Raw genomic sequence first — 55,681 nt, forward strand, 5'->3', positions numbered from 1 at the left:
TCCAGCCGGCGCCCAGCGCGTCCATCTCCGGGTCCAGGAACATCATGATGCGGTCCTTCTGGTACGGCCGCAGCAACCAGAACCAGGCCACCGGCGCAACCGCTGCCACGCCGCCCACGCCCAGCCCAACCCACCACCACGGCAGGCCCGCCAGCAGGAGCACGAACACGCCGCTGGCGGCGATCAGCACGCCGGTACCGAAGTCCGGCTGCAGCATCACCAGGCCGGTGGGTACGCCGATGATGATCAAGGCCACGAGCACGGTATTGAAGCGCGGCGGCAGCGGCATCTTGTGCAGGTACCACGCCACCATCATCGGCAGGCTCACCTTCAGCAGTTCGGCCGGCTGCAGGTAGAAGAACTTCAGGTCCAGCCACTGCCGGCCATATTTACCGGTGCCCAGCACGAACACCGCCAGCAGCGGGATCATCGAGATCGCGTAGATCATCGGCGTGGCCGAGCGGATGCGCAGGATCGGCACCCGCGAGATGCCCCACAGTGCGGCCATGCCCACCGCGAAACGCGCGCCCTGCGCCATCACCAGGCTGTCGCCACCAGCGCTCTTCAGGGTCGCCAGGCCAATCACCATCAGCGCGCCCAGGGCCAGGCACAGCACCCAGTCCAGCGTGCTGAAAAAGCGGCGCAGCATGTCGCCGGCCCAGCGCAGGAACACTCTCATCGTGCAGGCTCCGCAGGGGTCGGGCGGGGCGTGGCGGGCAGCGCGGCGGCCGGCGCACCCGGCTGCGGCGCAGGCGCCGGCTCCGGTGCGGGTGCACCGATCAGCACCGGATGCTCTCCCACCTGTGCAGCGGCGAGGTCACCGGCCTGACGTGCGCCCGCGTCTTCGTTGTCGAACGCGGTGGCGCCGATGGCGGTGGTGCCGCGCTCGCTGTCCAGCGGCTGCATGCCTTCGGGCATCTTGCCCAGCAGGTAAGCGTCGAACACCTTGCGCGCGATCGGCGCCGCGGCCGAACCACCATAGCCACCACCTTCCACTGCCACCGCAATCGCGATGACCGGGTTCTCGACCGGCGCGAAGCCAACGAACAGCGCGCGGTGGCGCAGGTGCATCGGCAGGCTCTTCGGGTTCACTGCAGCAGTGCCCTTGCGGCTGATGACCTGTGCGGTACCGGTCTTGCCGGCCATCACGTACGGCGCACCGACCGCGACGCGCCAGCCGCTGCCGCCGGGCCGCATGGTCGCCATCATGCCCTCACGCACGGCCTGCACGTTGTTGGGGTTGGGGCTGATCGGCTTGCTTTCGCCGGCCGGCATTGCCGTCCAGTCGCTGTCGAAGCCGTCGCGCTGCTGGATCACCAGGTGCGGGGTGCGCAGCTGGCCGTCGGCCAGGCCGCTGACGCCGCGCGCCAGCTGCAGCGGGGTGACCTTCCAGTCACCCTGGCCGATGCTGATGTTGACCGTATCGCCGGGATACCAGGCTTCCTTGCGGGTCTTCCGTTTGTAGGCCGGCGAAGGCAGGATGCCGCCGATCTCGCCGGTGAGGTCGATGCCGGTCGGCTGGCCGAAGCCGTAGTACTCCATGTAATGGTCGAAGCGCTCGATGCCCAGGTCCAGCGCCAGCTTGTAGTAATAGGTGTTGACCGATTCGGCGATGGACTTGCGCAGATCCGTCCAGCCGTGGCCGCCACGGTGGGCGTCACCCCAGCCGCGCGAGGTGCCCGGCAGGTAGAACATGCCGGTGGACAGCACCTTGTCTTCCGGGCGGCGCACGCCGGAGTCCAGTCCCGCCAGGCCGATCAGCGGCTTCAGCGTGGAACCGGGAGCGACGCCACCGAGTACCAGGCGATTGAACTGTGGCCGCGACGGGTTTTCGTTCAAGGCCTTGAAGTCGGCATGGGAAATGCCGTTGACGAACAGGTTGGGGTCGTAGGACGGCAGGCTGACCATCGCCAGCACTTCGCCAGTGCGCGGATCCATCGCCACCGCCGAACCTTCCTGGTCGCCGAACGCGGCCACCATCGCGCGCTGCAGGTCGGCGTCGATCGACAGCCGCAGGTCGGCGCCGGACTGCGCGGCGACGCGGCCGATGGTGCGGATCGCGCGGCCCTGCACGTTGGTCTCGACCTGCTCGTAGCCGACCTTGCCGCGCAGCTGCTGCTCGTAATAGCGCTCCAGGCCGGATTTGCCGATGTGGGTCAGCGCGGCATTGCCTTCGCCGAGGATCTCCAGATCCTTGTCATCAACGCGGCCGACGTAGCCGATGATGTGCGCGAACAGATCGCCGTACGGGTAGCGCCGGGTCAGGTAGGGTTCGAGCTCGACACCGGGGAAGCGCCAGCGGTCGACGGCGAAGCGCGCCATCTCCTCATCGCTCATGCGCAGCTTCAGCGTGACCGGCAGGAACTTGCGGCGCGCCTTGCGCGACCTGTTGAATGCTTCCAGCTCTTCCGGGCTGATGTTGATGATCTTCGCCAGCCCTTCCAGGGTGGCATCCATGTCCTTGACCTTGTCCGGGGTCACGTCCAGGCGGAAGGCCGGCACGTTTTCGGCCAGCAGGCGACCGTTGCGGTCGTAGATCATGCCGCGCCCCGGCACCACCGGTCGCGGCTTGATGCGGTTGGCCTCCGAGCGCGTGGCGTAAACGTCGTGGTCCAGCACCTGCAGCTTGAAGTACCAGCCGCCCAGGCCCAGCAGGCAGACCAGCACGCCCAGGAAACCCAGCGCCGCGCGGCGGCGGAACTGTTCGGCTTCGGCGTGCGGGTTCTTGACCTGGCGGCGCGGGATCATGGCTCAGCGCCCGCGCTTGCCGAAGCGCACCGCGTCCAGCAGCACGAACACCAGCGGCCACAGGCCCATGCCCAGCAGAGGCGCCCACCAGTACGACCAGGGCAGCGTTGGCTCATCCACCACGATGTGGACCAGCGCGCTGACGATGCGATCGTTGAACAGCAGGCCGCCGATGGCCAGCATCTGCTGGGACATCGGGAAGAAGCGGATGCGGGCACGGAAGCGCTGCAGGATGAAGGCCAGCATCACCAGCCGCAGTGCCTGTTCGCCCAGTACGCCGCCGTACAGCAGGTCGGCCACCACGCCGCTGGCGAAGGCGATGCCCAGGCCGACGCGTTCGGGAGCTTCGATCACCCAGTACGCCAGCACCAGCGCCAGCCAGTATGGGCGCAGCGGCTGCAGCAGCGCCGGCAGCGGCAGCAGGCCCAGCAGCAGCGCCACCACCAGGCTGGCCGGCAGCACCCACGGGTTGTCGCGCAGGCGGCTCATCGTGCGGGCTCCTGCGCGGCGGGTTGGATGGACTGGGCGGGTTGCGGTTGCCGGCCAACGGCCGGCACTACCGGGGACCCGGCGGGTGGAGAGCTCCCCTCTTGTTGAGGGGGGCGCGTCGAAGGCGGGGGGGTAAGGGAAGATGCGCGGGCCGGTTGCGCCGAAGGTGCAGTCGGCTGAGGGGGGCGCGCCAACGGCGCGGGGGTAAGGGAGGATGCGCGGGCCGGTTGCGCCGAAGGTGCAGTCGGCTGCGGTTCGCTGGCCGCAGGCAAGCGGATCGCCGCGCCCGGGCGCAGCAGCAGCACGTCGCGGCCGCGGTCGAGCTGGGCCGCCGGCTTCAGTTCGCCGACCAGGAAGGCGTGGGTGTCGTCCGGGCGCAGGCCGGTGATGGTGCCGACCGGGAAACCGGCCGGGAAGCGCCCGCCGAGGCCGGAGGTGACGATCTCATCGCCCACTTCCACGCCAGCGCTGAGCGGGATGTCGCGCAGTTCCAGCGTGTCGCCGCGGCCATAGACGATCAGGCGCACGCCGTTGCGGGCCACGGTGACCGGCACCGCGTGGTCGGGATCGGTCAGCAGCAGCACGGTGGAGGTGCCACCGGTGACGCTGATCACCTGCCCCATCAGGCCGCCGGCGTCGATCACCGCCTGGCCGACGTGCACGCCCTCGCGGCTGCCTGCGTCGAGCACCAGGCGCTGCTTCACCGGGTCCAAGTCGATGTCCAGGATCGGCGCCAGCTGCACGTCCAGGCCACTGCGCTCGGCCACGTTCAGCAGTTCGCGCAGCTGGGCGTTGTCCAGCGCGGCGGTCTGCAGGCGAGTCAGGCGCGCGTTGGCCAGCAGCAGCTGGTTGCGCAGTTCACGGTTTTCGGCGACCAGCTGGGTATGGCTGGCGGCGGAGTCCTTGACCTGGTTGCCGAGCTTGCCGGGCAGGCCAGCCAGTGCCCATACCGGCTGTACCAGGCTGTTGGCCTGCTCGCGCAGGCGTGCGAGCCAGCCGGCCTGGTCATCAAGCACGATCAGGGTGATGGCCAACGCGAGATAGGCCAGCAACCGCAGGGGGCTGGCGGCATCACCGGATCGGGAGGCGACGGGAGGACCGGCGTAGGGCGGCACGGCAACGATTCAACTGGCAGAAGGCGGAAGGGAAACACGCGGGCGCCCCGCCGGTGCCGGCCCGCCATCACGGCGGGCCGCACCCCGGAAGGGCGCGGCGGGCAGGAACGGCCGGGACGGCTTATTCCGGCGCAAAGAACTCGTTGCCGTGCATGTCCACCAGCTCCAGCGCACGGCCGCCACCGCGCGCCACGCAGGTCAGCGGATCGTCGGCCACCTGCACGTGCAGGCCGGTCTCCTCGGAGATCAGGCGGTCCAGGTCGCGCAGCAGGGCGCCACCACCGGTCAGCACGATGCCGCGCTCGGCGACGTCGGCGCACAGTTCCGGCGGGGTCTGCTCCAGCGCCAGCTTGACCGCGCTGACGATGCCCGACAGCGGCTCGTGCAGGGCCTCGAGCACCTCGTTGGAGCTGATCTTGATCATCTTCGGCACGCCCTCGGCGAGGTTGCGGCCGGAGATCTCCATCTCGATCACTTCCGCCTGCGGGTAGGCGCAGCCCAGCTCGACCTTGATGCGCTCGGCGGTGGCTTCACCGATCAGCATGCCGTGGTTGCGGCGCACGTAGTTGGTGATGGACTCGTCGAAGCGGTCGCCGCCGATGCGGACCGAGGCCGAATAGACGATGCCGTTGAGCGAGATGACCGCCACTTCGGTGGTGCCACCGCCGATGTCGATGACCATCGAGCCACGGGCTTCGGTGACCGGCATGCCGGCGCCGATCGCGGCGGCCATCGGTTCTTCGATCAGGAACACGTCACGGGCACCGGCTTCCTCGGCCGATTCCTTGATCGCGCGGCGCTCGACCTGGGTCGAGCCGGCCGGCACGCAGACCAGCACGCGCGGGCTCGGGCGCAGCACGCGCGACTTGTGCACCTTCTTGATGAAGTGCTTGAGCATCGCCTCGGTATAGGTGAAGTCGGCGATGACGCCATCCTTCATCGGGCGGATGGTGGTGATGTGGCCTGGGGTACGGCCCAGCATCTGCTTGGCTTCGGCGCCGACGGCTGCCACCGAGCGGGTGCCACCGATGGCACGGTCCTGGCGCACGGCCACGACCGACGGCTCGTTCAGCACGATCCCCTGCCCGCGCACGTAGATGAGGGTGTTGGCCGTGCCCAGGTCGATGGACAGGTCGTTGGAGAACATGCCACGGAGTTTCTTGAACATCTGAGGAAGGAGTCCTGAGGGGTGTCGTGCCCGCCGCGGGATGGCGAAAAAATGGGCAGAAATCGAGGCCGACAAGCCTAGCAACCCGCCTGCCGCCGAGCAAGGAAAAAACTAGCTGAACCCGCGTCTTCACAGGCTTTCGGCCTGATCGGGTCTCACCCGGTTCTGGCCCTGAGCGGCACCAGCGGGTAACCTTTGCGCCGTCGGGCGCCCAAGGGCGCCGTTTGCTTGCCCGATGAACCGGGCCGGCCCACCCCAAAATTCACCGCATAGGCTTACATCGATGTCCGCTCTGATCTGTGGTTCTCTTGCCTTCGACACCATCATGGTGTTCCCGGACCAGTTCAAGAATCACATCCTGCCGGACAAGGTGCACATCCTGAACGTGTCCTTCCTGGTGCCGCGCATGCGCCGCGAGTTCGGCGGCTGCGCAGGCAACATCGCCTACAACCTGCACCTGCTGGGCGGCCAGCCGATCCCGATGGGCACCGTGGGTTCGGACTTCGGCCCGTACCGCGAATACTTCGAAGGCCTGGGCATCGACCTGTCGCGCGTGCGCGTGATCGATGAGCTGTTCACCCCGCAGGCGTTCATCACCACCGACCACGACAACAACCAGATCACCGCCTTCCACCCGGGCGCGATGATGCGTTCCTACGAGAACCACGTGCGTGGGGTGCCGGGCGTGACCCTGGGCCTGGTCGGCCCGGACGGCCGCGAAGGCATGATCCAGAACGCGCAGGAATTCCACGAAGACGGCATCCCGTTCATCTTCGACCCGGGCCAGGCCATGCCGCTGTTCAACGGCCCGGAACTGCGCGCCTTCATCGAGCAGGCCGACTACGTGGTGGTCAACGACTACGAGTCGAACCTGCTGCAGGAGCGCACCGGCTGGGACGAAAAGGAGATCGTCAGCCGGGTCAAGGCCTACATCACCACCCGTGGCCCGAAAGGCGCGGTCATCCACACCCCGGAAAAGAGCTATGACATCCCGCCGGCGCACGAGCGCCGCGTGGTCGACCCGACCGGCTGTGGCGACGCCTTCCGCGCCGGCCTGATCTACGGCATCCAGAAAGGCTACGACTGGCTGACCATCGGCCGCATGGGCAACCTGATGGGCGCGCTGAAGGTCGAGCATCCGGGCACGCAGAACCAGCGTTTCACCTTCGATGAGTTCAACGAGCAGTTCAAGCAGCAATTTGGCTACGCGCTTGGCGCGTAACCAAATTGCTCGCGCATTCCACCTTATCCCCGCGCCTTCAACGCGCCCCCTTGAACAACAAGGGGGCTTTCCACCCGATGCACTACTGGCAATGCTGTTGGTAGGTGTCGACCTTGGTCGACACTGCCGGCCAGCGGCCGGCACTACCGGAACTTCCGACCGACACGTTGCCTGCTCTCTGTAGAGCCGAGCCCATGCTCGGCTTGCGCGCGCCGGTCATGCGGCCTGCCAGGCAGCCAACAGCGCGCGGCAATCGGCGAAATGCCAGTCGGCGCGGCCCGGCCATGGGTTTTCCGGCAGGTTGACCAGTACGGTATGGGCGCCCGCGGCGCGGCCGCACTCCAGGTCGTAGGCGTGGTCACCCACCATCACCGCCTGCGCAGGCCCGATGCCCCATCGCCGCAGATGCTGCTGCAGGCCCTCCGGCGAGGGCTTGGGCACCGCTTCATCGCGACCAATGATGTCGGCATCGTCGAACAACGTCCCGACCCCGATCGCGTCCAACGTCAGCTTCGCCAGCGCATGATCATTGCGGGTCAGGATGCCCAGCCGGCAGCCAGCCGCCGCCAGCGCGCGCAGCAGCTTCACCGCACCCGGCGCCGGCAGCGCGTCCTCGGCCAGCGCGCGCTCGTGATCCAGCAACCACTCACGCTTGGCCTGCGCCGATGCATCCGGCAACGCCGCGATATGGTCGAGGATGTCTTCCTCCGCGGCGATCTGCAGCGTACGGCGGATCGCGGCGAAATCATGCACGGCGACGGTCAGCGTGCCATCCATGTCGAACACCCAGTGCCGGATCGCGGACAACGCGTGCACTGCGCTGCCCGCCGCCCCCGTCACTGCCACCACTGCGGCATGCGGCTGGCGTCTACACCACCCGTTTCGAACACCGCCGTGCGGGTGCCGCCGGCCTTGACCGGGAACTCGATGCTGATCGACTTGCCCTTGCGCGCCAGCTTCCACAGCGCCTTCTGGTCGGTGATGAACAGGGCGATGGCTTCATCGGTCTTCGGGCGCCACGCCGCCATCGACACCGGCTTGCCGTCGTCCACGGTCACTTTCACCGTGCACTGCGGGCAACGGAAATCGCCGGCCTGCAGCACCAGGTAGGCATGCCGCTTCCACTCCGGATGATCGCGGAACACCAGCTGCACCGTCTTCGCGCCGCTGCCATCCACGTCCACCCGTTCCTTGCTGTAGATCTGCGCCGACACCTGGTTGCCCTTGTTGCCCACCGGGATCTGGTTGTACTGCCACAGCGCCTGCATGCGGCGCAGGTCGCGCGCGGCATCGCCCTTGGCCTTGACCTCGTCGAAGCCTGCAGCGATGCGCTCGGCGGCGGCGGTGTCCTTGTACTGGTCCAGCAGCGAGGCGCCGTGCAGGCGCGCGCGCTCCCAGTCCTGCGCGGCCACGGCCATGTCGTACTGCTTGGCCAGGTCTTCGGCCTTGGCCTCCTTCTGCGCCTGCACGGCGGCCGCGGCGGCTTCCTGCGCCTTGCGTTCTTCCTCGGGGTTGCTGCAGGCGGCCAGCGCCAGGGTGCAGGCGGTGAGCAGGATCAGTCGTTTCATGGCGGAGGTCCTTTGCGAGTGCATCCCGATTCTATCGGCAGCGAAAAGCGGATACACCAACGGCGGGTTTCCCCGCCGTTGGTGGTGAAGCAGTGACCGGTTGCCGGCCAGCGGCCGGCACTACCGCTTACTTGGCTTCAGCCTTGGCCAGCATGTCCTGGACCGAGGCGGTGGTGATCGGGTGGTAGCCCGGCTTGGCCTTTTCGAAGGCCTGCTTGGCCAGCTCCAGCCCCTTCGGGGTCTTCACCAGTTCGGCGTAGATCGGCAGGATCAGCTTGCGACGGCCGACGCGCTCGATGAATGCCGCCGCGCCTTCATTGGCCTGCTCGTAGCCGCTGCGGATTGCCAGCGGGTACCAGCGCATGGCGATCTCGCCATTCGGGGTGCCGGTGAAGTGGAAGGCCTTGTCCAGCGTGGCCAGCTTGTCCAGCGGCTGGGTCGCGCCCAGGCCATCGATGAAGCGCACCCATTCCTGCGTGCTCCAGTCGGCGATGACCTGGCTGCTCGGCACGGTGCCGGCGCTGGCGAAGGCGATGCGCGCGGTATCGACGCTGCTGAAGTTGCGCGACTGCGCCTTGGCCGCGAACGCCGGAATGCCCGGCTCGTCCAGCCATGCCTTCAGTTCGGCCTCGGTCACTGCCGACGGATTCTTCGGCAGCAGGTTCTTCTTCATGTAGTCGACGAACTGGTCGGTGTTCGCGCTCTGGAAAGCATGGTCATCGAACCAGCCACGCAGGAACGGATCGAAGGTCTCGCGGCCGAAGCGCTGCTCCAGGAATTCCAGGAACCACGCACCCTTGACGTAGGCCACCTGGCTGAGGGCTTCGTCGGGATCACGCTCGTTCAGCGGCGGCAGCGCCAGCGCCTGGTCGGCCGGGCTCATGTCCTTCACTTCGGCCAGCAGGTCGGTCTGGTCGATCTGCTTCTCCATCTCGGCCATTTCCTTGCCGTACAGGGCTTCGGTGATGCGGCCCTGGACGTAGGTGGTGAAGCCTTCATTGAGCCAGATGTCCTTCCAGCTGGCGTTGGTCACCAGGTTGCCCGACCAGCTGTGCGCCAGTTCGTGGGCGACCAGCGAGACCAGCGACTTGTCGCCGACGATCACGGTCGGGGTGGCGAAGGTCAGGCGCGGGTTCTCCATGCCACCGAACGGGAACGACGGCGGCAGCACCAGCATGTCGTAGCGGCCCCAGCGGTATTCGCCGTACAGCTTCTCGGCGGCACCGATCATCTTCTCGGTGTCCTCGAATTCCTTGGCGGCCTTGTTGACCATGGTCGGCTCGGCCCAGACGCCGGAGCGGCCAGAGATCGGCTCGAACACCAGGTCGCCGGCGGCGATGGCCAGCAGATAGGACGGAATCGGCTGCGGCATCTTGAAGGTGTAGTCACCATCACGCGCGGCCTTCGGATCGTTGTCGGCGCTCATCAGCACCATCACGTCCGGGCGCGAGACCACGTGCGCGCTGTAGGTGAAGCGCACGCTCGGGGTGTCCTGCAGCGGCATCCAGGAACGGGCATGGATGGCCTGCGACTGGCTGAACATGAAGGGCAGCTTCTTGCCCTCGGTCATCGAAGGCGCCAGCCACTGCAGGCCCGAGGCGGTCGGTGCGGTGTGGTAGGTCACTTCCACCTTGGCCGGCTGTTCCGCAGCCTCGATGGTCAGCTTGCTGCCGAACACCTTGTCGGCCGGGGCCAGTTCGAACTTCAGCGGGCTGCGCGCGCCGTCGGCGGCAACGGCCTCGACCTTGGACACGGTCAGCTCGCGGGTGTCGAGCACCAGCTGCCTGGCGTCCTTCTGTTTCCATTCCAGGGTGTAGGTGGCGGTACCGCCGATCTGCTTCTGGTCGAAGTCCAGCTTCAGATCCAGCGCGATGTCCTTGATGACGACCTTGTCCGGCTCGGCGTACGAGCTCTCGTCGTGGCTGCGGTTCTCGGCGTTCACGGGGGCGGCAGGGGCCTTTGCGGCAGTCGGGGCGGCGGCGGGCGCGGCCGCCTCCTGGGAGCAGCCGGCGGCCAGGGCCACGGCCAGCGGAAGGAGCATCAGCGGATTACGCATGAATCGGGACCGTTACGGGGATCAAACCCCAATGGTACCTCCCTCCGGCCCGGCAGGCGTTGCGCGGTGCGGGGTAATGGCAGGCACAGCGCCGGTAGTACCGGCCGCTGGCCGGCAACCCCGTCGCCCGGCGGTTGCCCGCGCAGGTGCCGGCCAGGGGCCGGCACTACCGGAACACCGGGCTTACAGCTTGTAGCCGGAATGGATCGACACGATGCCGCCGGTCAGGTTCTTGTAGTGGCAGCGCTCGAAGCCGGCCTGCCCCATCATCGCCTTCAGTTCGTCCTGCGGCGGATGCTTGCGGATGCTCTCGGCCAGATACTGGTAGCTGTCCGAATCGTTGGCGAACAACTTGCCCAACCTGGGCAGGATCTTGAACGAGTGGAAGTCGTAGATCGGCTTGAACCAGTCCGCAGTGACCTCGGAGAACTCCAGCACGCGGGCCTGGCCGCCCACCTTCAGCACGCGGTACATCTCGCGCAGGCCGGCGTCCTTGTCGGTCACGTTGCGCAGGCCGAAGGCAATGGTGACCAGGTCGAAGCTGTTGTCCGGGAACGGCAGGGCTTCGGCGTTGCACTGCACGTAGTCCAGGCCAAGCACCAGGCCGCGGTTGGTCAGGCGGTCCCGGCCGACCGACAGCATGCCGGCGTTGATGTCGCCCAGCACCACCGAGCCCTCGGCGCCGACGCGTTCCTTCAGCAGGGCGGCGATGTCGCCGGTGCCGCCGGCCAGATCGAGCACGCGGTCGCCCGGCTTCACCTGCGCGGTCGCGACGTAGTAGCGCTTCCACGCCCGGTGCACGCCCAGGCTCATCAGGTCGTTCATCAGGTCGTAGTTGCGCGCGACCGAGGTGAACACCTGGCCGACCAGCTTCTGCTTGTCCTTGGCGGCGACGTCGCGGAACCCGAAATGGGTGGTACCGGCTTTGTAGGGGGATTCGCTCATGGCCCCGATTATCGCACCGCCGGGGGCGAGCGGCACCCCCTGCCCGTATGATGGCGGGCCACGACTGACCGGAGCCCCCGCATGATCACCACGCCCGACTACCAGGCCCTGCTGCAGACCGCCATCGCCGAAGCCCGCCAGGGCCTGGCCGAGGGCGGCGTGCCGATCGGCGCGGCGCTGTACCACAACGACGGCCGCCTGCTCGGCTGCGGCCACAACCGCCGCGTGCAGGAAGGCGACCCGTCGGTGCACGGCGAAACCGACGCCTTCCGCAAGGCCGGCCGCCAGCGCCGCTACCAGGACACCATCATGGTCACCACCCTGGCGCCGTGCTGGTACTGCTCGGGCCTGGTGCGCCAGTTCAACATCGGCACCGTGGTGGTGGGCGAATCGCGCACGTTCCAGGGCGGCATCGACTGGCTGCGCGAGAACGGCGTCAACGTGATCGACCTCGACAACCAGGAATGCGTTGACCTGCTGGGTGGCTTCATTGCGCAGCATCCGGAGATCTGGAACGAAGACATCGGTGAATAAGCACCGTGCAACGTGTCATTGAACCCGTTTAATGAACGCTTCAGCGCGGGCACGTTCTAGTGCCTGCAGCGTTTGCGGCCGATGCCGTGAACCCGTGCACAGTCAGCTGCGCTGCGTGCATACACTGCGGTAACACCCCATCCGGCCGAGGCGCCTAGGGTGGGGTTACCGGGGTCCCTTTCCCCGGCGGAGCCAGCCATGTGCGCGCACGCCGTACGTCCCCCGCCCGACCCGATCCTCGATGCCATCCGCGAGCGCCTGCAGCAGCAGTACGCGCTGCACCAGCGTGGCGCCAGGTTCTGGACCGCCTACCAGGGCCTGCAGCTGGAACTGGTGCGCGACCATCCGCTCGATCAGGAGCGCCTGTGCAATGCGATGGCCGACATGGCCGAGGACCTCGGTGCGGTCGAGCATGCGCAATTGATCGGCAATCGCCACGCCGGCTCCACATCCCGCTGACGCGGCATGCACCGCCACATACGCCACACTCCGATGAACCCCCACTCCCTTTCCACTCAACCGAACTGGATTGTCATGCACGCTGAAGTCCCCACCATTCCTCCGGTCATCAACGTAGACGCCGAGCTTGACCACTGGCGCCGCCAGCATGCCGAAGGCGCACTGCCGCACAACTCGTTCGGCTCGTACGTGCCGTGGATCAAGTTCGCCTGTGATTCGCTGATCACCCAGCCGCGCGCCAGCGAGGCCGAACGTGACGAGATGTTCCAGACCCAGTATACCTTGCAGATCATGCCGCGGCTGAGCGAGGCCCAGGCCCGTGAGTTCGTCGACCGTTGCTGGCAACACGTCTACCAGAGCAGCCCGGTGCGCAGCCTTCAGGCGCCACGACTGCAGCGCATGCGCGCCTGACCGGCGCTGCACGGCGCCTGCACGGGTCACTGCCGATCATCCTCGTCACCTGAGTGGGAACACGACGACGATGAAAGCGCGCAACCTGTTCAATACGATCGCCAAGAAGGCCGCGACAGCCACTGGCTCACCGTGGACCTTCCTGGCCGCGGTAGGGATCGTGGTGATCTGGGGCATCAGTGGTCCGGTGTTCGGTTTCAACGACACCTGGCAGCTGGTGATCAATACCGGCACCACCATCATCACCTTCCTGATGGTGTTCCTGATCCAGCACACGCAGAACGCGGACACCGCCGCGATGCAGATCAAGCTGGACGAGCTGATCCGGGCGACGGCCGAAGCCAACAACGAACTGCTGGATCTGGAAGAACTGGACGAAGCGCGCCTGGAAGAGATCCGTGCCGAGTACGAGCAGATGGCCCGCGAAGCAGGCGATGCGCTGGCGCGCGTCCGCGCCTGCCATGCGGCGCGGCGCGACGATGAAGCGGTGTAGCAGGCCCCGGAATGACAATGCCGGCCAGTGGCCGGCACTGCCATCGATCATCCAGGTAGAGCCGGCCGCCGGCCGGCCTTCCCTCAGCCGCGCTCGTGCCAGCCGCCGCCCAGTACCTTGTACAGGGTGATGCGGTTGGCCTGCTGGGCCAACTGCGCCTGCAACTGGGTCTGCTGCGCGTTGTAGGCAGTACGTCGTGCGTCCAGCAGGGTCACGAAGCTGTCCAGGCCGGCGTCGTAACGTGCCTGCGACAGGCGGTTGGCCTGTTCGGCCGCTTCCACCAGGCGCTGCTGTGAACTCACCTGTTCATCCAGGCTGACATTCAACGCCAGCGCATCGGCGGTTTCGCGGAAGCCCACCTGGATCGACTTCTCGTACTGCGCCAGTGCGATATCACGATCAGCGTTGGCGACGGCCAGGTTGGCGCGCAGCTTGCCGCCCTGGAAGATCGGCAGGGTGATCTTCGGCAGGAAACTCCATACGCGAGTGCCGCTGTCGAACAGGCTGGACAATTCGCTGGAGCCACTGCCAATGCTGCCGGTCAGCGAGATGCTCGGGAAGAACGCGGCACGTGCCGCGCCGATGTTGGCATTGGCGGCCAGCAGTTGGTGTTCGGCGGCCATGATGTCCGGGCGCTGCAGCAGCACATCGCTGGGCAGGCCGGCCGGCGGAGGCGCCAGTGCCAGCAACTGCGGTTCGATGCCGTCCGGCAGCAGCGCCGGATCCAACTGGCCACCGGCCAGCAGCGCCAGCGCGTTGCGGTCCTGGGCCAGCTGGCCACGCAGGCGCGCGGCATCAGTGCGCGCGGTCTCGACCAGCGTGCGGGTCTGGGTCAGTTCCAGTGCCGAACTGCCACCACGCTCGTGGCGGGCCTCGGCCAAGCGCAACGAATCCTCGTAGGTCTTCAGCGTGGCATCGGCGATCTTCAGACGCTGGGCATCGGCACCGTAGGTCAGCCACGCCGTCGCTGTCTCGGCCACCAGGCTCAGCTGCGCGTTGCGACGATTGGCAGCTACGGCAAAGTACTGCTGCAATGCCGCTTCGCTGAGGTTGCGCACGCGGCCGAACAGGTCCAGCTCGAACTCGGCCACGCCGACACCGGCGGTGAACTGCTCGGTGACGCCAGCGTCGGTGCCCTGGCGCTGCATCTGGCCGGTGACGGCCACGCCGGGCACGCGGTCGGCACGCTGTACGCGGTACTGGCCGCGCGCGCGTTCAACGTTGAGCACGGCCACGCGCAGGTCGCGGTTGTTCTGCAGCGACTGCTCGATCACTTGCTGCAGGCGCGCATCGGTGAAGAAATCGCGCCAGCCGACGGCGGCGACATCAGCCACCTGGCCCTGTACAGCCTCGGCCGGCCACTGCGCCGGAATTGCCGGAGCGACGGCGGTGTTCTTCGGCACCAGAGTGGAGCAGCCGGCCAGCGCGAGCGCGGCGGCAATGGAAAGGAACAGGGATGCACTTTTCATGGGAATGACTTCCATCGGTACTGCCGGATGGCAGGAGGTAGTGCCGGCCAGCGGCCGGCACTGCCGTTTCGATCACGTCGTGGATTTGCGCTTGAACACGCGCTGCACCACTACGAAGAACAGCGGTACGAAGAACACGCCGAGCACGGTGCCGACGATCATGCCGCCGAGCACGCCGGTGCCGATCGCCTGCTTGGCGCCGGAGCCGGCACCGGTGGAGATCGCCAGCGGTACCACGCCCATGCCGAAGGCCAGCGAGGTCATCACGATCGGGCGCAGGCGGTCGCGCACGGCGTGCATGATCGCGTCGACCAGGCTGGCGCCCTTCTCCAGGTTTTCCTTGGCGAACTCGACGATCAGGATCGCGTTCTTGCTGGTCAGGCCCACCGTGGTCAGCATCGCCACCTGGAAATAGATGTCGCGCTCCAGGCCCTTGAAGGTATTGGCCAGCACTGCGCCGAGGATACCCAGCGGGGCCGCCAGCAGCACCGCCGTCGGCACGCTCCAGCTTTCGTACATCGCGGCCAGGCACAGGAACACGATCATCAGCGACAGCGTGTACAGCAACGGCGTCTGCGAGCCCGCCTGGCGTTCCTGGTAGGACATCGCCGTCCACTCGATGCCGAAGCCCGCAGGCAGCTGCTTGGCCAGTTGCTCGATCTCGGCCATGGCATCGCCGGAGGCAACACCCGGGGCCGGTTCGCCCTGGATCTCCATCGCCGACACACCGTTGTAGCGCTCCAGGCGCGGCGAACCGTAATCCCAGTGCTTGGTGGCGAACGCGCTGAACGGCACCATCTCGCCCTTGTCGTTCTTCACGGACCAGAGGTCAAAGTCCTCCGGGACCATGCGGAACGGCTGGTCGGCCTGCACGAACACGCGCTTGACGCGGCCACGATCGACGAAGTCGTCGATGTACGAGCTGCCCCACGCAGCGGCCAGCGTGCCGTTGATCTGGTCGATCGACAGCCCCAGCGAGGTCGCCTTGGCCGCGTCGATGTCGATGCGGAACTGCGGCGTGTCCTCCTGGCCGTTCGGGCGCACGTTGGCCAGCTTCTTGCTGCCGGCGGCCAGGCCGAGCAGCTGGTTGCGTGCGGCCACCAGTGCCTCGTGGCCCTGGCCGCTGTTGTCCTTCAGGAAGAAGGTATAGCCCGAGGCGGTACCCAGTTCCGGAATGGCCGGCGGCGGGAAGGCGAAGATGAAGGCATCCTTGATCTGGCCCAGGGCTGCCATCGCACGACCGGTGATCGGCATCACGCCATTGTTGGCGTCACGCTCGCTCCAGTCCTTCAGCTTGACGAATGCCATGCCGGCGTTCTGGCCCATGCCGGCGAAGCTGAAGCCCTGCACGGAGAACACCGAATCCACCGCATCCTTCTCGTTCTGCAGGAAGTGGTTCTCCAATGCCGCGATCGATTCCAGCGTGCGCTCCTGGGTGGCGCCGACCGGGGCCTGCACCAGCGCCATCAGCACGCCCTGGTCTTCGTTGGGCAGGAACGAGCTGGGCAGGCGCACGAACAGCACGCCCATCAGCACGAACAGTGCCGCCACGATGCCCATGAAGCGCCACGGACGATGGATGATGCCGCGCACACCACGCTGGTAACTTTCGCTGGTGCGGTCGAAGCCGCGGTTGAAACCGTTGAAGAAGCGACCGGCCAGGCCGCGGTGGGCAACATGATGCTCGCCCTTCTTCAACGGCTTGAGCATGGTCGCGCACAGTGCCGGCGTCAGCACGATCGCCACCAGTACCGACAACGCCATTGCAGAGACAATCGTGGCCGAGAACTGCCGGTAGATCACGCCGGTGGATCCGCTCATGAAGGCCATCGGCACGAACACCGCCGACAGCACCAGGCCGATACCCACCAGCGCACCGGTGATCTGGCCCATCGACTTGCGGGTCGCTTCAAGCGGCGACAGTCCTTCCTCGGACATGATGCGCTCGACGTTCTCCACCACCACGATGGCGTCGTCCACCAGCAGGCCGATCGCCAGCACCATCGCGAACATGGTCAGCATGTTCACCGAAAAGCCCAGCATCGCCAGCACGCCGAAGGTACCCAGCAGCACCACCGGCACGGCGATGGTCGGGATCAGGGTGGCGCGGAAGTTCTGCAGGAACAGGTACATCACCACGAACACCAGCACGATCGCTTCGAGCAGGGTCTGCACCACGCCCTTGATCGACACGCGCACGAAGGGGGTGGTGTCGTACGGGATCTCGGCCTTCAATCCGGCAGGAAAGAAGCTCTTCATGTCGTCCAGCGCAGCATCCACGCCGGCGGCGGTATCCAGCGCATTGGCGCCGGTGGCCAGGGTGACCGCCAGGCCGCTGGCCGGCTGGCCGTTGTAGCGGGTGACGAAGTCGTAGGACTCGGCACCCAGTTCGACGCGGGCGACATCACCCAGGCGCAGCTCGGCACCGTCCTGCGCGCCGCGCACGATGATGTTGCGGAACTGTTCCGGGGTCTGCAGGCGCGACTGCGCGTTGATGGTGGCGTTGAGCTGCTGGCCCTTCACCGACGGCGCACCGCCGAGCTGGCCGATCGCCACCTGGGCATTCTGCGCCTTGATCGCCGCAGTCACTTCCGCGACGGACAGGCCATAGGTATGCAGCTTGTTCGGGTCCAGCCAGATGCGCATGGCGTACTTGCCACCGAATACCTGGATGTTGCCCACGCCCGGCACGCGGCTGAGGCGGTCGACGACATTGGAACCGACGTAGTCGGCGATGTCGTTGGCGTCCATGCTGCCGTTCTCGGATACGAACGCGATGACGTTCAGGAAGCCCGAGCTGGACTTGGCCACGTTGATGCCCTGCCGCTGCACTTCCTGCGGCAGCAGCGGCATGGCCAGCTGCAGCTTGTTCTGCACCTGCACCTGGGCGATGTCCGGGTTGGTGCCGCTCTCGAAGGTCAGGGTGATGGTGGCCTGGCCGTTGGACGAGCTGTTGGAGGAGAAGTAGATCAGGCCATCAAGGCCCTTCATGTTCTGCTCGATGATCTGCGTCACCGAGTCTTCGACCACCTTGGCCGATGCACCCGGGTAGGTGGCGCTGATTTCCACCGCTGGCGGCGCGACGTTGGGGTACATCGAGACCGGCAGCTTGAACAGGGCCAGGCCGCCGGCGAGCATGATGATGATGGCGATCACCCACGCGAAGATGGGTCGATCGATGAAAAAGCGTGCCATGGGGTTCTCCGCTTACTTCGCGTCGCCGGCCGGGGCGGCAGGCTGGGCGGCGGCCGCCGGCTTGGCCGGTACGTCGCCCTTTTCGGTGGCCTTGACCGGCATGCCGGGGCCGATCTTCTGCAGGCCTTCCACGATGACCTTGTCACCGGCCTTCAGGCCGTCCTCGACCAGCCACTTGTCGCCAACCGTGCGGCTGACCTTGACCGGGCGTACTTCGACCTTGTTGTCCTTGCCGACCACCATCGCCGTGGTATCGCCCTTCGGATCGCGGGCGATGCCCTGCATCGGCACCAGCACGGCATCACTGCGCACGCCGCCGCCGATCACCGCACGCACGTACATGCCCGGCATCAGCAGGCCGTCCGGGTTGTCCACCTTCACGCGCAGGCCGAAGCTGCCGGTGGTCGGATCGACGCTGACTTCGGAGAACTCCAGCGTGCCCTTGTGCTCGAAGGTGCTGCCGTCTTCCATCAGGATGCTGACCGGCAGGGTCTGGTTGTCCTGCAGGCGGCCGGCGGCCAGTTCGCGGCGCAGCTGCAGCAGCTCGGCCGAGGACTGGGTCAGGTCGACATAGATCGGATCCAGCTGCTGCACCGTAGCCAGTGCATTGGCCTGGCCGGCGCTGACCAGCGCACCCTGGGTGACGCTGGACTTGCCGATGCGGCCGCTGATCGGCGCGGTGATGCGGGCGTAGCCCAGGGTGACGTTGGCTGCGTCCAGCGATGCCTTCGCGGCACCGACATCCGCCTCGGCCTGCTTCTGCGCGGCCACGGCATTTTCCAGGTCCTGCTGGCTGACCGCATCGACCTTGGCCAGCTCGGTGATGCGCTTGGCGCTCAGCCGGGCGGCGTTGGCGGTGGCCTCGGCGCGGGCCAGCTGGGCACGGGCACTGTTGGCCTGGGCGCGGTAGCTGGCGTCCTCGATCTGGTACAGCGCCTCGCCGGCCTTGACCATGCCACCTTCGGAGAACAGGCGCTTGGCGACGATGCCACTGACCTGCGGCCGCACTTCGGCGACCAGGAAGGCGTTGGTACGGCCCGGCAGTTCGCGGGTCAGGCCCACGGTCTCGGACTTCAGCGTGACCACAGTGACGTCACCCGGGCCCTGCTCGGGGGCCTGGGGTTGGCCGCCGCAGGCAGCCACGGTCGCGGCGATCGCCAGCGACAGTGCAAAGGGTCGGATTCGGCTCAGCAACATGACGGAAAGGCTCTTAGGGGAAGGAATCTCAAATCGCGCTGATACAGGCTGAAAGCGCCAGCAGGCAACGCTCACCAGCGGGGAGTGGAAGCCGGACCGGCCTGCCACGCACACGATGGGAATGATGGGAGCGAAATATACACACATGATTGTTTGTTTGTAAACCGGTACAATTCAGCCACGTTTCACCCGCACTCGTACCCATCCATGGCCCGCAAGACCAAAGAGGACACCCAGGCAACCCGGGAAGGCATCCTTGACGCCGCCGAAGCCTGCTTCCATGAACACGGCGTGGCCCGTACCACGCTGGAGATGATCGGTGCCCGCGCCGGCTATACCCGCGGTGCGGTCTACTGGCACTTCAAGAACAAGAGCGAGGTGCTGGCCGCGATCGTCGAGCGCGTGCATCTGCCTTTCATGCAGGAGCTGGAGCGCACCTCGACCGACCAGCGCGACACGCCGGTGCACGACCTGCGCGCGGTGATGATCCACTCGTTCATCGAACTGTCCGAGGACGAGCGCCTGCGCAAGACCATGGAGATCATGCTGCGCAGCGATGCGTCGGCTGATACCCGGGTGCTGACCGAACTGCAGCAGGCCGGTTTCCGCGATGGACTGGACCGGATGGAACGTGCCCTGCGCCGGGCAAAGGACCTGGGCCAGCTGCGCGAGGGTGCAGACCCGAAGATCGCCGCACGCATGCTGCACGCCACCGTGCTCGGCGTACTGCACGGTGCGATGGTCGAACCGGAACTGATGGACCTCAAGCGCGATGGCATGCTCGCACTGGACATGACCCTGGCCGCCTACGTGAAGGACGGCGTGTTCGTTCCCGGCACCGTGCCCGAGCCGCTGCCCGAGGCATGAGCGGGGTCGCTGCCGCCACCGCAGCCCCACTGTGAGGACAGACCCATGATCCTGGACAACGTGGTGTGGGGCTTCATCGGCTGCGGCAGCGTCACCGAGAAGAAGAGCGGCCCCGCCCTGGCCAGCACACCCGGCTCACGGGTGGCGGCGGTCATGCGCCGCAATGCCGCATTGGCCGAAGACTATGCGCGGCGCCACGCGGTGCCACGCTGGTACACGGATGCCGACGCGCTGATCGGCGATCCGGACGTGAACGCTGTGTACGTTGCAACACCGCCCTCCACGCACATGCAGTACGCATTGCAGGCGATTGCGGCGGGCAAGCCGGTCTATATCGAGAAACCCATGGCCCTGGACCTCGCCGAATGCGAGCGCATCCTGGAAGCCAGTGCACGCCGTGGCGTGCCCGTGTTCGTCGCCTACTACCGCCGCGCCCTGCCCCGATTCGCGCAGGTGAAGCAGCTGCTGGACAGCGGCGCGATCGGTACACCGCGCAGCGTTCGCGCCACCCTGCATCGGCCGCATTCGGTGAATGCCGCATCGCCGGACTTCTGGCGGACCAATCCCGCGATCTCCGGCGGCGGGCTGTTCGTCGATCTGGGCTCGCACACCCTGGACCTGCTCGATCATCTACTGGGGCCGCTGAGCGATGTGCGCGGCCTGGCCAGTTCATTGGCCGGCGCTTACGCCGCCGAGGACAGCGTCTCGATGTGCTTCCGCATCGGGCCAGGCGTGCATGGCATCGCGCAATGGAGCTTCTGCGCGTTCCGCCGCCAGGATGAGATCGAGATCACCGGCGACCGCGGCCAGCTGCGTTTTGCCACCTTCGAGGATGTACCGGTGGTGCTGGAGACCGAAGCCGGTGTGCAGACGTTCGACATCCCCAACCCGTCGTCGATCCAGCAACCGTTGATCGCGCATCTGGTGGACGAGCTGCGCGGCAGCGGCCGTTCGCCCTCGACCGGCATCAGTGCTGCCCGCACCAGCGCGGTGATCGACCAGGTACTGCAGGACTACCGCGCCCGGCAATCGTGCTGAGCGCCAACGCAAAAGGCCGCCCTGCGGCGGCCTTTTCTGTTGCAGCGGATGGAGTCAGGGCCCTCGCCGTGGCGAGGGATCCGGCCGGATCGGGCGTTACAGGATGTAGCGGCTCAGGTCCGGGTCCTGCACCAGCTCACCCAGGTGTGCATCGACGTAGGCGCTGTCGATGGCCAGGGTTTCGCCATCGCGGTCCGGTGCCTCGTAGCTGAGCGAATCCAGCAGGCGCTCCAGCACCGTATGCAGGCGGCGCGCGCCGATGTTTTCCTGGCGCTCGTTCACCTGGAACGCGATCTCGGCCAGGCGCTCGATGGCATCGGCGGTGAAACTGACCTTGACGCCCTCGGTGGCCAGCAACGCTTCGTACTGCTTGGTCAGCGCAGCCTTCGGCTCGGTCAGGATACGCACGAAATCACCCTTGCTCAGCGCACCCAGTTCCACGCGGATCGGGAAACGGCCCTGCAGCTCCGGAATCAGGTCGCTGGGCTTGGCCAGGTGGAACGCGCCCGACGCGATGAACAGGATGTGGTCCGTCTTGATCGTGCCGTACTTGGTGGACACGTTCGAGCCTTCCACCAGCGGCAGCAGGTCGCGCTGCACGCCTTCGCGGGAGACATCGCCACCGCCCACGTTGTCGCCGCGCTTGGCAACCTTGTCGATCTCGTCGATGAAGACGATGCCGTGCTGCTCGCAGGCCTCGATCGCCGCGGTGCGGATATCGTCTTCGTTGACCAGCTTGCCGGCTTCTTCCTCGATCAGCAGCGGGCGCGCAGCCTTGATGGTCAGCGTGCGCTTGTGCGCCTTCGCGCCGCCGCCGAGATTGGCGAACATCGACTTCAGCTGCTGGCCCATTTCCTCCATGCCCGGCGGGGTCATGATGTCCATGCTGACATTGGCGGCCAGGTCGAGCTCGATCTCGCGCGCGTCCAGCTCGCCGTTGCGCAGCATCTTGCGGAACTTGATGCGGGTCTCGTTGTCCTGCGCCGACGGCTCGTTGCGGGCGGCTTCCGGATCGAAACCGATGCCACCGCTGCGGCGCGGCAGCAGCGCATCGAGGATACGGTCTTCGGCGCGTTCCTCGGCCTGGGTACGCACGCGCACCTTGGCCTGTTCGCGGTACAGCTTGACCGCAGTATCAGCAAGGTCGCGGATGATCTGCTCGACGTCCTTGCCGACGTAGCCCACTTCGGTGAAGCGCGTGGCTTCGACCTTCACGAACGGCGCGTTGGCCAGCGTAGCCAGGCGGCGCGCGATCTCGGTCTTGCCGACGCCGGTCGGACCGATCATCAGGATGTTCTTCGGCATCACTTCATTGCGAAGCTCCGGCGCCAGCTGCATGCGGCGCCAGCGGTTGCGCAGGGCAATGGCCACCGCGCGCTTGGCGTCGTGCTGGCCCACGATATGCCGGTCCAGTTCCTGCACGATCTCGCGCGGGGTCATGGTGGCGGAGGAAACTTCGATCTTCGACATGGATGTGCTCACGGATTCAGATGCATGTAGAGCCGAGCCATGCTCGGCTGACGGGCAGCCCTGCCGAGCATGGCTCGGCACTACAGAAGAGCGGTCACAACTCCTCGACCACCACGTTGCGGTTGGTGTAGATGCAGATGTCGCCGGCGATGCCGATCGCCTCGCTGGCGATGGTGCGTGCATCCAGTTCGGTGTGCGCCATCAACGCGCGCGCGGCCGACAGTGCATAGGAACCACCGGAGCCGATGGCGATGATGCCGTCCTCCGGTTCGATCACATCGCCGGTGCCGCTGATGATCAGCGAGGTTTCCTTGTCAGCCACTGCCAGCAGAGCTTCGAGCTTGCCCAGGCGGCGCTCGGTGCGCCAATCCTTGGCCAGCTCGACCGCGGCGCGCTGCAGCTGGCCGTGCTTTTCCAGCTTGGCCTCGAACAGCTCGAACAGGGTGAAGGCATCGGCGGCGGCACCGGCGAAACCGGCCAGCACCTGGCCGTCGCGGCCAAGGCGGCGCACCTTGCGCGCGTTGCCCTTCATCACGGTGTGGCCCAGCGTGACCTGGCCGTCGCCGGCAATGGCCACGTGCTCGCCGCGACGGACGCAGACGATGGTGGTGGCGTGGAAAACGTTGGGGTTCTGACTGGGGTCCATGATGCCTCCGGGGTGACAGAACCAGAGGTGGGGACTGCGCTGCGCCCTTCAAGCCACCCGCGACCGGCTGACGCAGGGGCAACGTTCAGCTTTCTCCGCTGCCCTCGTTGCTGCGTCGCCGCTTGGCGCGCGGATGCGCGGCGTCGTAGACCTTGGCCAGGTGCTGGAAATCGAGGTGGGTATAGATCTGCGTGGTGGCGATGTCGGCATGGCCCAGCAGCTCCTGCACACCACGCAGGTCGCCGGACGATTCCAGGATGTGGCTGGCGAAACTGTGCCGCAGCATGTGCGGGTGCACCTGCTTGAACAGGCCCTGGCGCTGCGCCAGCTGGCGGATGCGGATCTGCACCGCACGCTGGCTGATTGGCCCGTTGCGACCGGGGAACACCGGCGATGCCGGACCACCGCCACTTTCCGCGCGCCACGCCTGCAGCGCTTCGCGTGCCGGCCGCCCGAACGGCACCCGGCGCTGGCGGTTGCCCTTGCCCAGCACGTTGACCAGCCCGCTGTCGAAATCCAGGTCGCGCCAGGTCAGCGCGCAGACTTCGCTCAGGCGCAGGCCGGAGGAATAGAACAGTTCCAGCAGCGCGCGGTCACGGCGGCCGAGCTCACCTTCCGGCTCCAGTTCGACCAGCTGCACCGCCTCATCGGCGTCAAGGACCTGCGGCAACCGGCGCGGCGCGCGCGGTGCCTTCAGCGTCGCTGCCGGACTGACCTCGATGCGCCCGTGCTTGAGCAGCCAGGCATAGAAGCTGCGGCAGGCCGACAGGCGGCGTTGCAGGCTCTTGGCCGACAGGCCGCGGCGATGCTCGTCGGCGACGAACTGGCGCAACGCATCGGCATCGAGCGCCTCCACCGCTACGCCACGCGGTTCGGCCCAGACCGCTAGCGCGTCCAGGTCGCGGCGGTAGGCGTCAAGCGTATGCGCCGACATCCGCCGCTCCACCTGCAGGTGCTGCAGGAAGGCCTGTACCGCGCTCATCGTCGTCCGGTCCTGCTCAGTCGTGGAAGCGCTTCAGGCCAGTGGCAAGGGCGTCGCCCATCATGCGCAGGAACAGCGTGCCCATGCCCGGGTAGAAGCGGTTCGGGTCGTGGCTGCCGACTGCGATCAGGCCGACGCCCGGCAACGGCAGCAGCGCGGTGGTCTGCACTTCCTCGCTGCGCACGCCGTACAGGACGGCATTCTTTTCCGGCTGCAGGCGGCCGCAGATCGGCTCGCCGTCGTTCAGGCAATCGCGGAACGGGCCCAGTTGCGGATCATCGGCAGCAATCACCTGCAGCCAGTCGGCCTGTTCCAGCCCGGCCACCGGCGCATGCACCACCAGCCGCACCAGGTCGCCGGCGAAGTCTTCCTGCAGCGATGCGGCCATCGCGCGCAGGGTATCGGCCGCGTTGTCCTGCTTCATCAGTGCCAGGGTCAGCTGGTGCGTGCGCACTGCCAGGCGTTCATTGACCTGGGCGGTGGCGCCCAGGTCGGCCAACCGTCGTGCCAGCTCGCGGTTCTTCTCGCGCAGCACTTCCAGCTGGTAGCTGGCCAGCGATGCGGTCGGGCCGTCATCGCGCGGCACCACCAGGGTCAGGGCCAGGTCCGGGAACTGCTTGAGGAAGCCGGGATGTCGCCGCAACCAGGCAGCGACTTCATGAGCCCCGAGCTTGTCGACGGTTTCGGTCATGCCATCCACTCCCCTTCGAAGACGAATGCGGTCGGGCCCGCCATCACCACCGGCTGGCCATCGCCCGGCCACTGGATGCGCAGGTCACCTCCGGGCAGGCTGATGCGCGCATCGCGCTGCAGGCGGCCGCGCTGCATCAGGGTCACGGCGGCGGCGCAGGCACCACTGCCGCAGGCCAGGGTCTCGCCGACACCGCGCTCGAACACGCGCAGGCGGGCGTGCGCCGGGCCCATCACCTGGGCGAAGCCCACGTTCACCGAGCGCGGGAACGACGCGTGCTGCTGCAGCAGCGCACCGACGCGTTCAACCGGAGCGGCATCGATCAGGCCCACTTCGATCACCGCATGCGGGTTGCCCATCGACACCGCAGCAAAGCGGACGCTCTCCCCCTGCAGCGGCAGCAGGTATTCCTCGCGCGGATGGGCGAAGCCCATCAGCGGCACGTTGGCCGGCTCGAACGCGGGCACGCCCATGGTTACCGCGAATTGCCCATCACCGAGCACCTTCACTTCATGGCTGGCCAGCGGGCTGTCGATGACGAACGCATCGCCCTGCGCACTGCCCTCGCGCACCAGCCAGGCCGCGATGCAGCGCGCGCCATTGCCGCACTGCTCGGAATTGGAACCGTCGGCGTTCCAGATGCGGTACGAGGCCACCGAGCCTTCCGCACGCGGCGCCTCGATGGTCAGGATCTGATCGCAGCCGACGCCGGTGTGGCGGTCGGCCAGGCACGCGGCCAGTTCAGGCGTGGGCGGCGCAGTACCGTCACGCAGGTCGATCACTACGAAATCATTGCCCGCGCCATGCATCTTGCTGAAGCGCAAGGCCTTGGAACCGGCCTTACTCATTCCCGCTGCCCGCCTTCTTCGCTGGCGCGGGTGCCGGCTGGGGGGTCGTTGCAGCCGGGTCGACGGTCGTGGCCGGAGCAACGGCGCCCTGGCCCTCGGCCGGGGTCGCCTCGGTGGCGGGCTCGGCGGCCGGTTCGACGGTTTCTTCCACCGGCACCGGCTTCTGCGGCAGTACCAGCGGGCCCTTGTTGCCGCAGGCGGCGAGGAGCAGCAGCGAGGCCGCTGCCAGCGGAATCAGGATGGCGTTTCGATGGGGGATCTTCATGCCCCGAGTATAGCCATTGGCGGCTGAGCGGTTCGTGCAGGGGATCGGGTTGCCGGCCAGCGGCCGGCACTACCGCAGGCGCTCAATCCGCGGGCGGTGGCAACGGCCGCGTCCACAGCCAGATCGCCACCACGGTCATGCTGCCGATCGAGAACCACTTCACCCAGGCGACCGGCACGCACCACAGCATGATGCAGGCGCACACCGCCATGGTGATCGTGGCCATCCACTTGCCGTAGCGGCTGACCGCACCATGTGCCTGCCAGTTGGCGATGGCCGGGCCGAAGCGCGGGTGCTGCAGCAGCCAGGTGTGCAGGCGTTCGGACCCACGTGATGCAGCCCACGCCGAGATCAGGATGAATACGGTGGTCGGGAGGCCCGGCACGAAGATGCCGACGATGCCGGTGCCCAGGCTGACGTAGGCCAGCAGCCACCACGCCCAGCGGAAACGCACCACGCGCGGTGGCGTGGCGGTATTGCGGGATGCGGAGGGCTCGGGCAGGCTCATGGCCGCAAGGATAACGGTTCGGGGTGCCCGGCAACGCCCGGCACCCCTTCGCCGTTACGGCTGGGCGATGCCCAGCTGCTGCAGCACGAACGCGTACGACTCGGACAGCTCGCGGTAGCGCTGGAAGCGCCCCGACTTGCCGCCGTGGCCGGCTTCCATGTTGGTGCGGAACAGGATCGGGTAGGGGCCGGTGTTGTGATCACGCAGCTTGGCCACCCACTTGGCCGGCTCCCAGTACTGCACCTGCGAATCCCACAGGCCGGTACCCACGAACAGCGCCGGGTACGCCTGCTGCTTCACGTTGTCGTAGGGCGAGTAGGACAGCATGTAGTCGTAATACGGCTTCTGCTCCGGGTTGCCCCACTCATCGTATTCGTTGGTCGTCAGCGGAATGGTCGGGTCGAGCATGGTGGTGACCACGTCGACGAACGGGACCTGCGCCACCATCACCCGGTAATCCTGCGGGGCCTGGTTGGCCACCGCGCCCATCAGCAGGCCACCGGCGCTGCCGCCGGACGCGGCGACGCGATCCTTCGCCGCCCAGCCCTGTGCGACCAGGCCGCGGGTGACGTCGATGAAGTCGTTGAAGGTGTTCTGCTTGTGCAGCAGCTTGCCGTTCTCGTACCAGTCGCGGCCCATTTCCTGGCCGCCGCGGATGTGGGCGATGGCATACACCACGCCGCGGTCGAGCAGGCTCACCGCGGTCTGGTTGAAGTACGGATCCATCGACATGCCATAGCTGCCATAGGCGTACTGGAACAGCGCGCCCTTGCCATCCTTCTGGTAGCCCTTGCGGTAGACCAGCGACACCGGCACCTTCACCCCATCGCGCGCGGTGATCCAGACGCGGTCGGTTTCGTACTTCGAGGCGTCATAGCCGATCACCGGCTGCACCTTCAGCTGGCGACGCTCACCGGTGGCGGTGTTCAGCTCGAACACGGTGGTCGGGGTTGTCATCGAGGTGTAGACGTAGCGCAGCCACGGCGTATCGGCCTCGGTGTTGTCGCCCAGGCCCATCGAGTACGCCGGCTCATCAGCCTTCACGTAGTCGCTGCGGCCATCCTTGAACAGCAGGCGGATGCGCTCCAGGCCCTCGGAACGTTCGGCGATGGCGGTGTAGCTGTCGAACAGCTCGAAGCCTTCGATGAACACCGCATCGTCATGCGCGATCCAGTCCTTCCACTGCGCACGCGAGGTGGCATCGGTCGGTGCGGTGACCAGCTTGAAGTTCTTCGCACCGTCGTTGGTGCGGATCACCCAGCGGCCGTCGTAGTGGTCGGCGTCGTACTCGACGTCACGCTGGCGCGGGGCCAGCACGGTGAAGGTGGTCGGATCGCTGGCCGGTGCGTAGCGCTCTTCCGAGGACACAGTGCTGTGCACGCCGATGGTGATGAAGCGATCGTCGCGGGTGCGGCCGATGCCCATGTAGAAGCTGTCGTCCTTCTCTTCGTAGACGACGGTGTCGGCGCTGGCTGGAGTGCCCAGCACGTGCTTCTTCACGCGCACGGTGAGCAGCGTTTCCGGATCGTTCTCGACATACAGCACGGTGCGGTTGTCGTCGGCCCAGACCAGGTCGCCGGAGCTGCCGGTGATCACATCGGGCAGCACCTTGCCGGTGGCCAGATCCTTGAAGCGGATCGTGTACTGGCGGCGGCCGACATCATCATCGGCCCAGGCCAGCAACTGGTTGTCCTGGCTGACCTCCATCGAGCCGACGCTGAAGTAGCCCTTGCCGGCAGCCATCGTATTGACGTCCAGCAGGATTTCCTCGGCGGCCTCCATGCTGCCCTTGCGGCGCGCGTGGATGGGGTAGTCCTGGCCGGTCTCGAAACGGCTGTAGTACCAGTAGCCGCGCTCGCGCGCCGGCACGCTGGAATCGTCCTGCTTGATGCGCCCGACAATCTCCTTGTACAGGGTGTCTTCCAGTGGCTTCAGCGGTGCCAGCAGCTGGTCGGCGTAGGCATTCTCGGCCTGCAGGTAGGCCAGCATGTCCTTGTCCGCGCGCTTGTCATCGCGCAGCCAGTAATAGTCATCGTTGCGGGTCGCGCCGAATGGCGCCTTGACCACGTGCGGATGCCTGGCGGCGTCCGGCGGAACGGGCGGAGTGGCGGCGGTAGCAGTCGTGGTCATCAGGCTGGCGAGCAACAGGCAGAGGGTGGACTTCATGAAGTAGGGTTCCTGGCGCATCAATGCAATGGTCTTCGGCGGGGTCAGATCCCTTTTCCCGAAAAGGGATCTGACCCCAATCGCAGCCAAGCGGCAACCCTGCGGATCGTCATGGGCCATGCCGACCGGCGTACCATGGATCGATGAGTACCCTGCCCCACACGCCGGGCTACAGCCGGCGCAGCCATGAAATCGCTCCGTTCCATGTGATGTCCCTGCTGGCCCGCGCGCAGGCGCTGGAACAGGCCGGCCACGATGTGATCCACCTGGAAATCGGCGAACCGGACTTCACTACCGCCGAACCGGTCGTGCGGGCCGGCCAGGCCGCACTGGCCGCCGGCCATACCCGCTACACCGCCGCACGTGGCCTGCCGGCCCTGCGCCAGGCGATCAGCGGTTTCTATCGCAGCCACTACGGTCTGGACATCGACCCTGAACGCATTCTGGTCACCCCGGGTGGGTCCGGTGCGCTGCTGCTGGCCAGCAGCCTGCTGGTCGACCCCGGCCGCCACTGGCTGCTGGCCGACCCCGGCTACCCCTGCAACCGCCACTTCCTGCGCCTCGTCGAAGGCGGCGCACAGCTGGTGCCGGTCGGCCCGGACACTGCGTACCAGCTCACGCCGTCGCTGGTGGAACAGCATTGGAATGCCGACAGCGTCGGCGCGCTGGTTGCCTCGCCGGCCAACCCGACCGGCACCGTGCTCTCCGCCGACGAACTGGCTGCACTGTCGCAGACCCTGCACGCGCGGGGCGGCCACCTGGTGGTGGACGAGATCTATCACGGCCTGACCTACGGCCTGGACGCGCCCAGCGTGCTGCAGGTGGACGACAACGCATTCGTACTGAACAGTTTTTCCAAGTACTTCGGCATGACCGGGTGGCGGCTGGGCTGGCTGGTGGCGCCGCCGTCCGCAGTACCGGATCTGGAGAAGCTGGCGCAGAACCTGTACATCAGCGCCTCGAGCATCGCCCAGCACGCCGCGCTCGCCTGCTTCAGCGAGGAATCCATGGCGATCTTCGAGCAGCGCCGCGACGCGTTCCGCCAGCGTCGCGACTTCCTGCTGCCGGCACTGCGTGAGCTGGGCTTCCGTATCGAAGTCGAGCCACAGGGCGCGTTCTACCTGTACGCCGACGTCAGTGCATTCACCGACGACGCGCAGGCATTCTGCGCGCATTTCCTGGAAACCGAGCACGTGGCGTTCACCCCGGGCCTGGATTTCGGCTTCCATCGTGCCAACCAGCACGTGCGCCTGGCCTATACCCAGGAGGTACCGCGATTGCAGGAGGCGGTGGCGCGGATTGCGCGCGGATTGAAGCGTTGGCAGGGATCACGTTGACGGTAGTGCCGGCCGCTGGCCGGCGACGGCATCATCCACGCATTGCAGGTTTGCCGGCCAGCGGCCGGCACCACCGGGCAAAGAAAAACGCCGCCCTGGGGCGGCGTTTTCCGTTCTGCTTACTTGCCGCCCAACCGCTCCCACAGGAAGCTGTACGCCAGCGCCGACATGTGCGCGGCCTGCGCGTTGTTGGCGGCGCCGCCGTGCCCTCCTTCAATGTTCTCGTAGTAGGTCACGTCCTTGCCGGCGTCGATCATCTTCGCCGCCATCTTGCGGGCATGCCCCGGGTGCACGCGGTCGTCGCGGGTCGAGGTCGTGAACAGCACCGGCGGGTAGTTCTTCTTCGCGTTGAACAGGTGGTACGGCGAGAAGGTCTTGATGAACTCCCAGTCACTGGTATCCGGGTTGCCATACTCGGCCATCCATGAGGCACCCGCCAACAGGTGGCTGTAGCGCTTCATGTCCAGCAACGGCACCTGCACCACCACCGCACCGAACAGCTCCGGGTACTGGGTCAGCATGTTGCCGGTCAGCAGGCCACCGTTGCTGCCGCCCTGCACGCCCAGGTGCTTGGCGCTGGTGATCTTGCGCTTGACCAGGTCCCGCGCCACCGCGGCCATGTCTTCGTAGGCCTTATGGCGGTTCTGCTTCAGCGCCGCCTGGTGCCAGCGCGGGCCGTACTCGCCGCCGCCACGGATGTTGGCCACCACGTACACGCCGCCCTTCTCCAGCCAGGCGCGGCCCATGCCACCGGAATAGCTCGGGGTCAGCGAGATCTCGAAGCCACCGTAGCCGTACAGCAACGTCGGATTGGAGCCATCGAGCTTCATCGCCCTGTCGTGCACCACGAAGTACGGCACGCGGGTGCCGTCCTTGCTGGTGGCGAAGTGCTGCTCGATCACCTTGCCCTTGGCGTCGAAGAAGGCCGGCATGGTCTTCAGCGTTTCCGGGGCCTGGCCGATCTCGGCCAGGGCCAGCGTGGTCGGGGTCAGGTAATCGGTGGCGGTCAGCCACACCGCGTCGCTGTCATTGCTGTCCACTGCAGCCACGCCCAGCGTGCCGAAGGCCGGGGCGCCGACGAAGCGGCTGGTCTGCCAGCCATTGGCGCCCGGGGTCAGCACCGACAGGCGGTTCTTGACGTCGTCCAGCACGTTCAGCACCAGGTGGCTTTTGGTCCAGGTGGCGCTGGCCAGCGAGGTGGTCGCGGTCGGGGTGAACAGCACCTCGAAGTCGCGCTTGCCGGCAAGGAAGTCGTCCAGCTGGATCGCCAGCAGCGAACCGGACGCATAGGTCTTGCCGCCCACGGTCCACGGGTCGCGCAGCTCCAGGGTCAGCCACTGCTTGTGCAGGCCCTTCTCGGCCGAATTCGGCGCGTCGATCTTGGTCAGCGTGCCGTCGTCGCCACGCAGGTAGAGTTCGTTGTTGTAGAACGCCAGCGTACGGCTGACCAGGTTGCGCTCGAAGCCCGGGGTGTCATCGTGCATCGCCGCGATGTACATGTCTTCCGGCTTGCCTTCGTACACCACGGTGGCCGAGGCCATCGGCGTGCCGCGCTTCCACAGCTTGGCCACGCGCGGATAGCCGGACGTGGTCATCGTGCCGGCACCGAAGTCGGTGTAGACGAACACGGTGTCGCGGTCGACCCAGTTGAGGCCCCCCTTCGACTCCGGACGGAAGAAGCCGTCCTTGATCCAGGTCTTGTTGGCCAGGTCGAACTCGCGGGTGACGTCGGCGTCGGCGCCGCCGCGCGACAGCGCGATCAGGCAACGGCTGTAATCCGGGCGCAGGCAATCGGCGCCGTGCCAGACCCAGTTCTCACCCTCGGCCTTGTTCAGCGCATCCAGGTCGAGCACGGTCTCCCACTGCGGCGACGCCTTGCGGTACTCGGCCAGGGTGGTGCGCCGCCACAGGCCGCGCTCGTGCTGCTGGTCCTTCCAGAAGTTGTAGTAGTAGTCGCCGATCTTCTGCACGCCCGGAATCTTGGCATCGGAATCGAGCACCTCGCGGATGCGGGTCTCCATCTGCTTGAAGGCCGGGGTCTGCGCCAGGCGCGCCTCGGACTTGGCATTCTGTTCCTTGACCCAGGACAGCGGCTTGTCGCCGGTAACGTCCTCCAGCCAGGCGTAGCGGTCGGTATCTTCAGCGGCCACGGCGGTCCCCACCGAGGCAGCGGTCATCATGCCGGCCAACAGGCAGGCGGAAGCGAGTCGTGACATTGCAGCTCCAGGCAGTCATAAGCCGTGGAACGCTAGCACGGAATGCCGCGGCCTCCCCCGTGTCGAAGGTCAGGCCGTGGCCGCCGGGCCGCGCCGGCGACGCGCCTGTCCACCGGTACGCCGCACCTTCGGCAGCCGCGACAGGCGCGGCAGCGGGAAGCGCAACAGCGCCCACCAGGCCGCGAGCGGCATGCCGATCAGCCACATCGGCAGCCAGCCCAACCACGCGCTGCTGCCACGTGCCGCTGGCCAGACCAGTACCAGCGCCAGTCCGGCCAGCGCCAGTTGCCGCACGCCACGCAGCAGACGCGGGTCGGCGCGTTCGATGATGCGTTCAGTTGCAGGGTGACGGACGGAACGTGTGTTCATGAGCCTTCTCCGGTAGACAATGCAACACAGCTTGGGCAAGCCCCTTCTCACAGATTGCGACACCATTGACGGATCGCGCACGCTCAGTCGACCATGCTCAGGCAAAGCCCTCCTGAGCCCGCTCCCGCATGACTTCGATCCGCCCGCTCTGCGCCGTGTTGCTGGCCCTGTCCCTGGCGGGCCCCGCCATGGCGGTCGGTGAGCCGCCATCACCCCGTGCCAGCGCCCCGCGCGCCGATCCGGATGCCCCGATCGACCTCAAGCGCTTCATGGGCACCTGGTACGTGATCGGCCGCGTGCCGAACTTCATCGAACGCGGGCACGTCGCCAGCGTCAACGAGTACGAGTTGCGCGACGAGCACAAGGTCGGCATCACCTACCGCTACCGCGACGGCTTCGGCGAACCCCTGCAGGAGATCCGCGCACGCGCCAGCGTCGACCCGGACAGCGGCAACCACGGCTGGCGCACCTGGTTCTACCGCGTGGTGCCGACCCACTCCCGGGTGCTGGACGTCGCCCCGGATTACTCGTGGGCGCTGATCGGTTATCCGGGCCGTGAGATGGCGTGGATCTTCTCGCGCACGCCGGACATGGACAAAGCCCTGTACAAGGAGCTGGCCGAGCGCCTGCGTGACGAGTACGGGGTGAACACCGACAAGCTCAAGCGCGTGCCGCAGCACCCGGAGCAGGTCGGCAAGCTGGGCTACGAAGTACCGAACGCGCGTTGACCGCACGTGGAATTGCCGGCCAGCGGCCGGCACTACCGTTTCCAGGCAATGGGGTAGAGCCGGCCGCTGGCCGGCTACCGGCAGGCGTAGCGGTTACTTGCGGCTGTAATGCGCGACCAGGCGGTCGCCGAGCATCTGCAGCAGCTGCACCAGGACCAGCAGCAGGACCACGGTGACCAGGGCCACGTCGGTGTGCGAACGCTGGTAGCCATCGCGGAACGCCAGGTCGCCGAGGCCGCCGGAACCGATCGCACCGCCCATCGCAGTGAAGCCGATCAGGGCCACGGTGGTGACGGTGGCACCGGCGATCAGGCCGGGGCGCGCTTCCGGCAGCAGCACGCGGGTCACCAGCTGCCAGGTGGTGGCGCCCATCGCCTGGGTCGCCTCGATGACGCCTCGATCCACTTCGCGCAGCGCGGTCTCGACCAGGCGCGCATAGAACGGCGCTGCGCCGATCACCAGCGGCACGATCGCGCCGCGCACGCCCAGCGAGGTTCCCATCAGGAACAACGTGACCGGAATCAGCACGATCATCAGGATGATGAAAGGCACCGAGCGCAGCAGGTTCACCACCAGTGCCAGCGCGCCATAGGCGAACGGCCTCCGCTTCATCTGTGGCGCGCCGAACAGGTACAGCAGCACGCCCAGCGGCAGGCCGATGGCCAGCGTCAGCGGCAGCGAACCGAGCAGCATCAGCAGCGTGTCGAGGGTGGCCTGGCCGATGTCGGCCCACTTGCCCGCATCCAGGTGACGGAAGAAGCCGCCAGCAGCAGCAATGATCATCGACGCAGCTCCTCGACGTGCACGCCGGCGGCCACGAAGGCAGCCTGCGCGGCGGACTGGTCGCCGCCCACCAGGGCGACCACCAGCTGGCCATACGGGGTGTCCTTGATCCGGTCGATACGGCCGGACAGGATGTTGTAGTCGACCCCGGTCTGCCGCGCGACGCTGCCGAGCAGGGGTTCGTAGGTGTCGCCACCGAGGAAGGTCAGGCGCACGATACGGCCGCCAACGGCATCGAAATCACGGTGCAGCGCGCCCTCGTCCACATGCTCCGACTCGCTGACGAACCGGCGCGTGGTCGGATGCTGCGGGTGCAGGAACACCCGGGTGACCGGACCGGTTTCGACCATCTGGCCGGCATCGAGCACCGCAACGCGGTCGCAGACACGGCGGATCACGTCCATCTCGTGGGTGATCAGCACGACGGTCAGGCCGAGCTCGCGATTGATCTTCGACAGCAGTGACAGCACCGAAGCAGTGGTCTGCGGGTCGAGCGCACTGGTGGCCTCGTCGCACAGCAGGATCTGCGGACGGGTCGCCAGCGCGCGGGCGATGCCGACGCGCTGCTTCTGGCCACCGGACAGCTGCGCCGGATACTTCTGCGCATGCGCTTCCAGGCCCACGGTCTGCAGCAGCTCGGCCACACGCGCGTCGATTTCCGCCTTCGGCGTGCCGGCCAGTTCCAGCGGAAAGGCGACATTGCCCGCCACCGTGCGCGACGACAGCAGATTGAAATGCTGGAAGATCATGCCGATGCGCCGGCGCAGCGCGCGCAGGCCGTCGGCGTCCAGCGCGGTGACATCCTCACCACCAATCAGCAGCCGGCCACCGCTGGGTTCTTCCAGGCGGTTGATCATGCGGATCAGGGTCGACTTGCCGGCGCCGGAATGGCCGATGATGCCGAAAACCTCACCGGCCTCGATGGTCAGGTCCAACGGTTGCAGCGCGCTGATCTCGCGGCCGGCAACGGCATAGGATTTGTGCAGGCGCTGGAACTCGATCACGGGCGTGGCTCACCGGCTGGGTGACGGAAGGGGGCGTGCAGCCTACCAGCGCAGGCGGTCGCGCGCCCGCGCCATGGGCCAGAATGTTATTCCTTTTGGTTCTAACGTACCTGCTCCGGCGCGGGTTCCGGGGTCGGATCCCCGCAGGGGCTCTGACCCCGCTTCCCGGCCAAACCGGTTCAGGGATGATCCAGCGGCTTCGGCGGCTCCTGCCTGTTCACCCGCTCGCGGTGCAGCAGGTAAAGCCCCGAAGCCACGATGATTGCCGCGCCCACCCAGGTATAGCCATCGGGCAGCTGGCCCCAGAAGGCCAGGTCCCAACCGATCACCCAGACCAGCCCGCTGTACTCCAACGGCGCGATCATCGAGGCCTCGCCCAGCTGGAAGGCCCTGGTCAGGGCGATCTGGCCCAGCGCCCCGGCCAGGCCCATGCCACCGATCAGCGGCGCATGTGCCAGCTGCAGTGGCACCCAGCCGGGAAGGGCCAGCAGCCCGGCACCGATGGCCATGATCACCAGGAACCAGACCACCATCGACTGCGAAGTATCTGTGCGGGTCAACAGGCTGACCGTGATCGCGGCTACGGCATAGGCAGTGGCCGCGGCCAGCACCATCAGCCCCGGCACCGAGATGAAGCCATCGACGCCCGGCCGCAGCACCACCAGCACACCGACCAGGCCAATCCCGATGGCGACCCAGCGCCGTGGCCCGACCCGCTCGCCCAGCAGCGGCACCGACAATGCGGCGATCAGCAGCGGGGCAACGAAATAGATCGTGTAGGCAGTGGACAGCGGCAGGTCGCGCAGGGCGAACACGAAGCAGCCGATCATCGCCATGCCCAGCGCACCACGCAGCAGGTGCAGCCCCCAGCGGCGCGGCACCAGCGAACGCGGCCCGGCGCTGGCCAGCACCCAGACCAGCACGAATGGCAACGAGGCCGCGCCGCGCAGGAAGGTCACTTCCAGGGTGGGGTAGCTGGCCGACAGCTGCTTCATGCCAGCATCCATCAGCGAGAAGCAGGCGACCGCAGCGACCATCCAGGCCACTGCGCGCGAGGGGGAGCGTTGCACGTTCATGGCCCATTATCGCCCGGTCGTCGCTTTCTGTAGAGCCGGACCCACGCTCGGCCGCTCTTCACAAAGCAGCCGAGCGTGGGCTCGGTTCTACAAAGGGCGGGCGTGGGGCCCTCGCGATAGAATGGCTGCCACTGAATCCTGCGGAGCATCGCCCATGCCTTCCTTCGACGTCGTGTCCGAAGTCGACACCCACGAACTGACCAACGCCATCGACCAGGCCAACCGCGAACTGGCCACCCGCTTCGATTTCAAGGGCGTGGATGCCAAGTTCGAACGCGATGGCGATGTGATCAACCAGTTCGCGCCGACCGAGTTCCAGCTCAAGCAGATGAACGACATCCTGCGTGCACGCCTGGCCGCGCGCGGCATCGATGTGCTCAGCCTCGAATTCGGCGACATCGAGACCAACCTGGCCCAGGCCCGGCAGAAGATCACCGTCAAGCAGGGCATCGAGCAGAAGATCGCCAAGAAGATCGCTGCTGCGCTGAAGGAGGCCAAGCTGAAGGTTGAAAGCCAGATCAATGGCGACAAGCTGCGCGTGCAGGGCAAGAAGCGTGATGACCTGCAGGACGCCATCGCCGTGCTCAAGGCCGGCAAGTTCGAGCTGCCGCTGCAGTTCAACAATTTCCGCGATTGATCTGGCCGCCGGGCATGGCCCGGCGCCGGCACCTGCGGTAAGACGGTGCGTTGCAAGCGACGCGCCTACAATGTCCGCCCCGCCAGCCGACGTGCCCGCCATGACCGACGCCCAACTACCCACCGAGGACCCGATCGCCGCCACCCGCCTGTGGCTGGAACGCATCGTCATCGGCCTGAACCTGTGCCCGTTCGCCAAGGCGGTCTACGTGAAGGACCAGGTCCGCATCGTGCTCAGCGATGCGACCACGACGGAAGCCCTGGTTGAGCAGCTGGCCGAGGAACTGGTCCTGCTGCGCGATACGCCGGCCGAGCAGATCGATACCACGCTGATCGTGCATCCGCAGGTGCTGACCGATTTCCTCGACTACAACGACTTCCTCGACAACGCCGACGCGGCGATCGAGGCGCTGGACCTGCAGGGCATCCTGCAGGTGGCCAGCTTCCACCCCGACTACCAGTTCGACGGCGTGGCCGCGGACGACGCCAGCAACTACACCAATCGCGCGCCCTTCCCCACCCTGCACCTGCTGCGCGAAGACAGCGTGGCGCGCGCGGTGGACGTCTATCCGGATCCGGACGTGATCGTCGAGCGCAACATCCAGACCCTGGACCGCATCGGCGTGGACGGCTGGCATCGCCGCCTGCGTGGCGAAGACCTGTCGTGAGCACGGTGCCGCCGATTGCCGCTTGGCCGGCCGCGCCGCTGTCGGGCAAGGTGGTGCTGGTCACCGGCGGCGCCAACGGCATCGGCCGTGGCATCGCGCAGGCCGTGCTCGGCGCCGGTGGCCGCGTGCTGATCGGCGACCTCGACGTGGAGGCCGGCGAGGCGTGCCTGGCGGAATGGCAGCGTGGTGAGGATGCCGTGTTCCAGCGCCTGGACATCACCGACGAAGCCAGCGTGCGCGCCCTCATCGCCGTGGCCCTGCAGCGTTTCGGCTGCATCGACGGCCTGGTCAACAACGCGGGGATTGCCAGCCCGCACGGCACGCTGCTGCAGGACATGGACTGGGACGAGTGGCAGCGCCGGCTGTCTTCGCTGCACGGCGCGTTCCTGTGCAGCAAGCATGCGTTGCCGGCGCTGACCGCCAGCGCCGCCGGTGCGATCATCAACATCGCCTCGACCCGCGCCTGGCAATCCGAAGCACACAGCGAAGCCTATGCCGCAGCCAAGGGCGGACTGGTCGCGTTCACCCATGCGCTGGCGATCAGCAGCGGCCCGGCGGTGCGGGTGAACAGCATCAGTCCCGGCTGGATCGGCACCTGCGAGTGGCAGGCACCCTCACGCCGACACGCACCGGAGTATTCGGCCACCGACCATGCGCAACACCCGGTCGGCCGCGTCGGCCAGCCGGAGGACATCGGTGCGTTGGCCGTGTACCTGCTGTCATCACTGTCCGGTTTCAGCACCGGCCAGGATTTCATCGTCGACGGCGGCATGACCCGGAAGATGATCTACGCCGAATGACCCACCACCGGTAGTGCCGGCCGCTGGCCGGCATTCCGGTAGATCCACGCCATGCGTGGATGGCGGTGAAGTGCCAACCAAGGTTGGCACCCACCACCATGGATTACGCCATGCCCGAGTGGCGCAGCAGCGCATCGATCTGCGGCGCACGGCCGCGGAAGGCCTTGAAGTTGTCCGCCGCCGGGCGGCTGCCACCGCGCGACAGGATCTCATCACGGAAGCGTGCGCCGGTTTCAGCCAGTGCCTGCGGCGCTTCCTCGAAGGCGGCATAGGCGTCGGCGCTGAGTACCTCGGCCCACTTGTAGCTGTAGTAACCCGCGGCGTAACCGCCCGCAAAGATGTGGCTGAACTGGTGCGGGAAGCGGTTCCAGGCCGGCGGGTGGTTCACCGCCACTTCCGCGCGCACGCGGTCGAGCAGCGCCAGCACGCTGTCCTGCGCTGGTTCGAACTGGCTGTGCAGCAGCATGTCGAACAGGCCGAACTCCAGCTGGCGGACGGTGGCCATGCCGCTGTGGAAGTTGCGCGCGGCCAGCATGCGCTCGTACAGCGCGCGCGGCAGCGGCTCGCCACTGTCCACATGCGCGGTCATCGCCTGCAGGTGGTCCCATTCCCAGCAGAAGTTCTCCATGAACTGGCTGGGCAGCTCCACCGCATCCCATTCCACGCCGTTGATGCCAGCCACGCCCAGTTCGCTGATGCGGGTCAGCAGCTGGTGCAGGCCGTGGCCCATCTCATGGAACAGCGTGGTCACTTCGTTGTGGCTGAAGGTGGCCGGCTTGCCGTTGGCACCGCGGCCGAAGTTGCACACCAGGTAGACCAGCGGCGTCTGCACGCTGCCGTCGGTGCGCACGCGACGGTTGCGGCAATCATCCATCCACGCCCCGCCGCGCTTGCCCTCGCGGGCGTACAGGTCCAGGTAGAACTGGCCAACCAGCGCGCCCTGCGCATCGACCAACCGGAAGAAGCGCACATCCTCGTGCCACACCGGCGCGCTGTCCTCCTGCACGCGCAGGCCGTACAGCTGCTCGATCACCGAGAACAGGCCACCCAGTACCTTCGGCTCGGTGAAATACTGCTTCACCTCCTGCTCGGAATAGCTGTAACGCGCCTGCTTCAGGCGGTCGGCGGCGAAGGCCAGGTCCCAGGCCTGCAGGCTGTCGATGCCGAGCTGTTCGCGCGCGAACTGCTCCAGCTCGGCGCGGTCCCTGGCAGCGAACGGCTTGGCACGCGCGGCCAGGTCACGCAGGAAACCGAGCACTTCGGCCGGGTCCTGCGCCATCTTGGTCGCCACCGAGTAATGGCCGTACGAATCGAAGCCGAGCAACGCAGCCAGTTCGGCGCGCAGGGCAAGGATGCGGTCGATGTTGCCGCTGTTGTCCAGTGCGTCATCGCCGAATTCGGACGCACGCTGGGCGCTGGCGCGGTACAGGATCTCGCGCAGGTCGCGGTCCTCGCCCCAGGTCTGCACCGGCAGGTAGCACGGCATCTGCAGGGTCAGTTTCCAGCCGGCCTTGCCGTCCTTCTGTGCTGCGGCATGCGCGGCGGCCTTCACGTCTTCCGGCAGGCCCTTCAGCCGCGCTTCGTCTTCGATGAACAGCGACCAGGCATCGGTAGCGTCGAGCACGTTCTGCGAGAACTTCGCCGACAGCGCCGACAGTTCTTCCTTGATCGCAGCAAAACGCTGCTGCGCCTCGGGCGCCAGCTCGGCGCCGCCCAGGCGGAAGTCGCGCAGGGTGTTGTCCAGCACCTTGCGCTGGGCTTCATCGAAATGCGCCGCCTCCGGGCTGGCGGCCAGCGCCTGGTACTGGCGGTAAAGCGCCAGGTTCTGCCCCAGCGCACTGGCGAAGCGGGTCACCCGCGGCAGGTTGCTGTTGTAGGCCTCGCGCAGCTCCGGGGTGTTGACCACGCCCTGCAGGTGGCCGACCAGGCCCCAGGCGCGCCACAGGCGCTCGGTGGCATCGTCCAGCGGGGTCACGAAGGTCTGCCAGGTGACCGGCTGCACCTGCTCGGCTGCGCTGACGGCGGCTGCGGCCTCGGCCAGCAGCACATCCAGCGCCGGCGCCACGTGCTCGGGGCGGATCGCCTCGAAGCGCGGCAGGCCGGAAAAATCGAGCAGGGGGTTGGCAACGGTCACGGCAGGTCTCCAGGGTACGGGCCCGGCAGGCGGGCAGCCCGGTAGATATGGCGCTGCCAGGCATCGCTGACAAGGGGGCACGGCATTCACATCGGCCTTACGCATGCCCCCCGAAGCTCAGGGTGCGGGGGAGTCCGCAGCGGCACGTACCGAACGAGGCCCCACATGGAAGGTCTGGCTGCAGTTGCATCCGCCTCACCGGCGCGGTCGCTGGCACTGTCTGCCAGCGCGGCCGAACTGGCCTGGATCGCCGCGCTGTGCGATGCCGGCGACGACGCCCCGCGCCACCTGCAGCAGTTGCAGGCGGTGCTGCAGCAGGGCGGCACGTTCAATGAAAGCCAGGAGTGGTACCCGTTCGAAGTGGTCGAGCGCGGCGCCAGCCAGCTGCAGCTGGGCCATGAGCGCGAGTTCGTGATCTGCGTGCTGCTGTGGTTGCAGGCATTGGCCCAGGGCCGCGCCAGCATCCTGGATCCCACCCTGCACCTGGATGACCGTGCGATGGACATCGAGGCGTTGCCTGATGCGCTTCGCGACGCGGTGCTCGACGCGTTCACCGCAGCGGGGTACTGAGACACCGTCGCGGACGCCAGCATGGCCCGGCGCGAGCTTCGTCCGTGCTACAGCGCTTCCAGGCTGCACCATGGCAGCTCGGGCAAGCCCTGCCCGGCCACCGCAGCGGCCAGCTGTGCATCGGCGCCATCGACATCGATGCCCTGGCGCGCGTACCACGCCGGGTCGTAATAGCTCTGCGCATAGCGCTCGCCGCTGTCGCACAGGATGCTGACGATGCTGCCCTGGTGGCCCGCCTCGCGCATCCATTGCGCGGCCTGCAGCACGCCGATGAAGTTGGTGCCGGTCGAGCCACCGACACGGCGGCCGAGCTGGCGGCTGACATGGCGCATCGCGGCCAGGCTCAGTGCGTCGGGTACCTTGACCATCGCATCGACGCTGGTCGGGATGAAGCTCGGTTCCACCCGTGGCCGGCCGATGCCTTCCACGCGCGAACCACCACTGCAGGTCAGGTCGCGCCAGTCCTGTTCACCGGCCACGGCGGCCCGGTAACCGTCGAAGAACACCGACACTTCCGGGTCCGCGCACAGGATGCGGGTGTCGTGGCGGCGGTAGCTGACATAGCGGCCCAGGGTGGCGGCGGTACCGCCGGTGCCGGGGCTGCACACGATCCATTCCGGAACCGGGCTGGGCTCTTCGGCCATCTGCTTGAAGATGGACTCGGCGATGTTGTTGTTGGCACGCCAGTCGGTCGCGCGCTCAGCGTAGGTGAACTGGTCCATGAAGTGGCCACCGGTTTCACGGGCCAGCTTTTCCGAATCACAGTTGAGGTCGCAGGCGCGTTCGACAAGATGGCAGCGGCCGCCTTGGAACTCGATCGCGGCGATCTTTTCAGGCGAGGTGGTGGCCGGGATCACTGCAATGAACGGCAGGCCGAGCAGGCGCGCGAAATAGGCTTCGGACACCGCCGTCGAGCCGCTGGACGCCTCGATCACCGGTCGCCCTTCGCGCAGCCAGCCATTGGCCAGCGCATACAGGAACAGCGAGCGCGCCAGCCGGTGCTTGAGGCTGCCGGTGGGATGGCTCGACTCATCCTTCAGGTACACATCGATGCCATCGAACCCGGGCAGCGCCAGCGGGATCAGGTGGGTATCGGCGGAGCGGTTGAAATCGGCTTCAATCTTGCGGATGGCGGCGGCCACCCATTCACGCTGCGACATGGCGGGCAATCGTTGTCAGGACGGAACGGTGCGACCCGGCCATTGTACGTCGCGGTACCGTCAGGTGCTGGCCGGTAGAATGCCCCCATCCGGCCGGCAACGGCCCTGTCTGAAGGACCTCCCCCATGACCATTCCCGCCCTGCGCGATGTCCCCGGCGTCGCCGCCCAGGCCCCGGCCGAAACCACCGGCTTCGTGTTCAACCACACCATGCTGCGGGTGAAGGACATCACCGCCTCGCTGGACTTCTACACCCGCGTGCTCGGCTACCAGCTGATCGACAAGCGCGACTTTCCCGAAGCCCAGTTCAGCCTGTACTTCCTGGCCTACGTCCCAGCTGGCGTGGCGGTTCCGGAAGATGACAGCCAGCGCCGCCTGTGGATGGCCGGCCTGCCGGGCGTGCTGGAACTGACCCACAACCGCGGCACCGAGAGCCAGGACGGCGCGGTCTACCACGACGGCAACAGCGACCCGCGCGGCTTCGGCCACATCTGCGTGTCGGTGCCGGACATCGAGGCGGCCTGCCAGCGCTTCGAGGACCTCGGGGTAACCTTCCAGAAGCGCCTGACCGACGGCCGCATGAAGAACCTGGCCTTCATCAAGGACCCGGACGGCTACTGGGTCGAGATCATCGCCAACGTCTGACCCCGAAAAGGGGACGGAGGGGATTAAGCCGTTTCTGGCACTATTGTGCTGGAAGCGACTTAATCCCCTCCGTCCCCTTTTTCTGTGAGGTTCGTATGGAAACGATGGAACTGCACCGTGGCCGCCTGATCGACCACATCCAGCTGGTGGTGCGTGACCTGGCCGCCAGCCGCCGCTTCTACCAGGCAGTGTTCGATACGATCGGCATCCCACTGGGCGGCGAAGGGCCAGACTTCTTCTGGGCCGACGAGCTGTTCATTTCCAGCGCCAGCAGCCGTGCCGCCGCCGGCCAGTTGACCGGCCGCCACCATCTCGCCTTCCAGGCGCGCGACAGCGCAACTGTTGATGCCTTCCACACTGCCGCGATCGCCGCCGGCGGTACCGACAATGGCGCGCCAGGCGAACGCCCCTACCACCCGGGCTACTACGGCGCCTTCGTGCTCGACCCCGATGGCAACAACATCGAAGTGGTCTATCACGGGCCGGCGAACTACAGCGCCGATTCGGTGAAGGTCACTTTCTGATATCACCGGCGCCGTGAATGAAGAAGCCGGGCAATGCCCGGCTTCTCTGCTTCCAGCGCTGCGGCCCTCAGTGGGCGGCCATGTAGATGTCCTGCAGCACGGCCTTTTCCAGTTCCAGCTCGCCCAGCAGGTTCTTCACGATATCGCCCAGGCTGAGGATGCCGACCAGGCGGGTGCCTTCGGTGACCATCAGGTGACGGCGCCGCGAGTACGTCATCAACGACATGGCCTGTTTCAGCGTGGCTTCCGGCGCAATGCCCTCCAGACCGGTGGACGGCAGGCTGGAAATCACCCGGCGGCCGGCCTGCGGGCCGTCGTCGGCCAGGGTGCGCACGATGTCCTTCTCGGAAATGATGCCGACCGGGGCATCGTCCTTCATCACCACCAGCGCAGCGATCCTGTTCGCGCTCATCTTGTGGGCGGCGGCACCGATCGTGTCTTCGGCATCGATGGTGATGACAGCTTCTTTCTTGGATTGCAGGAGTTCGCGGACGTTCATTCTTGTTTCCTGGTGCAGGTCACTGAAGTCAAAAAAGTGTGCTCTTCCGATACGCCCCCTCCCCGGGAACAGACCTTTCAGCGCACGTCTGGCGCACCCGTCTGCCGCTTGGAATCACTCGGCAGACGATGTGCTGCAACGCGAACGAGGCGGGTTCAATCGCTCAACCCTAACCTCGGCCAGATCGATTCTACGACTGCGACCCTCGGTCACTACCGGCATCGATAGGACAGTTCGTCGTGGGAACCAACTGACGATCCAGAGAATGGCACCGCGGCTGAAACCGCCGCTGAATACAGGCGGCTTCGCGCATTAAAGAATGATTGCCTGCTGCCGACGACGGACAGAACGCCCGGCAGCTGTCCCACTTCGCACTGCGTCCGGCACAAACGAAAGGGGCCTCGCAGGCCCCTTTCGCATGCAGCATCCCACAACTCCGGGAATGCCTTACTCCACCGTCACGCTCTTGGCCAGGTTGCGCGGCTTGTCCACGTCGGTGCCGCGTGCCAGCGCGGTGTGGTAGGCCAGCAGCTGCACCGGGATGGTGTGCACGATCGGGCTGAGCACGCCGGCATGGCGCGGCGTGCGGATCACATGTACGCCTTCGGACTCATTGAAGTTGCTGTCCTGGTCGGCGAACACGAACAGCTCGCCACCACGCGCACGCACTTCCTGCATGTTCGACTTCACCTTCTCCAGCAGGCTGTCGTTCGGCGCGATCACCACCACCGGCATGTCCTCGTCCACCAGCGCCAGCGGACCATGCTTCAGCTCACCGGCCGGGTAGGCCTCGGCGTGGATGTAGGAGATTTCCTTGAGCTTGAGCGCGCCTTCCAGCGCGATCGGGTAATGCAGGCCGCGGCCCAGGAACAATGCGCTGCTCTTGCGCGCGAAACGCTCGGCCCAGGCGGCGATCTGTGGCTCCATGTTCAGGGCGTGCTGCACGCTGCCCGGCAGGAAGCGCAGCTGCTCCAGGTAGTCCGCTTCCTGCGCCGCGTCGATGCGGCCATGCAGCTTGCCCAGCACCACGGTCAGCTGGAACAGTGCGGCCAGCTGGGTGGTGAAGGCCTTGGTCGAGGCCACGCCGATCTCGGCGCCGGCGCGGGTGTAGCAGACCAGTTCGCTGGCGCGCGGGATCGCACTTTCCGGCACGTTGCAGATCGACAGCGTGTGCTGGTGGCCCAACGATTTGGCGTACTTCAGCGCTTCCATCGTATCCAGCGTTTCGCCGGACTGCGAGATGGTCACGATCAGATGCTTAGGGTTCGCGTAGGCCGCGCGATAGCGGTACTCGCTGGCGATCTCCACGCTGCACGGCAGGCCGGCGATGGCTTCGATCCAGTAGCGCGCGGTCAGGCCGGCGTAGTAGCTGGTTCCGCAGGCAATGATCTGCACGCCTTCGATGCCCGACAGCACCGCTTCGGCGTTCTTGCCGAACAGCCCGGCCGGGAAACCACCGGCATCGATCGCCGCCTCGATGGTGTCGCCCAGCGCGCGCGGCTGCTCGTGGATTTCCTTCTGCATGAAGTGGCGGTACGGGCCCAGCTCCAGCGATGCCAGCGATACGTCGGACAGATGCACGTCGCGCTCGACCGGCTGGTCGTGCTCGTCGAAGACGCGCACGCCATCGCGGCGGATCTCGGCGGTGTCGCCCTCTTCCAGGAAGATCACCTTGCGGGTGGCCGAGATCACCGCCGAGACATCCGAAGCGACGAAGTTCTCGCCCTCGCCCAGGCCGACCAGCAGCGGGCAGCCCATGCGCGCGCAGACGAAGCGCTCCGGCTCGGCGCGGCTGACCACGGCCAGCGCATAGGCACCGGTCAGTTCCTTCACCGTGTGCTGCAGTGCCACCAGCAGATCGTCGCCATCCTTCAGATGATGATGGATCAGGTGCGCGATGACTTCGGTATCGGTCTGCGATTCAAACGTGTAGCCCAGCGCGCGCAGCTTCTCGCGCTGCTCTTCGTGGTTCTCGATGATGCCGTTGTGCACCAGGGCCACACCGTGGCTGATGTGCGGATGTGCATTGGCCTCGGTGACACCGCCGTGGGTGGCCCAGCGGGTGTGGCCGATGCCCAGCACCGCATTGAAGCCCTCAGTCTCGGCCGCCATGGCCATTTCCGACACGCGGCCGGTACGACGCACCCGGCGGACTTCCGGACGCTCGCTCTGGTCGATCACCGCGATGCCCGAGGAATCGTAGCCACGGTATTCAAGGCGCTTCAGACCCTCGATCAGTACCGGTACTACGTCGCGATCGGCGATTGCACCCACGATTCCACACATGTCACGCGTTTCCTTGAAGACGATTGCCGCATTCTAGCCTGCGTGTCCGGCTTCCCCCTCCTGTCCGCTTAATGAAAGTGTCCGGAAAGGTGTCCGCGGACACCCGGACACTTCCCCGAAAACCCCAACCCCTTGACCTGAAAGGAAATAAAGTTGGCACGCTACGTGCTTGGTATTGGCTACCACCGTCAGGCACGCACCCGATGATCCGCGACACTTCCGCACAGGACCAGATCGTTTCCTCCGCCCCGGCCGGCACCACCCGCGCAAGCTGGCATCGCTACCGCTGGCCGGCGCTGGGCGCCATCGCGCTGCTCGCCGGCATCGGCTGGGCGGTCCATGCCTGGTCCAATGCCAGCCGCTCCTTCGACAGCAGCCGCGTGCGCATCGCCGAGGTGAAGCGGGGCGACCTGGTCCGTGACATCGCTGCCGACGGCCGCGTGATCGCCGCCAACAGCCCGATCCTGTACGCGATCTCGGCCGGTACCGTGGACCTGAAGGTCGTCGCCGGTGACGTGGTCAAGAAGGGCCAGGAGCTGGCGATCATCGACAGCCCGGAACTGCGCAGCAAGCTGGCCCAGGAACAGGCAACGCTGGCCGGCCTGGAAGCCGAGGCCAGCCGCGCCGCGCTGGACGCGACCCTGGCCCGTGCCAAGTCACGCAAGGAAACCGACCAGGCCACCATCGAACGTCAGGCCGCCGACCGCGACCTGCAGCGCTACCAGCGCGGCTACGACGGCGGCGCGGTACCGCAGATCGACCTGGCCAAGGCCAAGGATTCGCTGAAGAAAGCCGACATCGCCCTGGCCAATGCCACCACCGATGCGCGCCTGCAGAGCCAGGGCGCCGACCTGGATGCCCGCAACAAGCGCCTGCTGGCCGACCGCCAGAAAGCGGTGGTGGCCGAAGTGCAGCGCCAGGTCGATGCGCTGACCCTGCGCGCGCCGTTCGATGGCCAGGTCGGCCAGGTGCAGGCCGTGCAGTCCACCAACCTGGCCGCCAACGCGCCGGTGCTGGGCGTTGTCGATCTGTCCAAGTTCGAGGTCGAGATCAAGGTGCCGGAAAGCTTCGCCCGCGACCTGGCGATCGGCATGCCGGCGCAGCTGACCGGCGGCAACGGCCAACCGTTCCCGGGCGAGATCAGCGCGGTGTCGCCGGAAGTGGTCAACGGCGAGGTCAACGCCCGCGTGCGCTTTGCCAGCGCGCAGCCGGAAGGCCTGCGCCAGAGCCAGCGGATGTCGGTGCGCGTGCTGCTCGATACCCGCAAGAACGTGCTGAAGGTCGAGCGCGGCCCGTTCGTCGAACAGGGCAACGGCATGGCCTACGTGATGGATGGCCGCACCGCCGTGCGCCGCCCGGTGGAACTGGGCGTCAGCAGCCTGGGCGAAGTGGAAATCAAGTCGGGTGTGCAGCCGGGCGACCGCATCGTGGTCTCCGGCAGCGACCTGTTCAAGGACGCCGAACGCGTCTCCGTCAACTGATACCTGAATCCCGGAGAGAGGACACCCCATGTACATGCTCGAAATGCGTTCGGTCGCCAAGGTCTTCCGTACCGAACAGGTGGAGACCCACGCGTTGCGCTCACTGGAACTGCAGGTCAAGGAAGGCGAGTTCGTCGCCGTCACCGGCCCGTCCGGTTCCGGCAAGACCACTTTCCTCAACATTGCCGGCCTGCTGGAAACCTTCACCAGCGGTACCTACATGCTGGACGGGCAGGATGTGAGCACGCTGGGCGACGACGCCCGCAGCCGCCTGCGCAACCAGAAGATCGGCTTCATCTTCCAGGGCTTCAACCTGATCCCCGACCTGAACCTGTTCGACAACGTCGACGTGCCGCTGCGCTATCGGAAGATGAGCGCCAACGAGCGCCGAGAGCGCATCGAGAAGGCGCTGACCCAGGTCGGCCTCGGTTCGCGCATGAAGCACTACCCGAACGAGCTGTCCGGCGGCCAGCAGCAGCGCGCGGCCATCGCACGCGCCCTGGCCGGCAGCCCGCGCCTGCTGCTGGCCGACGAACCGACCGGCAACCTGGACACGCAGATGGCGCGCGGCGTGATGGAACTGCTGGAGGAGATCAATGCCGCCGGCACCACCATCGTGATGGTCACCCACGACCCGGAACTGGCCGCGCGTGCGCAGCGCAACGTGCATATCGTCGACGGCCAGGTCACCGACCTTGTGCGCGAGCCGGTACTGGCCACGCCACGCCACATCGTCGCCGTCAACGAGTGAGGGCATTCCCATGTTCGCCTACTACGCCCGATTGGCGGTACGCAGTTTCCGCCGCAACAAGGTCCTGACTGCGCTGATGGTGGTGGCCATCGCCCTTGGCATCGGTGCCTCGATGACCACCCTGACCGTGTTCCACGTGCTGTCCGGCGACCCGATCCCCGGCAAGAGTGACCGGCTGTTCTATGTGCAGCTCGATGCCGCGACCGGCGCCTATGTCGCGGGCGAGGAGCCGGAAACCCAGTTGACCCGCTTCGACGGGGAAGCCCTGCTGCGCGAAGCCAGGGGCGAGCGCCAGGCGCTGATGAGCGGCGGTGGCGGCACCATCGAACCGGACAACAGCACCCTCAAGCCCTTCAGCATCGACACCCGCTGGACCTCGGCCGATTTCTTCCCGATGTTCGAGGTGCCCATGCAGTACGGCCGCCCGTGGACGCGCGAGGACGACGAAGGCCGAGCACGCGTGGTGGTCATCTCCAAGGCGCTCAACGACAAGCTTTACCAGGGCGCCAACAGCGTAGGCCGCGACCTGCGCATGGAAGGCCAGAGCTACCGCATCGTCGGCGTGATGAAGGAGTGGAGCCCGGAGCCGCACTTCTACGACCTGACCACCGGCAGCTACGGCAAGAACGAGGACCTGCTGCTGCCGATTTCCACGTCCTTCGACCTGAAACTGGGCAGCAACGGCAACATGAACTGCTTCGGCGAAAATCCCGACGGCAACAGCTACTCGCTCAATGCGCCGTGCGCGTGGCTGCAGTACTGGGTGGAGATGGACCCGGCCAAGGCCGCCGACTACCGCCGCTACCTGGAGAACTATTCGAGCCAGCAGCGCCAGGCCGGCCGCTTCAAGCACCCGCCGAACGTGCGCCTGCGCACCGTGATGGAATGGCTGGACTTCAACGGCGCGGTGCCCAGCGACGTGCGCCTGCAGCTGTGGCTGGCACTGGGTTTCCTGGGGGTCTGCCTGGTCAATACGGTGGGCCTGCTGCTGGCCAAGTTCCTGCGCCGCAGTGGAGAGATCGGCGTGCGCCGCGCACTCGGTGCCAGCCGTGGCCAGATCTTCCTGCAGTGCCTGGTGGAAGCCGGCGCAGTCGGCGTGGTCGGGGGCGTGCTGGGCATCGGCCTGGCCCTGCTGGGCCTGTTCGCGGTGCGCCAGCAACCGGTGGAGTACGCAAAGCTGGCCCACCTGGACGGCAACATGCTGCTGCTCGCGCTGGGCTTGACCCTGTTCGCCAGCCTTGCCGCCGGTTTCCTGCCTGCCTGGCGCGCCATGCAGGTCACTCCGGCCATCCAGCTCAAGTCGCAGTAAGCACCCGAACGAGGACTCCCATGGACATCCGCCCCATCCTCAGCACGCTGCGCCGGCACAAGACTGCCGCTGCCCTGATCGTGCTGGAAGTCGCACTGACCTGCGCCATCGTCTGCAACGCGCTGTTCCTGGTCAGCCAGCGCGTGGAGAAGATCAGCATGCCCAGCGGCATCGCCGAGAACGAACTGGTGATGCTCCGCGTCAGCGGCATCGGCAAGCAGACCGATGCCATGGCCCGCACCCGTGAGGACCTGGCGTCATTGCGTGCGCTTCCCGGCGTCAGCAACGTCACCATCATCAACCAGGTGCCTTTCCGCAACGGCTCGTCCAGCAGCAGCATCTCGCGCGAGGTCGACCAGGAACGGCCGACCACCAACGCTTCGATGTACACCCTCTCGGAGAACGGGTTGGCCACGTTGGGCATCAACCTGATCGCCGGCCGTGACTTCCTGCCCGGCGAGTACCAGAACTTCGAAGACGTCAGCAAGGGCGGCGCCAAGGAAAAGGCCATCCCGGTGATCTTCACCCAGTCCACTGCCGCCAAGATGGAACCCAACGGCAGCGCGCTGGGCAAGACCTACTACATGGGCAAGCAGCCGCTGCACGTGGTCGGCATCGTCGACACGCTCAGCACGCCCAATGGCTGGAATGACAACTGGACCAACTCGATGCTGCTGCCGGTGCGGCGCACCTTCGACGACGGTGGCACCTACATGCTGCGCACCTCGCCGGAACGCCGCCAGGAAGTGCTCGACGCCGGTGCAGTCGCGCTGGAGCGCAACGACCCCAACCGGCTGATGCGCGACAAGCTGACCTATGAAGACCAGCGCAAGGACTTCTTCAAGAACGACCGCGCGATGGTTGGCCTGCTGATCACCGTCAGCATCTCGCTGCTGGTGGTCACCGCATTGGGCATCATCGGCCTGGCCAGCTTCTGGGTGCAGCAGCGCAGCAAGCAGATCGGCATCCGCCGCGCGCTCGGTGCCACCCGCGGGCAGATCCTGCGCTACTTCCAGACCGAGAACTTCCTGCTGGCCTCGCTGGGGATCGTGCTGGGCATGCTGGCGGCCTACGCGATCAATCTGGCACTGATGAACCTGTACGAGCTGCCACGCATGCCCCTGTACTACCTGCCGCTGGGCGCGCTGCTGCTGTGGGTGCTGGGCCAGGTCGCGGTGTTCGGGCCGGCCAGGCGCGCAGCAGCGGTCCCGCCCGCAGTTGCAACGCGGGGCGCGTGAGATGCGTGCCTGCCGGATGCTGTTGATGGCACTGCTGCCACTGCCGGCGCTGGCCGGCGGTGGCAGCTCGCAGACGCTGGAATGGCGCCAGGATGATGCCCGCCTGGCGCTCCGCTCGACCGAGGGCCAGGTACGGGTGGAAGCCGCGCGTCCGGAAGCCCGCTTCGGCGTGCGCAGCGGCGACCGCATCCTGCGCCTGGACGATACGGCTGTGCGGCGGATCGAGCATCTTGCCGATGCACTGCGGCATTCCAGTGCCCCGACTGCGTACCTGTTGCTGCGCCGCGACAAACGCGAGCTCACCGTGCCGGTGGACGCCGCCTCGTGGCGGCTGGCGCTGGTCGCTCCGCCACCGCCGGCACCACCGCCTCCACCAGCGCGGCGCTGAAACCAGCCCGCCCTCGTCGCCACGGCTTTGGCTATGCTTGATGGGTGGCGCCGGGCTCTCCCGGCGTATGGATACGAACACGGCTCCATCGGCGCCGCCCATCCCTTTCTGCAGAACTGCTTGATGCCTTCGATCCTGATCATCGACGACAACGCCAGCGTGGGCACCGCGCTGGACGTGCTGTTCTCCCTGCATGACATCGACACCCTGCAGGCGCAGAGCCCGGCCGAAGGGCTGGCCCTGCTCGAGTCGCAGCCGGTCGACCTGGTGATCCAGGACATGAATTTCAGCGAGGACACCACCTCCGGCGAAGAAGGCGAAGACCTGTTCGCACAGATCCGCGCGCGCCACCCGGACCTGCCGGTGATCCTGCTCACCGCCTGGACCCACCTGAGCAGTGCGGTGGACCTGGTCAAGGCCGGTGCCGCCGACTACCTGGCCAAGCCCTGGGACGACCGCAAGCTGCTGACCACGGTCAACAACCTGCTCGAGCTGTCCGAGGCGCGGCGCGAGCTGGACCGCCGCCGCAGCCGTGAGCTGCGCCAGCGCAATGCGCTGGAAGAGAAGTACGAGCTGTGTGGTGCGGTCTTCGCCGATCCGGCCAGCGAGCGCGTCATCGCGCTGGCCTGCCAGGTCGCGCGCTCCGAACTGCCGGTGCTGATCACCGGCCCCAATGGTGCCGGCAAGGAGAAGATCGCGCAGATCATCCAGGCCAACTCGCTGGTGGCCAAGGGCCCGTTCATCACAGTCAACTGCGGCGCCCTGCCCTCGGAACTGATCGAGGCCGAACTGTTCGGTGCCGAGGCCGGCGCATATACCGGCGCCAACAAGGCACGCGAGGGCAAGTTCGAAGCCGCCGACGGCGGAACGCTGTTCCTGGACGAGATCGGCAACCTGTCGCTGGGCGGCCAGATGAAGCTCCTGCGTGTGCTGGAAACAGGGCGCTTCGAGCGTCTTGGCTCCAATCGCGAGCGCCAGGTCAAAGTCCGTGTGGTCAGCGCGACCAATGCCGACCTGCCGGCGATGATCCGCGACGGCACCTTCCGCGAAGACCTGTACTACCGCCTCAATACGGTGGAACTGGTACTGCCACCATTGGCCGAGCGCCCGGGCGACATCGTGCCCCTGGCCGAGCGCTTCCTGACCGCCGGCAAGCCACTTTCCAGCGCCGCCACCGCGGCCTTGCAACGGCACCCCTGGCCCGGCAACGTGCGCGAACTGCGCAACGTGATCCAGCGGGCCGAGCTGCTGGCGACCGGCAACCGCATCGAAGTGGCCGACCTGAACCTGCCGCGTGCCGCACCTGCGCCGCGACCGGCACCCAGTGCCGGCAATGATCCCGACCGTGCGCGCATCGAGGATGTGCTGGCGCGCAACCACGGCGTCATCGCCCAGGCCGCCGCCGAACTCGGCCTGAGCCGCCAGGCACTGTACCGGCGCATGGACCGGCACGGCATCCCACGCGAATGAAACGGCGCTCGTTCACCTTCCGCCTGTTCCTGCGCCTGCTGCCGGTGCTGGCGCTGGCCGCCGCGTTGCCGTGGCTGCTGGCCTACTGGATGGACCATGGCTGGGTGGTGACCACGGTGTCGGCGCTGATCCTGCTGTCGCTGATGTGGTGGACCCTGCGCCGTGCCACCGCGCCGGTACGTTCATTGATGCGCGCCTTGGCCGGCACCACCAGCAGCTACCGCGACGGTGAGTACAACTTCGGTGTGTACTGGCCGGGCAACGACGAACTGGGTGACCTGGTGCAGGCGCACCGCGAACTGGGCGACGTGCTGCGCGAGCAGCGGCAGGGCCTGGTGCAGCGCGAACTGCTGCTGGACACCATGGTACAGAACACCCCGGTGGCGATGCTGCTGATTGCTTCCGGCGGCGATGGCATCGCCCGCGTGGTGTTCTCCAACCTGGCCGCGCGCAAGCTGCTGCATGGCGGCTGGAAGCTGGAAGGCCAGCGCCTGGAAGAGGTGCTGGAACAGGTGCCGGTGGAGCTGCGCGATGCCATCGCCCGTGGCGGCGACAGCCTGTTTGCGGTGCATGCGGAAGGCGAAGACGGCGATGAGGACGACGAACAGGTCTATCACCTTTCACGCCGATCTTTCCAGCTCAACGGCCGCCCGCACGACCTGCTGCTGGTACGCCTGCTCACCGCCGAACTGCGCCGCCAGGAAGTGCAGACGTGGAAGAAGGTGATCCGGGTGATCAGCCACGAGCTCAACAACTCACTGGCACCGATCGCCTCGCTGGCCCACTCCGGTGGCGTGCTGGTGCAGCGCGAGCGCTTCGATCGGCTGCCGGAGATCTTCACCACCATCGAAGACCGCGCGCGCCACCTGGAAGGATTCATCCGTGGCTATGCGCGCTTCGCCAAGCTGCCGCAACCGCAACTGCAGACCGTGCACTGGGCGCCCTTCCTGTCCAGCCTGCGCCAGCAGATTCCGTTCAGCATGGAACGTGAACCGGACGAGGAACTGAGCAGCCGGATCGACATCGCGCAGTTCGGGCAGGCGCTGTTGAACCTGCTGAAGAACGCGCATGAAGCCTGTGCCGAAGCCGATCCGCCCAATGATGACGTGCAGGTGCAGCTGACGCGGTTGCCGCAATGGCTGCGCCTGGATGTGCTGGACCGTGGCAAGGGCATGAACGAGCAGGTGCTTCAGAACGCGCTGATGCCGTTCTATTCGACCAAGCGCAACGGTACCGGGTTGGGACTGGCACTGACCCGCGAGATCGTGGAGGCGCACGGTGGGCGGGTGTCGCTGCAGAACCGCGGTGATGGCGGGCTGTGCGTGTCGATCCTGTTGCCGGTGGGGTGAGCGGGCCAATCGGGTAGATCCACGCCATGCGTGGATGTGCCGACCAGGGTCGGCACCTACCAGACCCGCCGCATCGCCACCCGCAGGTGCATCGGAAACCCGAGCGCAGCCTCTTCGGCCATGACGGCGCGCAGGCCATCGTTCCACTCCGCCTCCGGCACTTCAACGAATCCTTCGCTGGCATAGAAGGCTGCATTCCACGGTACATCGCTCAAGGTGGTCAGCACCGCTGCAGCAAAGCCGGTGGCCCTGGCCTGCGCCAAGGCATGCCGCAGCAATGCACGGCCATGGCCACGACGCGCGTGCGCTGGATCCACATCCATCTGCAGGACATGGAACTCGCCTGCCAGGTCGCCGGCCAGCAGGTAGCCGGCAATGCCGCCGCCGGCGCCATCCACCACCCAGAGCTGTCCACGCTCACGGCCTTCCTGCAGCGTCGGCAGGTCCAGGCCGTGGCCGGCAAACACCGGATAGGCCTCGTGGCCCCTCAGCAGTTCACCGGCACGCTGTTCGATCGTCGGCAGCACACCCAGCTCATCGGTGCGCGGCACCCGTGGCTCAGGACTTCTTGACCGGGCGCTTCCAGCCATCGATGGTTTCCTGTCGTGCACGTGCCAGCGTCAGCTTGCCGTCCGGCGCGGTGCGGGTGATGACCGACCCGGCAGCGATGGTCGCGCCCTCGCCGATGGTGATCGGCGCCACCAGCGAGGTGTTGGAGCCGATGAAGGCGTTGTCGCCGATGGTGGTGGTCGACTTGTTCACGCCATCGTAGTTGCAGGTGATGGTGCCGGCACCGATGTTCACCCTGCTGCCGATCACCGCGTCACCCAGGTAGGTGAGATGGTTCGCCTTGCTGCCGACGCCGAGGGTGACCTTCTTGGTTTCGACGAAGTTGCCGACGTGTACGCCATCGGCCAGCACGGTACCCGGCCGCAAGCGTGCGAACGGGCCGATCTGCGCGGCACCTTCGGTGACCACGCCTTCCAGGTCGCAATGCGCGCGCACTTCGGTGCCGGGCCCCAGGTTGACGTCCTTCAGCCGGTTGAACGGGCCTACGGTAACGCCGTCACCGAGCACGACGTTGCCTTCAAGAACAACGTCGACATCGATCAGCACATCGCTGCCCACGGTGACGGTGCCACGGATATCCAGGCGTGCCGGGTCGCGCACGCGCGCGCCCTGAGCGCACAGAGCACGCACCGCACGGCGCTGCCAGGCGCGTTCCAGCTGCGACAGCTGCCACGGATCATTCGCGCCCTCAGCCTCCTGTGCATCGGCGACCAGGGCCATCTCGGCCGGGGTGTACTCATGCGCGGCGAACGCGAACACATCGGTAAGGTAGTACTCGCCCTGCGCATTGCTGTTGGACAGCTGCGACAACCAGCGGCGCAGCGCGGTCGACTCTGCGGCGATGATGCCGGTGTTGATCGTGCGCACGCGCAGCTGGTCGTCGGTGGCGTCCTTCTGCTCGACGATGGAGCCCACCTTGCCCTCTGCATCGCGCAGCACGCGGCCGTACCCGCTCGGGTCATCGACATCGGCCACCAGCACTGCCAGCCGGCCCGGCTGCGCGAGCAGGTCGCGCAGGGTCTGCGCGCGGATCAGCGGCACATCGCCGTACAACACCAGCACCTGCGCAGCGTCGGGAACCTGCGGCATTGCCTGCGCCACTGCGTGGCCGGTACCGAGCTGCTGGGCCTGTTCGGCCCAC

Annotated in this window: 53 protein-coding genes (2 of these 53 only partly in view); 22 read left to right on the forward strand and 31 right to left on the reverse strand. The window is 66.8% G+C overall.

The window, feature by feature from the left end; genetic code table 11:
• The 5 genes from rodA to ROV93_RS20825 all read right to left on the reverse strand — a co-directional run.
• On the reverse strand, positions 1-679 hold the 5' portion of the coding sequence (gene rodA / locus ROV93_RS20805; protein WP_005419392.1) for a rod shape-determining protein RodA. The gene continues 434 nt to the left of window position 1, outside the view; only the first 679 of its 1,113 coding nucleotides appear in the window; its start codon is at positions 677-679; the stop codon falls past the left edge of the window.
• Positions 676-2,748 carry a penicillin-binding protein 2 gene (gene mrdA / locus ROV93_RS20810; protein WP_180890477.1) on the reverse strand — a complete coding sequence of 691 codons (2,073 nt, stop codon included), beginning with the start codon at positions 2,746-2,748 and terminating at the stop codon, positions 676-678. Before mrdA ends, rodA begins: the two co-directional genes overlap by 4 nt.
• Before the next feature lie 3 nt (positions 2,749-2,751).
• Positions 2,752-3,237: a rod shape-determining protein MreD gene (mreD, locus tag ROV93_RS20815; RefSeq protein ID WP_005419400.1), complete on the reverse strand. Its 486-nt coding sequence runs from the start codon at positions 3,235-3,237 to the stop codon at positions 2,752-2,754.
• A complete protein-coding gene (mreC, locus tag ROV93_RS20820; RefSeq protein WP_072167192.1) occupies positions 3,234-4,352 on the reverse strand; it encodes a rod shape-determining protein MreC in 1,119 nt (372 codons plus the stop codon). Before mreC ends, mreD begins: the two co-directional genes overlap by 4 nt.
• 121 nt (positions 4,353-4,473) lie before the next feature.
• Positions 4,474-5,520 (reverse strand): rod shape-determining protein, encoded by a 1,047-nt coding sequence (locus ROV93_RS20825; protein ID WP_005419402.1) that lies wholly within the window; start codon positions 5,518-5,520, stop codon positions 4,474-4,476.
• 283 nt (positions 5,521-5,803) lie between these two features.
• Here ROV93_RS20825 and ROV93_RS20830 point away from each other — a divergent pair, with 283 nt between their 5' ends.
• On the forward strand, positions 5,804-6,742 hold the full coding sequence (locus tag ROV93_RS20830; RefSeq protein ID WP_005419403.1) for a carbohydrate kinase family protein: 939 nt from the start codon (positions 5,804-5,806) through the stop codon (positions 6,740-6,742).
• A 216-nt stretch (positions 6,743-6,958) separates the two neighbouring features.
• Here the strand turns inward: ROV93_RS20830 and ROV93_RS20835 are convergent, their stop codons facing one another.
• The 4 genes from ROV93_RS20835 to ubiE all read right to left on the reverse strand — a co-directional run bounded on the left by ROV93_RS20835 (position 6,959) and on the right by ubiE (position 11,311).
• Positions 6,959-7,591: an HAD family hydrolase gene (locus tag ROV93_RS20835; protein ID WP_072167193.1), complete on the reverse strand. Its 633-nt coding sequence runs from the start codon at positions 7,589-7,591 to the stop codon at positions 6,959-6,961.
• Positions 7,579-8,310 (reverse strand): hypothetical protein, encoded by a 732-nt coding sequence (locus ROV93_RS20840; RefSeq protein WP_072167194.1) that lies wholly within the window; start codon positions 8,308-8,310, stop codon positions 7,579-7,581. The genes ROV93_RS20835 and ROV93_RS20840 overlap by 13 nt, the downstream gene beginning before the upstream one ends.
• Positions 8,311-8,437: 127 nt before the next feature.
• The gene (locus ROV93_RS20845) at positions 8,438-10,366 is read right to left on the reverse strand and encodes a M1 family metallopeptidase (protein ID WP_072167195.1); all 1,929 of its coding nucleotides are present in this window, start codon (positions 10,364-10,366) and stop codon (positions 8,438-8,440) included.
• Positions 10,367-10,549: 183 nt separating this feature from the next.
• Entirely contained in the window at positions 10,550-11,311 is a 762-nt protein-coding gene (gene ubiE, locus ROV93_RS20850) for a bifunctional demethylmenaquinone methyltransferase/2-methoxy-6-polyprenyl-1,4-benzoquinol methylase UbiE (RefSeq protein WP_005419407.1), read from the reverse strand.
• Positions 11,312-11,392: 81 nt separating this feature from the next.
• On the opposite strand from ubiE, the gene ROV93_RS20855 reads away from it, so the two are divergent.
• The 4 genes from ROV93_RS20855 to ROV93_RS20870 all read left to right on the forward strand — a co-directional run bounded on the left by ROV93_RS20855 (position 11,393) and on the right by ROV93_RS20870 (position 13,208).
• On the forward strand, positions 11,393-11,845 hold the full coding sequence (locus ROV93_RS20855) for a nucleoside deaminase (protein ID WP_049399252.1): 453 nt from the start codon (positions 11,393-11,395) through the stop codon (positions 11,843-11,845).
• Between the two features lie 198 nt (positions 11,846-12,043).
• Positions 12,044-12,304 carry a hypothetical protein gene (locus tag ROV93_RS20860; RefSeq protein WP_053497535.1) on the forward strand — a complete coding sequence of 87 codons (261 nt, stop codon included), beginning with the start codon at positions 12,044-12,046 and terminating at the stop codon, positions 12,302-12,304.
• A gap of 75 nt (positions 12,305-12,379) precedes the next feature.
• Positions 12,380-12,715, forward strand: a complete 336-nt coding sequence (locus ROV93_RS20865; RefSeq protein WP_312541200.1) for a hypothetical protein — start codon at positions 12,380-12,382, stop codon at positions 12,713-12,715.
• 70 nt (positions 12,716-12,785) lie between these two features.
• Complete coding sequence (locus ROV93_RS20870) at positions 12,786-13,208, forward strand: low affinity iron permease family protein (protein WP_069139167.1); 423 nt, start codon at positions 12,786-12,788, stop codon at positions 13,206-13,208.
• Between the two features lie 83 nt (positions 13,209-13,291).
• Here the strand turns inward: ROV93_RS20870 and smeF are convergent, their stop codons facing one another.
• The 3 genes from smeF to smeD are packed head-to-tail and all read right to left on the reverse strand — an operon-like array spanning position 13,292 to position 19,069.
• Positions 13,292-14,692: a multidrug efflux RND transporter outer membrane subunit SmeF gene (gene smeF, locus ROV93_RS20875; RefSeq protein ID WP_141653560.1), complete on the reverse strand. Its 1,401-nt coding sequence runs from the start codon at positions 14,690-14,692 to the stop codon at positions 13,292-13,294.
• A 57-nt stretch (positions 14,693-14,749) separates the two neighbouring features.
• On the reverse strand, positions 14,750-17,872 hold the full coding sequence (gene smeE / locus ROV93_RS20880) for a multidrug efflux RND transporter permease subunit SmeE (RefSeq protein ID WP_072167197.1): 3,123 nt from the start codon (positions 17,870-17,872) through the stop codon (positions 14,750-14,752).
• A gap of 12 nt (positions 17,873-17,884) precedes the next feature.
• Positions 17,885-19,069, reverse strand: coding sequence for a multidrug efflux RND transporter periplasmic adaptor subunit SmeD (smeD, locus tag ROV93_RS20885; RefSeq protein ID WP_072167198.1), 1,185 nt, complete (start codon positions 19,067-19,069; stop codon positions 17,885-17,887).
• A 207-nt stretch (positions 19,070-19,276) separates the two neighbouring features.
• Between smeD and smeT the strand changes: the two genes are divergently transcribed.
• Positions 19,277-19,936 (forward strand): efflux transporter SmeDEF transcriptional repressor SmeT, encoded by a 660-nt coding sequence (gene smeT / locus ROV93_RS20890; RefSeq protein ID WP_088496536.1) that lies wholly within the window; start codon positions 19,277-19,279, stop codon positions 19,934-19,936.
• Between the two features lie 45 nt (positions 19,937-19,981).
• On the forward strand, positions 19,982-20,974 hold the full coding sequence (locus ROV93_RS20895; protein WP_072167200.1) for a Gfo/Idh/MocA family oxidoreductase: 993 nt from the start codon (positions 19,982-19,984) through the stop codon (positions 20,972-20,974).
• A 96-nt stretch (positions 20,975-21,070) separates the two neighbouring features.
• Here ROV93_RS20895 and hslU read toward each other — a convergent pair whose 3' ends face one another.
• The 8 genes from hslU to ROV93_RS20935 all read right to left on the reverse strand — a co-directional run bounded on the left by hslU (position 21,071) and on the right by ROV93_RS20935 (position 28,550).
• The gene (gene hslU / locus ROV93_RS20900; protein WP_072167201.1) at positions 21,071-22,444 is read right to left on the reverse strand and encodes an ATP-dependent protease ATPase subunit HslU; all 1,374 of its coding nucleotides are present in this window, start codon (positions 22,442-22,444) and stop codon (positions 21,071-21,073) included.
• A 94-nt stretch (positions 22,445-22,538) separates the two neighbouring features.
• Entirely contained in the window at positions 22,539-23,090 is a 552-nt protein-coding gene (hslV, locus tag ROV93_RS20905) for an ATP-dependent protease subunit HslV (protein ID WP_005411093.1), read from the reverse strand.
• Positions 23,091-23,175: 85 nt separating this feature from the next.
• Positions 23,176-24,072, reverse strand: a complete 897-nt coding sequence (gene xerC / locus ROV93_RS20910; RefSeq protein WP_072167202.1) for a tyrosine recombinase XerC — start codon at positions 24,070-24,072, stop codon at positions 23,176-23,178.
• 16 nt (positions 24,073-24,088) lie between these two features.
• Positions 24,089-24,763: a DUF484 family protein gene (locus ROV93_RS20915; protein ID WP_005419445.1), complete on the reverse strand. Its 675-nt coding sequence runs from the start codon at positions 24,761-24,763 to the stop codon at positions 24,089-24,091.
• Entirely contained in the window at positions 24,760-25,611 is an 852-nt protein-coding gene (gene dapF / locus ROV93_RS20920) for a diaminopimelate epimerase (RefSeq protein ID WP_180890487.1), read from the reverse strand. The genes ROV93_RS20915 and dapF overlap by 4 nt, the downstream gene beginning before the upstream one ends.
• On the reverse strand, positions 25,604-25,876 hold the full coding sequence (locus ROV93_RS20925; protein ID WP_072167204.1) for a lipoprotein: 273 nt from the start codon (positions 25,874-25,876) through the stop codon (positions 25,604-25,606). The genes dapF and ROV93_RS20925 overlap by 8 nt, the downstream gene beginning before the upstream one ends.
• 82 nt (positions 25,877-25,958) lie before the next feature.
• Positions 25,959-26,384 carry a YbaN family protein gene (locus ROV93_RS20930; protein WP_072167205.1) on the reverse strand — a complete coding sequence of 142 codons (426 nt, stop codon included), beginning with the start codon at positions 26,382-26,384 and terminating at the stop codon, positions 25,959-25,961.
• Positions 26,385-26,438: 54 nt separating this feature from the next.
• The gene (locus tag ROV93_RS20935; protein ID WP_072167300.1) at positions 26,439-28,550 is read right to left on the reverse strand and encodes a S9 family peptidase; all 2,112 of its coding nucleotides are present in this window, start codon (positions 28,548-28,550) and stop codon (positions 26,439-26,441) included.
• A gap of 143 nt (positions 28,551-28,693) precedes the next feature.
• On the opposite strand from ROV93_RS20935, the gene ROV93_RS20940 reads away from it, so the two are divergent.
• Positions 28,694-29,887: a pyridoxal phosphate-dependent aminotransferase gene (locus tag ROV93_RS20940; RefSeq protein ID WP_065186217.1), complete on the forward strand. Its 1,194-nt coding sequence runs from the start codon at positions 28,694-28,696 to the stop codon at positions 29,885-29,887.
• A 119-nt stretch (positions 29,888-30,006) separates the two neighbouring features.
• Here the strand turns inward: ROV93_RS20940 and ROV93_RS20945 are convergent, their stop codons facing one another.
• A complete protein-coding gene (locus tag ROV93_RS20945; RefSeq protein WP_072167207.1) occupies positions 30,007-32,103 on the reverse strand; it encodes a prolyl oligopeptidase family serine peptidase in 2,097 nt (698 codons plus the stop codon).
• Positions 32,104-32,172: 69 nt separating this feature from the next.
• The gene (locus ROV93_RS20950; RefSeq protein WP_072167208.1) at positions 32,173-32,472 is read right to left on the reverse strand and encodes a hypothetical protein; all 300 of its coding nucleotides are present in this window, start codon (positions 32,470-32,472) and stop codon (positions 32,173-32,175) included.
• Positions 32,473-32,600: 128 nt separating this feature from the next.
• On the opposite strand from ROV93_RS20950, the gene ROV93_RS20955 reads away from it, so the two are divergent.
• Positions 32,601-33,200, forward strand: a complete 600-nt coding sequence (locus ROV93_RS20955; RefSeq protein ID WP_049438993.1) for a lipocalin family protein — start codon at positions 32,601-32,603, stop codon at positions 33,198-33,200.
• A 93-nt stretch (positions 33,201-33,293) separates the two neighbouring features.
• Here the strand turns inward: ROV93_RS20955 and ROV93_RS20960 are convergent, their stop codons facing one another.
• The 3 genes from ROV93_RS20960 to ROV93_RS20970 all read right to left on the reverse strand — a co-directional run bounded on the left by ROV93_RS20960 (position 33,294) and on the right by ROV93_RS20970 (position 36,063).
• Positions 33,294-33,983, reverse strand: a complete 690-nt coding sequence (locus ROV93_RS20960) for a methionine ABC transporter permease (protein ID WP_065196496.1) — start codon at positions 33,981-33,983, stop codon at positions 33,294-33,296.
• Positions 33,980-34,987, reverse strand: a complete 1,008-nt coding sequence (locus ROV93_RS20965; protein ID WP_072167209.1) for a methionine ABC transporter ATP-binding protein — start codon at positions 34,985-34,987, stop codon at positions 33,980-33,982. The genes ROV93_RS20960 and ROV93_RS20965 overlap by 4 nt, the downstream gene beginning before the upstream one ends.
• Positions 34,988-35,166: 179 nt before the next feature.
• Positions 35,167-36,063, reverse strand: a complete 897-nt coding sequence (locus ROV93_RS20970; protein WP_019660712.1) for a DMT family transporter — start codon at positions 36,061-36,063, stop codon at positions 35,167-35,169.
• Between the two features lie 154 nt (positions 36,064-36,217).
• Here ROV93_RS20970 and ROV93_RS20975 point away from each other — a divergent pair, with 154 nt between their 5' ends.
• From ROV93_RS20975 to ROV93_RS20985, 3 genes are all read left to right on the forward strand, one after another.
• Entirely contained in the window at positions 36,218-36,700 is a 483-nt protein-coding gene (locus ROV93_RS20975; protein WP_005419468.1) for a YajQ family cyclic di-GMP-binding protein, read from the forward strand.
• A gap of 100 nt (positions 36,701-36,800) precedes the next feature.
• Positions 36,801-37,367, forward strand: a complete 567-nt coding sequence (locus ROV93_RS20980; RefSeq protein WP_061479870.1) for a DUF1415 domain-containing protein — start codon at positions 36,801-36,803, stop codon at positions 37,365-37,367.
• Positions 37,364-38,167, forward strand: coding sequence for an SDR family oxidoreductase (locus ROV93_RS20985; protein WP_072167210.1), 804 nt, complete (start codon positions 37,364-37,366; stop codon positions 38,165-38,167). The genes ROV93_RS20980 and ROV93_RS20985 overlap by 4 nt, the downstream gene beginning before the upstream one ends.
• A gap of 103 nt (positions 38,168-38,270) precedes the next feature.
• On the opposite strand, the gene ROV93_RS20990 is transcribed toward ROV93_RS20985, so the two are convergent.
• Positions 38,271-40,301 (reverse strand): M3 family metallopeptidase, encoded by a 2,031-nt coding sequence (locus ROV93_RS20990; protein WP_072167211.1) that lies wholly within the window; start codon positions 40,299-40,301, stop codon positions 38,271-38,273.
• Between the two features lie 165 nt (positions 40,302-40,466).
• Between ROV93_RS20990 and ROV93_RS20995 the strand changes: the two genes are divergently transcribed.
• Positions 40,467-40,871 (forward strand): hypothetical protein, encoded by a 405-nt coding sequence (locus tag ROV93_RS20995; RefSeq protein ID WP_005419475.1) that lies wholly within the window; start codon positions 40,467-40,469, stop codon positions 40,869-40,871.
• 47 nt (positions 40,872-40,918) lie between these two features.
• Here the strand turns inward: ROV93_RS20995 and ROV93_RS21000 are convergent, their stop codons facing one another.
• The gene (locus ROV93_RS21000; RefSeq protein ID WP_072167212.1) at positions 40,919-42,031 is read right to left on the reverse strand and encodes a PLP-dependent cysteine synthase family protein; all 1,113 of its coding nucleotides are present in this window, start codon (positions 42,029-42,031) and stop codon (positions 40,919-40,921) included.
• Between the two features lie 125 nt (positions 42,032-42,156).
• On the opposite strand from ROV93_RS21000, the gene gloA reads away from it, so the two are divergent.
• Both gloA and ROV93_RS21010 read left to right on the forward strand, forming a co-directional pair.
• Positions 42,157-42,675, forward strand: coding sequence for a lactoylglutathione lyase (gene gloA, locus ROV93_RS21005; RefSeq protein WP_072167213.1), 519 nt, complete (start codon positions 42,157-42,159; stop codon positions 42,673-42,675).
• A 95-nt stretch (positions 42,676-42,770) separates the two neighbouring features.
• Positions 42,771-43,199, forward strand: a complete 429-nt coding sequence (locus ROV93_RS21010; RefSeq protein WP_019660719.1) for a VOC family protein — start codon at positions 42,771-42,773, stop codon at positions 43,197-43,199.
• A 67-nt stretch (positions 43,200-43,266) separates the two neighbouring features.
• Here the strand turns inward: ROV93_RS21010 and ROV93_RS21015 are convergent, their stop codons facing one another.
• Complete coding sequence (locus ROV93_RS21015) at positions 43,267-43,698, reverse strand: CBS domain-containing protein (protein WP_005411115.1); 432 nt, start codon at positions 43,696-43,698, stop codon at positions 43,267-43,269.
• Between the two features lie 447 nt (positions 43,699-44,145).
• On the reverse strand, positions 44,146-45,984 hold the full coding sequence (gene glmS / locus ROV93_RS21020) for a glutamine--fructose-6-phosphate transaminase (isomerizing) (RefSeq protein WP_072167214.1): 1,839 nt from the start codon (positions 45,982-45,984) through the stop codon (positions 44,146-44,148).
• 203 nt (positions 45,985-46,187) lie between these two features.
• Here glmS and ROV93_RS21025 point away from each other — a divergent pair, with 203 nt between their 5' ends.
• The 7 genes from ROV93_RS21025 (at position 46,188) to ROV93_RS21055 (ending at position 53,970) form a co-directional block, all read left to right on the forward strand.
• A complete protein-coding gene (locus ROV93_RS21025; RefSeq protein WP_072167215.1) occupies positions 46,188-47,465 on the forward strand; it encodes an efflux RND transporter periplasmic adaptor subunit in 1,278 nt (425 codons plus the stop codon).
• Positions 47,466-47,493: 28 nt separating this feature from the next.
• The gene (locus ROV93_RS21030; RefSeq protein WP_005419487.1) at positions 47,494-48,216 is read left to right on the forward strand and encodes an ABC transporter ATP-binding protein; all 723 of its coding nucleotides are present in this window, start codon (positions 47,494-47,496) and stop codon (positions 48,214-48,216) included.
• Between the two features lie 10 nt (positions 48,217-48,226).
• Complete coding sequence (locus ROV93_RS21035) at positions 48,227-49,525, forward strand: ABC transporter permease (RefSeq protein ID WP_072167216.1); 1,299 nt, start codon at positions 48,227-48,229, stop codon at positions 49,523-49,525.
• 20 nt (positions 49,526-49,545) lie between these two features.
• Positions 49,546-50,763: an FtsX-like permease family protein gene (locus ROV93_RS21040; RefSeq protein ID WP_072167217.1), complete on the forward strand. Its 1,218-nt coding sequence runs from the start codon at positions 49,546-49,548 to the stop codon at positions 50,761-50,763.
• A 16-nt stretch (positions 50,764-50,779) separates the two neighbouring features.
• A complete protein-coding gene (locus ROV93_RS21045) occupies positions 50,780-51,151 on the forward strand; it encodes a PDZ domain-containing protein (protein WP_172412113.1) in 372 nt (123 codons plus the stop codon).
• Positions 51,152-51,274: 123 nt separating this feature from the next.
• Positions 51,275-52,621, forward strand: a complete 1,347-nt coding sequence (locus ROV93_RS21050; protein WP_072167219.1) for a sigma-54 dependent transcriptional regulator — start codon at positions 51,275-51,277, stop codon at positions 52,619-52,621.
• Positions 52,618-53,970 (forward strand): HAMP domain-containing sensor histidine kinase, encoded by a 1,353-nt coding sequence (locus ROV93_RS21055; protein WP_005419497.1) that lies wholly within the window; start codon positions 52,618-52,620, stop codon positions 53,968-53,970. The genes ROV93_RS21050 and ROV93_RS21055 overlap by 4 nt, the downstream gene beginning before the upstream one ends.
• Before the next feature lie 56 nt (positions 53,971-54,026).
• Here ROV93_RS21055 and ROV93_RS21060 read toward each other — a convergent pair whose 3' ends face one another.
• Positions 54,027-54,560, reverse strand: a complete 534-nt coding sequence (locus ROV93_RS21060) for a GNAT family N-acetyltransferase (RefSeq protein ID WP_072167220.1) — start codon at positions 54,558-54,560, stop codon at positions 54,027-54,029.
• Positions 54,529-55,681 carry the 3' portion of a bifunctional UDP-N-acetylglucosamine diphosphorylase/glucosamine-1-phosphate N-acetyltransferase GlmU gene (gene glmU, locus ROV93_RS21065; protein WP_072167221.1) on the reverse strand. Its footprint extends 215 nt past the window's final position, so only the last 1,153 of its 1,368 coding nucleotides appear in the window; its start codon lies off the right edge, out of view — the gene reads right to left on this strand; it ends in the stop codon at positions 54,529-54,531. The genes ROV93_RS21060 and glmU overlap by 32 nt, the downstream gene beginning before the upstream one ends.

The sequence above is a fragment of the Stenotrophomonas maltophilia group sp. msm4 genome, assembly GCF_032025605.1.
In the GTDB taxonomy this organism is placed as follows: Bacteria; Pseudomonadota; Gammaproteobacteria; order Xanthomonadales; family Xanthomonadaceae; genus Stenotrophomonas; species Stenotrophomonas sepilia.

What these genes read in the sequence shown, in the direction of transcription:
- mrdA (WP_180890477.1), bottom strand. Translation starts at nt 2,748, where the DNA reads ATGATCCCGCGCCGCCAGGTCAAGAACCCGCACGCCGAAGCCGAACAG.
- mreD (WP_005419400.1), bottom strand. Translation starts at nt 3,237, where the DNA reads ATGAGCCGCCTGCGCGACAACCCGTGGGTGCTGCCGGCCAGCCTGGTG.
- ROV93_RS20825 (WP_005419402.1), bottom strand. Translation starts at nt 5,520, where the DNA reads ATGTTCAAGAAACTCCGTGGCATGTTCTCCAACGACCTGTCCATCGAC.
- ROV93_RS20830 (WP_005419403.1), top strand. Translation starts at nt 5,804, where the DNA reads ATGTCCGCTCTGATCTGTGGTTCTCTTGCCTTCGACACCATCATGGTG.
- ROV93_RS20840 (WP_072167194.1), bottom strand. Translation starts at nt 8,310, where the DNA reads ATGAAACGACTGATCCTGCTCACCGCCTGCACCCTGGCGCTGGCCGCC.
- ROV93_RS20845 (WP_072167195.1), bottom strand. Translation starts at nt 10,366, where the DNA reads ATGCGTAATCCGCTGATGCTCCTTCCGCTGGCCGTGGCCCTGGCCGCC.
- ubiE (WP_005419407.1), bottom strand. Translation starts at nt 11,311, where the DNA reads ATGAGCGAATCCCCCTACAAAGCCGGTACCACCCATTTCGGGTTCCGC.
- ROV93_RS20855 (WP_049399252.1), top strand. Translation starts at nt 11,393, where the DNA reads ATGATCACCACGCCCGACTACCAGGCCCTGCTGCAGACCGCCATCGCC.
- ROV93_RS20860 (WP_053497535.1), top strand. Translation starts at nt 12,044, where the DNA reads ATGTGCGCGCACGCCGTACGTCCCCCGCCCGACCCGATCCTCGATGCC.
- ROV93_RS20865 (WP_312541200.1), top strand. Translation starts at nt 12,380, where the DNA reads ATGCACGCTGAAGTCCCCACCATTCCTCCGGTCATCAACGTAGACGCC.
- ROV93_RS20870 (WP_069139167.1), top strand. Translation starts at nt 12,786, where the DNA reads ATGAAAGCGCGCAACCTGTTCAATACGATCGCCAAGAAGGCCGCGACA.
- smeF (WP_141653560.1), bottom strand. Translation starts at nt 14,692, where the DNA reads ATGGAAGTCATTCCCATGAAAAGTGCATCCCTGTTCCTTTCCATTGCC.
- smeE (WP_072167197.1), bottom strand. Translation starts at nt 17,872, where the DNA reads ATGGCACGCTTTTTCATCGATCGACCCATCTTCGCGTGGGTGATCGCC.
- smeD (WP_072167198.1), bottom strand. Translation starts at nt 19,069, where the DNA reads ATGTTGCTGAGCCGAATCCGACCCTTTGCACTGTCGCTGGCGATCGCC.
- smeT (WP_088496536.1), top strand. Translation starts at nt 19,277, where the DNA reads ATGGCCCGCAAGACCAAAGAGGACACCCAGGCAACCCGGGAAGGCATC.
- ROV93_RS20895 (WP_072167200.1), top strand. Translation starts at nt 19,982, where the DNA reads ATGATCCTGGACAACGTGGTGTGGGGCTTCATCGGCTGCGGCAGCGTC.
- hslU (WP_072167201.1), bottom strand. Translation starts at nt 22,444, where the DNA reads ATGTCGAAGATCGAAGTTTCCTCCGCCACCATGACCCCGCGCGAGATC.
- hslV (WP_005411093.1), bottom strand. Translation starts at nt 23,090, where the DNA reads ATGGACCCCAGTCAGAACCCCAACGTTTTCCACGCCACCACCATCGTC.
- xerC (WP_072167202.1), bottom strand. Translation starts at nt 24,072, where the DNA reads ATGAGCGCGGTACAGGCCTTCCTGCAGCACCTGCAGGTGGAGCGGCGG.
- ROV93_RS20915 (WP_005419445.1), bottom strand. Translation starts at nt 24,763, where the DNA reads ATGACCGAAACCGTCGACAAGCTCGGGGCTCATGAAGTCGCTGCCTGG.
- dapF (WP_180890487.1), bottom strand. Translation starts at nt 25,611, where the DNA reads ATGAGTAAGGCCGGTTCCAAGGCCTTGCGCTTCAGCAAGATGCATGGC.
- ROV93_RS20925 (WP_072167204.1), bottom strand. Translation starts at nt 25,876, where the DNA reads ATGAAGATCCCCCATCGAAACGCCATCCTGATTCCGCTGGCAGCGGCC.
- ROV93_RS20930 (WP_072167205.1), bottom strand. Translation starts at nt 26,384, where the DNA reads ATGAGCCTGCCCGAGCCCTCCGCATCCCGCAATACCGCCACGCCACCG.
- ROV93_RS20935 (WP_072167300.1), bottom strand. Translation starts at nt 28,550, where the DNA reads ATGAAGTCCACCCTCTGCCTGTTGCTCGCCAGCCTGATGACCACGACT.
- ROV93_RS20940 (WP_065186217.1), top strand. Translation starts at nt 28,694, where the DNA reads ATGAGTACCCTGCCCCACACGCCGGGCTACAGCCGGCGCAGCCATGAA.
- ROV93_RS20945 (WP_072167207.1), bottom strand. Translation starts at nt 32,103, where the DNA reads ATGTCACGACTCGCTTCCGCCTGCCTGTTGGCCGGCATGATGACCGCT.
- ROV93_RS20950 (WP_072167208.1), bottom strand. Translation starts at nt 32,472, where the DNA reads ATGAACACACGTTCCGTCCGTCACCCTGCAACTGAACGCATCATCGAA.
- ROV93_RS20955 (WP_049438993.1), top strand. Translation starts at nt 32,601, where the DNA reads ATGACTTCGATCCGCCCGCTCTGCGCCGTGTTGCTGGCCCTGTCCCTG.
- ROV93_RS20960 (WP_065196496.1), bottom strand. Translation starts at nt 33,983, where the DNA reads ATGATCATTGCTGCTGCTGGCGGCTTCTTCCGTCACCTGGATGCGGGC.
- ROV93_RS20970 (WP_019660712.1), bottom strand. Translation starts at nt 36,063, where the DNA reads ATGAACGTGCAACGCTCCCCCTCGCGCGCAGTGGCCTGGATGGTCGCT.
- ROV93_RS20975 (WP_005419468.1), top strand. Translation starts at nt 36,218, where the DNA reads ATGCCTTCCTTCGACGTCGTGTCCGAAGTCGACACCCACGAACTGACC.
- ROV93_RS20980 (WP_061479870.1), top strand. Translation starts at nt 36,801, where the DNA reads ATGACCGACGCCCAACTACCCACCGAGGACCCGATCGCCGCCACCCGC.
- ROV93_RS20995 (WP_005419475.1), top strand. Translation starts at nt 40,467, where the DNA reads ATGGAAGGTCTGGCTGCAGTTGCATCCGCCTCACCGGCGCGGTCGCTG.
- ROV93_RS21000 (WP_072167212.1), bottom strand. Translation starts at nt 42,031, where the DNA reads ATGTCGCAGCGTGAATGGGTGGCCGCCGCCATCCGCAAGATTGAAGCC.
- gloA (WP_072167213.1), top strand. Translation starts at nt 42,157, where the DNA reads ATGACCATTCCCGCCCTGCGCGATGTCCCCGGCGTCGCCGCCCAGGCC.
- ROV93_RS21010 (WP_019660719.1), top strand. Translation starts at nt 42,771, where the DNA reads ATGGAAACGATGGAACTGCACCGTGGCCGCCTGATCGACCACATCCAG.
- ROV93_RS21015 (WP_005411115.1), bottom strand. Translation starts at nt 43,698, where the DNA reads ATGAACGTCCGCGAACTCCTGCAATCCAAGAAAGAAGCTGTCATCACC.
- glmS (WP_072167214.1), bottom strand. Translation starts at nt 45,984, where the DNA reads ATGTGTGGAATCGTGGGTGCAATCGCCGATCGCGACGTAGTACCGGTA.
- ROV93_RS21025 (WP_072167215.1), top strand. Translation starts at nt 46,188, where the DNA reads ATGATCCGCGACACTTCCGCACAGGACCAGATCGTTTCCTCCGCCCCG.
- ROV93_RS21030 (WP_005419487.1), top strand. Translation starts at nt 47,494, where the DNA reads ATGTACATGCTCGAAATGCGTTCGGTCGCCAAGGTCTTCCGTACCGAA.
- ROV93_RS21035 (WP_072167216.1), top strand. Translation starts at nt 48,227, where the DNA reads ATGTTCGCCTACTACGCCCGATTGGCGGTACGCAGTTTCCGCCGCAAC.
- ROV93_RS21040 (WP_072167217.1), top strand. Translation starts at nt 49,546, where the DNA reads ATGGACATCCGCCCCATCCTCAGCACGCTGCGCCGGCACAAGACTGCC.
- ROV93_RS21045 (WP_172412113.1), top strand. Translation starts at nt 50,780, where the DNA reads ATGCTGTTGATGGCACTGCTGCCACTGCCGGCGCTGGCCGGCGGTGGC.
- ROV93_RS21050 (WP_072167219.1), top strand. Translation starts at nt 51,275, where the DNA reads ATGCCTTCGATCCTGATCATCGACGACAACGCCAGCGTGGGCACCGCG.
- ROV93_RS21055 (WP_005419497.1), top strand. Translation starts at nt 52,618, where the DNA reads ATGAAACGGCGCTCGTTCACCTTCCGCCTGTTCCTGCGCCTGCTGCCG.
- ROV93_RS21060 (WP_072167220.1), bottom strand. Translation starts at nt 54,560, where the DNA reads ATGGCTGGAAGCGCCCGGTCAAGAAGTCCTGAGCCACGGGTGCCGCGC.